This window comes from Bacillus cereus group sp. BfR-BA-01310, assembly GCF_022664325.1.
In the GTDB taxonomy this organism is placed as follows: domain Bacteria; phylum Bacillota; class Bacilli; order Bacillales; family Bacillaceae_G; genus Bacillus_A; species Bacillus_A paramycoides.
Window position 1 is genome coordinate 1 of the sequence record NZ_JAKUHD010000015.1, and the last position, 57,671, is coordinate 57,671.

The window sequence follows — 57,671 nt, forward strand, 5'->3', positions numbered from 1 at the left end:
CTAAAAGGCATGAGCCCGGTACAATACCGGACCCATGCCCAAAAGGTTGCCTAATGAAATAATCTGTCTAACTTTATGGGGTCACTTCATTTATTGGCGACTTCAATCTTCTTATAAGATAAATATGCTAGTACACTTTTGCTTGAATCATATTTTGGATTATTCCCTTTTCTCGGTTCTCTCATATGTGTTTTTTCAAATCCAGGAATGTCAGGCATTTTCTCCAAAAATTCAAGCATCTCTTCCTCAGTTCCCTCAATACGTACACGAATCATTGTTACTATTCCTCAATTCTCATTTTCTCTGTACTAAGTATATCGTACTTCGGAAGGACTGCAAGAAATTTATCTTTTTAATGTTGAACTTTTTTTACATACGAACAGTGCCATTTCAGTATAAAACGATTCTATTTTATTATTTTCAAACTGGATTTTAAAGAATTCCTGCATTTCATTTGATGTTTTCATCATACACTCTGTTAGCTTTACGCGCTTTTGCACTGGCACATCCATCATATCGCACCACCAGTCAAAATCGAACTTTTTGTCAAAAGTAAGACATGACTGCATTTGCAAACCATGTTTTTCTAATAAAGTAATCCATTCCGTCTTTTTCAAAGCTCGTTCATGGCTCGGATCTCGCTTCTTTTCGATAAAGTTATAAAATGTATCAAATTCATTATTTTCTGGTGAAACATTATCAATTAATATAAATAATCCATTATCTTCCAATGTTCGGTTTACTTCAAAAATAAATTGCAAAGGGTCAACAAAGTGATGTGCTGCAATTCGACATGTAATTGTATCAAAGGATTCATCTGCAAATGGTAAACTCTCTGCATTTCCTGCTACAAAAGACACATTTTCATGCCCGTTCCCCTCTATAAAACCTTTTGCTTTTTCTAGCATTTTTTCTGTTAAATCAAGAGCGACTACCTCTTTAAACATAGGGGCTAGCAAATTTGCAACATGTCCCCCACCAGTAGCAATATCAAGAAGACGCGTATTATGACGAGTTTCAACTTGCTGAACTACATATTGTAAATCCGGTCCATTTGCATGAATTTTACTTTTCACATACTTTTCTGCATTACTACCAAATTGTTGTTTCACAAGCTCTTCTTTACTCATTTTTATCATCTTCTTTCTATTGTTATTTACATATACGATTCATTTAATTAATAAGTTCTCTTTACATATTTTCAAATCCTCTTTTAAACATATTTGTTACATACTCATAACGTAATTCTTGTATACAAATCGTAGTATTAGAGTGATTGATGACTTAGATTTTTAAGAGAAAATAAAAAAGGCTGTGAGAAATTATCCCACAACCTCATAAAACGCCTTTACAAAAGGGCCCATTCACATTCTTCTAAATGATGAATATTCTCTTGCAAATCCACAAAAATTTCAACTTCATTATTAGTTGCCAATCTTGCATACATTCCAAATTGATTCATACCAACCCATATCCATTCTGCTGAACCTTCAAACACTGCTTTCTTTATATGTCCTAACTTAACAAGTTCCAATCTAAGAAATTTATCCTTATTAACTGTTTGTTTATCTAATAAACCATACTCTTTTCCATTTTCTAATAACGAGATAAACTTCCCAGCGATTGGATGTTCTCGAACAATAAAATGATACTCCTTTTCATCTTTAGTCGCTACAATCAAACAGGAAACAGATACATAAAATCCAGAATTTTGCATACACATATTGATCAGCTCCTTTATTGGTTTCATAAACATCATAACAGTTTAATATTTAAATTAAGTTAATATAATGTAAAAATATAAAAGCTGATTTCCCATTAGAAATCAGCTTTTACACACTAGTAGTATTTAAATTTTTGACAAATCTTTTTATAGTGTTTCTTTTTCTTCTTCATTTCCCGACATTAAGTTCCCTATAGCATCTGCGGTAACTTCAACTACAAATTCACAAATCCCTGCTACAACTTCTCCAAATACTTCATCCATCTTACTACCCCCTTGTTTTTTGTAACCTATTTGTAGTATAGAAGATATTGGTTTATTTTAACTATCGGAAAAGGTGACATGAATATTACAAGTTTGTAAGCTATTTCAATGTATTTTTAAATTTATACTTCTACCCTTTGAAACTTTAAGTATTATTAACAACCAGATAGGTCATCATAATATAAAGCAATTAAAAATCCTAACTTAGAGGAGGCGTGTAAAATATACTACGTAAAATTAATTAAAGGTCAATCTTTCTATGCTTTTGATCATCGTTTCTTAGTCTCTCAAGAAGAAAAGGTTTCGGAGAAAATTTTTAATTACTTACGCCGTAATGAATTCTTCGAAGTACGTAAAGAAGAATATTCTGCCTAAAGTATGAAAAGCATCAAGAAATAACTCACATAATTGTGATTCATTTTTGATGCTTTTATATTATCTACCTGCATTCAACATTATTTCTCAATTCTCTTAAAATCTTATTATATATATCCAAGCTAATTCTTTGTTACCTTCATATTTTAGTATATGAGGAGGTGACGAAAATGACTCATATTATTGATTACCAAGCAACTCAGCCTATAAATAAAACTGGTGAAACAACTTTTACAATTCCCCATTCTCCAAAAAAAGCAATTCTAGCAAAAATTAAATTAAAAATTTCAAAAAGAGATTCTCGTAATAATCGAGTAGAATTAATTGCTACAGTTGGAGTTGAAGGTATAACGGGTATATCACAAATATTATTTAGAATTTTCCGTGACGACACTGAAATTTTCAACACACAAGTTGGGATTGAATCTACAGATTCTGAGCAATTCTACGCTCAAACATTTCAAGCTATAGATCAAGATGTTAGCCGCGGGACTCACAAATATTCATTAACTGTAGAAAATCTAACAAGTGCTACAAGAGCAGACGTTGTTGGCCCTTTATCTTTTAGCGGTTTAGCTATTGGACAAGATCATAAGTGTCGCTAAGTGAATGTATTGTTTAATTTTGCATTAAAAAAAGCGAGACGTAGTATATACGTTCTTGCTTTTTTTATTTTTTCTATGTTTATCTTTACTATCAATTGGTATTTAATCATAAGTTTTTTTACATTGTGAATTGCTTATTTCAGTACTTAATAAAGCGAATTTTTTACAAATCAAAAAGATTGAAATCCACTAATGAAACACGTAATATAGACTCTGACTCTAAAAAACACGTTAAAAAATAACGAATACATAAGGAGGTTTTATATACGATTTTTTAATTATAAAAGACTGCGAGGTTTTTAATTATGTGGCGTAATAAAAATGTTTGGATCGTATTAATTGGGGAGTTCATTGCTGGTCTCGGTTTATGGCTTGGTATTCTTGGTAACCTTGAATTTATGCAAAAATATGTCCCTTCTGATTTCATGAAATCAATTATATTATTTATCGGACTGTTAGCTGGCGTTCTAGTTGGTCCAATGGCTGGCCGAGTAATTGATCAGTATGAAAAAAAGAAAGTTCTTCTTTACGCTGGATTTGGTCGTGTTATTAGTGTTATTTTCATGTTTTTCGCTATTCAATATGAAAGTATCGCCTTTATGATTGCTTTTATGATTGCACTTCAAATTTCAGCAGCATTTTATTTCCCTGCATTACAATCTGTAATCCCACTCATCGTTAGTGAGCATGAGCTATTACAAATGAACGGTGTACATATGAATATCGGTACAATCGCTCGTATTGCAGGTACTTCACTAGGTGGAATTCTTTTAGTTGTAATGAGTTTACAGTATATGTATGCCTTCTCAATGGCAGCATACGCTTTATTATTCCTCTCAACTTTCTTCCTACAATTTGAAGATAAAAAAACAGCTACATTAAGCAAACAATCTGCTAAAGATAATAGTTTTATGGAAGTATTTCGTATTTTAAAAGGAATCCCTATTGCTTTTAAAGCACTTATATTAAGTATTATCCCTCTTTTATTTATAGCTGGATTCAATTTAATGGTTATTAACATTAGCGAAATGCAACATGATCCAACAATTAAAGGATTCATATATACAATTGAAGGTGTAGCGTTTATGTTAGGTGCATTCGTAATTAAACGTTTATCTGATCATTTCAAGCCTGAAAAATTACTATATTTCTTCGCATTTTGTACCGCTTTTGCACATCTGTCCTTGTTCTTTAGCGATATAAAATGGATGGCTCTTGCCTCATTTGGTTTGTTTGGATTTAGTGTTGGCTGCTTCTTCCCTATTATGTCGACAATTTTCCAAACGAAAGTGGAAAAAAGCTATCATGGGCGTCTCTTCTCATTCCGTAATATGTTTGAAAGAATTATGTTCCAAATTGTCTTACTCGGCACAGGCTTCTTCTTAGATACGATTGGATTACAGTATATGGTTCTAATTTTTGGAGCCATTTCATTGTTAATTATTTTTATTTCCCTATCTAAGCAGAAACAATTTGAAAAACAATCATCACAATCTGCGAAATTATAACATAAACATCTTGGGCATGGATCTAGTATTATACTGATCCATGCCTCTTTGTTTTATATGAACAAAACCTAATTACTATGTTCACTGTAAATATTTAAAGGATTATTCCTTCCTACTTTCGAAAACAGTATTGAAAAGATTATCTAAAAAAGGAGTTTTGGAAATGACTGCCTTCGTACAGTTATTAATGATCTTTCTTTTTGTTATAATTATGTTTAGCGTAATTAACTTTTTAGCCATTTCCCTATCTCAACATAGCGTTAAAAGAAGAATTGTTGCCGGTTTCGTATTTTTACTGTTAACTCCCATTGTCTTTCTTACTACTACAGCATTGGCTTCTATATTCGATAAAGTTGGATTTGGCGCAGCTAACCTATCCTTTAGTATTGCAGGTATTTACATTCTAAATGGAATAGCAATTCTTCTTTCCTCTACATTCATTATTAAAAAAGCATAGTGTTGATTTAAAATAAGTTAGACATATAATTTACTTAAATAGTTATTTGGCATGGATCTGGCATTTTACTGGGCCCATGTCTTTTTTTATGCCTTCCTTTTCATAATCTTCTCTCTAATTTACTAACATGGCCTTTTCAAACACAACCAATATTTTCATGTAAAATTTATTAATTCTTTATAAAAATTTAAACTTTATTCATTACAATATTCCTATCGTATTCGCACGTTTATAAATACTAATAAGAAAGGAGCACAAAATGAAAAAGTATCTACTTATTGTCCCTATACTAGTCGTTTTACTAAGTGGATGTAGTAATAATGATATATTTGGTTCTTGGGAAGTCGTTGATAATAAGAATGGTGAATGCCCTACGTATTATAAATTTGAAACAGTTGTAAAAGAAGAAAAGAAAGAAAAAATTGTTCAAAACTTAGTAGAAATGCATACAACGAATAAAAAAGAGGATTTATATAAAGGATCGTTTGTAAAAAACTCTAACGTGTATGACATTGATTATGGTAACTCGTTTACATCGGATCAATCTATAAAAGTTGTCGATAGTAAATTAAATGTATACTTTATGAATGCTGAGAAAATGTGTACATATAAAAAATTAAATGATTAACTATTAGAATTCAGCAACTTCCAAATACTACAAAAGCGCAGAATGTATTTTCTGCGTTATTTCACTTTAGACGACTTCCTCTAGAAATATATTTCTCTTTTAAATTCTTTAATTTGAATGTAAAATTATACAATAAATTAAATCACTGTGAGGTGCTTGTTTTGAGAAGCTTAAGTTCTTTAATTATATCAACAATCTGTTCAGTAACCCTTATCATATGGAACGCTCTTTCATTTTATGAAAAATACACTACAGGTAACTCATACTATTGGATTAGCGGTATATTAGGCATCGTATTCGTGTTCTTTTTTATTCAAAACTTGCGAGATTTTATTAACAAGAATTACAAAACTTCCTAAATAATATGGAATAAAAAATGTGATAGATTATCGAGTTAGCCTGTCTATTTAGCCATCCCTTTCAAAAAAATTGAAAAAATAAATGACTTGTGAAGTATGACATGTATTCCAAACATCCCTCCTCTTAATTTGTCAATCGTTTTAATTTTCTTAAAAAAATGATAAAATATAAACATGTGTTTTCAGAATAGTTAAAAACGTAGAAAGAAAGCACAGTTTTTAGGAGGGGTTTTGATGACTTACACATTAGCAACTAGAATGAAAGCATTCCAATCTTCTATATTTAGTGAATTAGGAGCTTATAAAAAAGAGAAAATTGCAGCAGGTCATAAAATGATCGATTTAAGTATCGGGAATCCTGACATGCCTCCTGCTGATTTCGTAAGAGAAGCAATGGTACATACAGCAAGTGCAAAAGAAAGTTACGGATATACGTTATCAGGTATTCAAGAATTCCACGAATCTGTAACTGAATATTATAATAATACTCATAATGTTATATTAAATTCTGATCGAGAAGTTTTATTACTAATGGGCTCGCAAGATGGACTTGTACATTTACCTATGGTTTACGCAAACCCTGGAGATATAATTTTAGTTCCAGACCCTGGTTATACTGCCTATGAAACTGGAATTCAAATGGCCGGTGCAACATCTTACTACATGCCGTTAAAAAAAGAAAATGACTTCTTACCTAACTTAAAAGATATTCCTGAAGAGATTGCTGAAAAAGCGAAGATGATGATATTAAACTTCCCAGGGAACCCTGTTCCAGCAATGGCTCATGAAGATTTCTTTAAAGAAGTTATCGCGTTTGCAAAAAAACATCAAATTATAGTCGTACATGATTTTGCTTATGCTGAATTTTATTTCGATGGCAAAAAACCAATTAGCTTCTTATCTGTACCTGGTGCGAAGGAAGTTGGCGTAGAAATAAACTCTTTATCAAAAAGTTATAGTTTAGCAGGTAGCCGTATCGGTTATATGATTGGAAATGAAGAAATTGTCGGATCGCTTACGCAATTTAAATCTAATACAGATTACGGTGTATTTTTACCAATTCAAAAAGCAGCATCTACAGCACTAAGAAATGGCGCGGAGTTTTGTGAGAAAAACCGCGGAATTTATCAAGAACGTAGAGATACTTTAGTCGATGGGTTCCGAACGTTTGGTTGGAATGTTGATAAACCAGCTGGCAGTATGTTCGTTTGGGCTGAAATACCGAAAGGATGGACTTCTCTAGAATTCGCTTATGCTTTAATGGATCGTGCAAATGTCGTTGTCACACCAGGTCATGCATTCGGTCCTCACGGTGAAGGATTTGTGCGTATTGCACTTGTTCAAGATAAAGCCGTCTTACAGCAAGTCGTTGAAAATATTAAAAATAGCGGTATTTTCTCTCTTGAAAAAGTAGATGAATTAGTTAAAAATTAATTACAACTCCCCCTGCTTAACTTTTGCAGGGGTATTATTATTAACTGGAGGTACGGTATGAAAATTAAAGATACTCTTCCCCATCGCTATCCATTTTTAATGATCGACAAAATTACAAGCGTTAAGGAATCTCAATCAGCTACAGGATACAAGCTAATTACACATAACGAGTGGTTTATTAATGAAAATCAAAACTACATGCCTCATATGTTAATTGTAGAAGCACTTGCCCAACTTAGTGCATTTGTAAGCACAAGTGAATCTGATGGATTAGGTTTTCTCTCCTCATTAGATGGAGTTGAGTTCCATGAAAAAGCATATCCTGGTGATAAACTTGACTTACATTATGAGCTAACACGTAACCGACGAGGTTTTATTCTCGGTAAAGGAATTGCATCTGTAAATGGTCAATCAATCGTTACAATTGAAAAGCTATTAATATACCAAGCTGATTAAACAGACTACATAGTTAGGGGTAGGAAAATGGAGAGTACTGTCGGTATCGATGCTGGAGGAACATTAACAAAGATTGCTTACTTTAACGAAATGAACAAATTAGCTTTTGAAAAATTTTATTCTCATGAACAAGATAAAATTATAGATTGGCTCAATAATAATAAATTAATTACGAAATTATGTATTACAGGTGGGAAAGGTGAACAACTACAAAAACTGCTTTCAAATTCATACGAGATAGTAACATTAAATGAATTCGTTGCAACGCTTACAGGTGTGCGCTATATCCTAAACGAAGAAAATCATTCTATTAACAATTTTGTTTTAACAAATATCGGGACAGGTACTTCCATTCACTACGTTGATGACAAAGAATATGTTCGCGCCGGTGGAACTGGAGTTGGCGGCGGTACAATTATGGGCCTTTCAAAGCTATTAACAAATTCAGATCATTTTGAAGACGTAATTCCTCTTACGAAAATAGGTTCAAGAAAAAGTCTAGATATTACAGTTGGAGATATTTATGGTGGTATTCTCTCTCCTATCGATAATAGCTTAACTGCTAGCAATTTCGGAAAAGCGGCCATTACAGACTCAAATTATAGTAGCTCAGATATACTAGCTACCGTTCAAGGACTTGTCGGTGAAGTTGTCACAGCATTAAGCCTTCAATTCGCCGAAGCGAAAAACATTGACCATATCGTTTACATTGGATCTACCTTATGTAATAACGTACACCTTCAAAACATTATAAGTAGCTATACAGAATATCAAAACAAAATACCAGTCTTTTTACAAGATGATGGTTATAGTGGTGCAATTGGTGCTTTACGCTATGTTACAAATTAAAAAAGCTGGCTTTTGCCAGCTTTCTATTTTTATAGAGACACTTCAAACTCAATAATCGATTCCCCATTCTCTCCAATTCGTTCCACACTAATTCTATCGATTATACAGTTCAACTTCTCATGAAAACTAGGAATCTCCTTCGCTATTTCAGCAGCTAACTCCGCGCTACTTTTTCTTCCGACTGTTACATGTGGTATGTATGGAATATCCGTTCTTAAAAATTGTAGTAAAGGGCCTGTATACAAACTAATATGCAGTTCTTCTATTTGCTCTTTCCCTCTTTCCACTTCCAAAAACAAATACTCTCTCTCGCTGCTTATTCGGCTAGCAAACTCAATTTCAATTGGCCGAATTTCTTTGGATAAATTTAAAATATGCGATTTCAGTTCATCATTTGAAATCGCACTTTCAAAGGGAAATACAATTGTTATATGTGGTCGGATTAATCCGAATAAAGGATCATGCTTTTCTCTCATACTCTCTATTTCATCAATGGGCATGTTATTTAAAAAAAGTAAAATTGTCCGCATTTTTATCTCCTTCACTCTCCATCATTTTTTTATTTTTATCATATTGCATGGTACCTTGCACTTCAACAAATTATTTCACTTGCATATAAAAAAACTTCTCAAATGAGAAGCTTTTATTTTTATATAGCATGATTACTATTCCCACGCCAAACTTTTCTAAATTTTATATAACAGGCAATTCTCCACGGAATGATATACGATACTGCAACGACGTAAAATAATAAACCAATCGTTTGTTGATCTAGATCAACAATATATTGTCTTGAACCATATCTCAAAACAACCAGCGCAATAAAAGTAATTAAAAAAGCTGCACTTTTTTTCGTATAAATATTCCCATCATCTCTTCGCTCATAATTTGTTAGAACTATAAGTGGTATAGCGAAAAGAGCACCAATGAATATCGCTATACCCACCTGTAATATAGCTGGATGTACTGGACCAAAAAGCAATAAAATACCCGGTGTTAAAAATAGTAATGGCCACAAAATACGTTTTCCTGTTCCCTTTATCGGTTTATACATAGAGCGGTAACGACGCCAAAAAATTAGCAATGCCACGCATAAAAAGACTGTTATTAGTGAAGAAGTATCTCCCATTTTCTTTACCTTCTCTCCTAAAATATTTATCTAATAATGCTTTAAACCATTTGTTCAAATGACACTTTACGAATGAATATACCACTAGTCATAATATAAACGACAATTAATCCAATTGAAATGATAGTAAAATATGGGATGTTTATTAAAGATAGATTAGTTATAGAAATTAAACTTTGTATTCCTACTTCTCCATAAAGCGCACTATTTGCTGATAAAAAAAATGTTCCACCAATCATAAGGCCAATCCACTTAAATCGTTGTTTAATAACTACTGCTACTTGAAAGAAACATGATATTGTAACATACAATAATAATTGGACAATGAACTGTTGTACTGAGTTTTCTCCTAAACTGGAATTTACAGTACTATACAATGTATTCTGTAAAAGAAACACTTGAAGGAATGAGAATAATGCTGCTTGTAATATAATATAGCAAACTGATCCAATGAAAAACTGTAATCTCGTTACTCCGAACGAAACAGCTAAACGAAATACATCATCCTGTATAATAAAGGTGCTTACTACTATAAAAAATATACTTGCAATCGAAGGGTTATTTAAAATATGTTGTAAAAACCCTTCTTTTATTCCCCTTAAATCTACTGCATTTGTTGTTCCTTTTATTAGAAACGCCACAATCCAAAATATTAAAATCGCTTTATAATGAAAATTGATATGTAACTTTAATTGCTTCATTAACATCGTCATTTCACTTCACCACCCGTTATATGAATAAATAGTTTTTGTAATGTGATTTCATCAACTATTAAGCCTGTATTTTCAATAGAATGATAATCTTCAGTAGAAAGTTCTTCCCATATAACTGCAATCCCTTTATTTCCATAAACTTCTCGATTAACAACTTTTTTATCAATTAAAAACTCATCCACTCTATCTTTTTGACCTGAAATCGTATGGCCTTGTTGTAATAAATTCTCTACTGATGATTGAACTATTAATGCTCCGTCTTTTAATATGATCACATCTTCAATAACATGGACAACTTCTTCTACTAAGTGTGTTGATAAAATAATTGTTCGAGGATGCTCTCCGTAGTCTTCCAAAAGTAAACTATAAAATAATTCCCGATGTGCCGCGTCCAAACCGGTAGTTGGTTCATCAAAAATAGTAATAGGCGCCCTGCTTGCTAGTCCTTGAATAATTCCTACAACTGTTTGCATACCGTGCGATAATTTATGGTATTTCTCTTTCGTATTAAGCTGAAATTTCCCTGCAAGTTCTTCAGCATACTTCTGATCCCAATTTTTATAAAACATGTTACATAGTTCAAAAATCTCTTTTACTTTATAACTTAAATGAGCTTCTTCTTTCACCTTTACAAAACAAATATTTTGCATCGCATTACTATTTTCAAAAATATTTTCACCAAATACAGATACACTGCCACCACTTGAAATAATCTGCCCTGCGAGTATGTTTAATAATGTAGTTTTCCCTGCTCCGTTTCTTCCAAGCAAACCATATATTTTATGCTCTTCCAATGAAATTGTTACTTCATTTACAGCTAGTTTCTTTTTATATTTTTTGGACAATTTTTTCGTTTCAAGTGCAATCATTCCTCTTTCGCCTCCTTTGTAATTTTTTGAATCATATCCATTAATTCTTCTTTAGAGATTTCTAATACTTTCGCTTCTTCCCATACTTTGGGTAAATACTCTGTCATAAAAGTATTTTGCCGCTTCTTTAATACGACTTCCTTCGCACCACTTGCAACAAACATTCCAATCCCTCTCTTTTTAAATAAAATGCCCTCATCCACTAATAGATTTACCCCTTTCGCCGCAGTTGCCGGGTTAATTTGTAGCATCTTTGCAAATTGATTTGTAGATGGAACTTGTTCTTCCTCAAGCAATATGTCCTTTAAAATATCAGCTTCGATTGTTTCTGCAATTTGTATATATATTAATTTATTTTGCTCCAGAGTTGGTTTCACAATTTCACCACCTTAGGTCCATAGGTTCATTACTTATGTAATTAACCATATCACATCATTTTATTTTTTACCATAATTTTCATAAAATAAAGAGAATCATTCGATAATGAATGACTCTCTTTCGAAAATTTTCGTATTTTCAACCTTCGTTCTCAAATCCTTTTCATTGATGCCATTTTGACAAAAGTTAAACCTCTCTCGCTTTAAAGATTTCGTTCGGTCTACTACTTGCCCTAAATGATAACTTGTGTGCTCGACTAAATGTAATAAGCTATGCAGATCAATTTCGGTTCTTCCTTTACACGCTTTTATATACTTGTTTCCCCATTCACGAAATACTTCTTCTACAATTTCCAGCAGCATTTCAGCACTTAATGACTTCGTTGGAAAGTACTCTTCAATCCCCTTTTCAAAATTTACATTTGGATTCGAGTAACGAATCGTGTTTCTTTTTACATGTTCGCAGATGTGTAATACTATACCTCCAATTGAATTAGCCTCTCCTTCTCTTTTCCACAAGTCTTCCGCGTTTAAACACTTTAGTACTTGTGTTAGCTTTGGTAAATAATGATCATACATTCTGAAATAAGAAATTTTATAAACAAGCTCCATCTTTCCCCCACCATCTCACTTAGTTTCCCGTATAGGATGTTCATCAAAAAATTGTTTCCGAAAATCTTTATTATTAACAAGCGCTACTATTTTTTCTAGATTACCGTAAAAGAAGTTCATTATGATTCCCTTATTCCATATTTGATCACCTTTCGGAAAATCATTAAATTCTTTATAAAGTATGGGCAAGAGTTCTTCTCTTTTCAGAGTAAAATTCTTAGTTTCCAGCTGAAACTCATACCCTTTCGCATTTGGTACTAAAATTGCAAGATAGATAGCATTAAAGAGAAAGTTCTTTTTCATCGTATCCTTTTCGTCAAACCAATACGTCTCAATCATATCTTCTGTTAAGTTATCGTTCTTTTTCTCACCGTATTTCACCGTGATTTTCTCATTTTTTAAGCTTAAACTTTGAGCTGTTTCACCACCAGGTAAGTTGTTAACAATCGCAGACACATCGGAATTATTTCCAACGTATGTCCACGTATATTTCTTAAAATCCGCTGGTCCAATATCTGATATTTCTTTTATTCTCCCTCCGTTAGAACAAGCAGTAACAAATAAAAAAATTGTTAGCATAACACCTGCTATTTTATTCATATAGTTCATTAGACACCCCCACTTTCTATATATAATTCGAGTAATACAATATATACATTCAAAACCCTTCAAAATATACGCATTTTAATCAAAATTAAAAATTTTCACTTTTTATGTTTACAATTATCCATTAATTGTATATACTTACTAACGTAAGAAAAATATTCTAAAAGGAGGTCGAATGAAATGATGAAATTACAATTACATGCATTAACTTTAGCGTTAGTTGCGCCTTTGTTTTTCGGACAATTAAATAGAAGTTCGACCACCCTAATGGAGAATTGAAAATCGTACATTATTTCTTTTAATTCATAAATTCGCCACAGGAGGTCGTATGCTTTCCTGTGGCTTTTTCACGCCCAGCCATAGGAGAACGTTATCTTCCTGTGGCTTTTTTGTGCGATTTTTTGGTCTCTTACATTATTTTTTAAAGAAAGGAGCAACATTTGATGACTATTAGCGTATTGTTTTTAAGTATTACGATTCAAAGAAATACTCTTTCAAATGCTGAAATTCTTCATAATGAGCAAATTGAAAAAGCTATGAACGATGTAAAGGAGCGCCAAGTGCTTTATTTTGATCACCTGTAATTCCTTTTCGAAAGGAGGAATTCGTTTATGACTTTTCATATTTTCTTTTTTACGGCGGCACTTCAGAAAAAAACTATATCTGAAGCTGAAATCTTTCGTAAGCAACAATTAAAACAAACTATGGATAAAATAACGGACATTAAAAGTTCGTATTATACACAAATGTATTAAAAATATATTTTAAAGGGGCATTATCTTAATGAAATTTAAAGCATTCTTTTTAACTATTACTATTCAAAAACGTAAACCTTCAAAAGATGAATTTTTACGTGAACAACATATCAAAAACATTATGGACGAAGTGAAAGAGCGTCAATCTTCTTATTACAATCGTCTTTACTAAATAAATTATAAAGGGGTAATATCTTAATGAAATTTAAAGCATTCTTTTTAACTATCACTATTCAAAAACGTAAACCTTCAAAAGATGAATTTTTACGTGAACAACATATTAAAAACATTATGGACGAAGTGAAAGAGCGTCAGTCTTCTTATTACAATCGTCTTTACTAAATAAATTATAAAGGGGCAAAAATCCAATGAAATTTCGAGTATTTTATTTAACGATTACCATTCAAAAAAATAAGCTATCTGAGTCTGATATGCTTCATGACCGACAAATTAAACAGGCTATGGACAACGTAAAAGAACGACAAAGTCATTACTGTAGTCACCTGTAATTCCTATTCGAAAGGAGGAATTCATGTATGAAGTTTCACCTTTTCTTTTTAACCATTACGATTCAAAAAGAGACGATATCTGAAAATGAAATAAAACAAGAGCAACAGTATAAACAGATTATAGATGAAATTCGTGATCGTAGAAGCAAGTACTACACTCACCTATAATTGTATGAAATTATTTTAGAACGAAAGGAGTCGATTATGATGTTAATTACGCACTGTAAAGAAATGATTTGGATAGTTCAGAGGGATTCCACATAGTTTATTGAGCTCATTTTATGCAAGTTTTCTGCTCGATTTGATATATAAAAAATATATAATAATATTGATTTAATACACTCTTTAAAAACAAATTACAAATAAAGATACACCACTTCAAAAGTGGTGTATCTTTATCAATATATTCTATTTCCGATTACTCCGTTTCGTCTTAAACAATCTCACTAAGTTCGAAACAACTGTTTTAGTTACCGCATAAACAGGCACTGCTAAAATCATCCCGATAATTCCCGCAAAGTTACCTACCCCTAAAATAAGGATAATAATCGTTAATGGATGGATGTTTAATTTTGAGCTCATAATACGCGGTGATATGATGTTACTTTCAAACTGCTGTACAATTGTTACAATGATAATTACGTACAGAGCTTGCATCGGAGAAACAAACAAACCTACAATGACAGCTGGTGCTGCTCCGATAAATGGACCTAAGTTTGGAATAATGTTTGTAAATGCTGCGATAATCCCTAAAACGAAAGCATACGGTAAACCGATAATTAAATAACCGATAAATGTAAAAGCACCGATAAATAAACAAACGAGCGCTTGACCTTGAATATATGCAGATAATGTTTCGTTCGTTTCCTTTATGATACGAAGTCCTTCTTCTCGGTAAGACTCTGGTAATACACTAACAGCTTTCCCTGGAAATGCATGTCCATCTTTAAACATATAAAATAAAATGAATGGTACTGTAAATATGACTAATGCAACGTTCGTGATAATACCAAATAAAGCCGTTGCACTCGACGTAATAGTATTTGGTATTTCCTTTAAGTATTCAATCGCATTTTTTTCAATCGCTTCAATGGAAACGTAGTTTTGAGTAGATAACCATTCAAATAGCCTGTGATGGGATAAATCTTGTATGTATACCTTTCCCTCTTTTATATATGTCGGCATATTTTTTACTAAATCCATTAACTGTTGTGAGATGGTTGGAACGACTACTCCAATAGCAACCCCAGTTAATGTAATGATAAAAAGGTACAGCAGTAAAATCGCTAAACTTCTAGGTACTTTTTTATTCTCCAAGAAAACTAACACAGGGTTAAATATGAAGTATAAAAATAGCGCGATTAAAATTGGGAAAAATAATGTTGATATGAAGATACCAATCGGTTGAAATAGAAACGATATTTTCGTGCAAATAAATATGATTCCTACAACCATCAGCACTTCTAATGTCCAAAAGTGCACTTTCGATTTCAAAAAAACGTCCTCCTTTAAACTAGCACTTCTCTCCATTGTACCAAAATAAACATGAATTTTACATAATATTTTCCTTTACAATATTCCAAAATATCATTAAATACACTACAATGAGATTACAAACAAATTTGCAGGTAAAGGTGATAAAAATGACACAATGCATCATTTGCAGAAAAGATACGAAAGAACTAAGTGAACAATATGTCATCCCAGAGATATTATGTGGATATTATTTCACAAACTCAATTTGTGATTCCTGTCATGAACATATGACAACAAATGTTGATCGTCCTTTAATTAGGCATAAATTAAGTCAATATAAGATTGAGCAAATGAAAAAGCAAATCGACTCCCCTCTCTATACGAATGAACATGGTGAGGAGCTGGCAGCTGCTGAGACGGATGTTGTCGAAGTAAGTGATGAAATACTTTATTCCAATGCATTAATTATGAAACTATGTAAAAAGCACGATATTTCTCTGCATAATGAAATTTGGAAAGAAGAGCGTGTAACAAAAGTAGCAAGTTCTATTCAACGTGAATTACTTTTAGATAATCGTAAGTATAAAATGAGTGTATTAAAAATGGCGTATACTTTCGCTGTACAAACAATTGACGGCTACTTTGAAGATCCAGATGCGATTAATATTTCTACCATTCTATCGAATGCCGATTTCATGGAGTTAAAGGAAAAGAGTATTGTCCGTGACTTAAGCAAAAGCTCTTTATGGAATACATTAAATACAAAGAGTGATAACCATTACTTTATTTTACTTAGCGATAAAGATGGCCTATTCTGCTTCATTCGTCTATTTGATATTTTTGATATTGTCGTTCATTTATCAGAAAAGAGATATGATCTTCCATCACCAATTGTCGGAGTGAATAATGTTGACAAACAAGAGTTTTATGTAGAAAATTTAAAACAGTATATGGATGGGCTATTTAAAGAAACTGCACCTTCTATTTAATCCACATAAGAACATACGGTCTCCTTTCTTGTTGAAAAGACACTGTGTTATAATAAGTATGAAAAGAACAATACAATCACATAAAACAATTAAAAACTGTATATAAATAAAAAAGACTAGTGTGCGGCTACACACTAGTCCACGTAACTAAGCAGATTGGATTGTTCATTTATCCTATTTGTTTCGTACAAACACAACAACCCACATTCTATAGGCATAGGTGGGTTGTTATTTTTTGAGCTTGTCAATTAAAACGACAATAAACGTTAACAATGCAACGAGAAACAGTCCACCTTGCAGTAGCAACGCAATTTCACTCACGTATTATCACCCCCCTCCTACTCGGAGAAGTGATAATTGAACAACCAACCGTACCATAAGTTACCTCTTAATTTTACCATATTTTTTAATTATTTACGATGAAAACCCGCAAGCTAGTAAGCTGCGAGTTTTTTATTTCTCATTATTTTTTATGTGGAAAAAATCTCTTTCTGTTTAAATATAGTCTCTGTTTCTAAAATCATTCGAGGTAAGAAGACATGAATTGTATCTGTTAATACGTCTGTTTTTAATTATATCCTTTACTCCCCTTATTAAGAAAGTATACAGTTATTCACTCTACTGTTTGTTGTCGATATAATTTCCTTTACTATTCCGCATCATAAAAACTCCTTCTATAATGGAAGGAGTTAATGAGCCACTACTATTTTATTAACCACGATTCATATATGGTCCTTTATTTTTATCGATTACTATTATGTTATTATTTTTAATACAATTGCCGAATACACCAAATGCACGATGATATTTTGGGGATTTACTCATGTTTTAACTTTTCCATAACCGCATCATAAAATTTCCGCTCATCATCAACATTTAAATGGACACGACTTACCGTTTTAGAAAATCCGTATAACAACTGCGCTTTCATCGGCTCTTTTAACATTATTTCAAAAGTTGCAGGTTCTTTTATAAATTCCATAACAGTTGCGTCAAGAACCTCTTTCTCTTCTTCTTTCGTTAATGGTTCTCCTTTATAAAACTCAATGTTATCAATTTGTGTAAATGGTATAACGATTTTCTTTCCTAATCCAATTTGAATGATCACTTTTTCTTCCGCAACGATAATTGGATTTTTACGCATTGCTTGTATTTCAGCTAAAAAATAAAATATCGCATATATGTTTAAGATGAATAATATCCAAGCTATAACTGGATTCCATTGATGAAGTAAATAATGAAAACCGATACTTTCAATTACTGTTGCATGAATAATCATGATATACACACCGATTGCACCAGTCTTTTTATGATAAGAGTATGCGAATTCACCTTTTGGTACTTTTTCACGCCATGACAAAAAAGCATAATAAAGTAATTTACACTCTGAAAGAATGACATTCACCGCTGTACTTCTTTTCATAGTAGTATCAAATGCTTTATCAATCGCATATGAAAATGATGCATACTCTTTTTTATATTCTTTATATATTCTTATTATTTTAGGAAGAACTTTTATAATTTTATATAGAAGGAATAATTCAAAGGCTACAAAAGCTACTTCTCCTGCGACTATTATATAAGATACATAGGAAAAAGCTTGTAAATAATCGCTTGGAATAATAAATCTCGCAAATATATATCCAGCAATAACTACAGGAAACACATACTTTAACGAATATCTTTTTCGTATAATAAAGAAATATGTGATAACTGGAATTACGAACATAAAATCTAATAATGAACCGAGCACTACTTCTTTTGGAGCAGCTGGTACAATGGGAATGGCATACAATAAATAGTTTGACAACACAATTAAGGATGTGAGCCCGATCCAAATACCTTTTCTCCTTCGCGAAATGGATAAATTCATACGTTCACTCCTCTATTTAAAAACCTCATTTAAATGCTCTTTATAAAATGAAATGGCACGTTCAAATTCTTTTACCTCATCTACTTTCACAACAGTTTCTAACAGTAATTTCATCGCTTCTTCATGATCTTTTACATTGTATTTTGCAATTGATAAAAATACTTTCATCACGTCATTGTCTGGAAATTTATTCAGCCCTGCTTCTAATACGGCAATCGCTTTATCGTATTCTCCTATACAACGATACGTACTGCCAAGACCTATATAAGCACCACAAAGTGATTCACCTTCAAGGCCATTCGCAATCGCTTGTTCATAATACGGAACAGCTTCCGTTTCAAGCCCCATTACATCATGTATCCAAGCACATTGGTAAAGTACTTCTGCATCTCTCGTAAAGTTTGTTAACCCTATTAGTATCTCTCTAGACTGCGCATATTTCTTTTCATTTTTTAATTTAATAGCTTGCTTTAATAATTGTTCCATAGGATCCACTCCTCACAATTGTTCATTATGTATATCCAATGGCATTATCAATCACATTTATTACATAGTATGCGGCTTCATCTCTTTCTAAAATCGTAAATTTACAAAGCTGTAATGCGATTGCATAAGTGTTCTAATCTACTTACAATTTCTTTGGCTGTTTCGTCTTTTCCATTACATAGCTTTACATCACCATTTTCTCCTATAACATGATGCACAGCTCCGCGAGAATATAAAGAATGCGGTGAGTTTGCTACCATTACACTTGCTTTTGCATCGTTCATTCTTTTATTCGCTCTTTCGATTAGTTCCTCTTCATTTACATCACTTTCAAGTTTAAAGCCAACAAGTATCGTTTCTGGATCCCAGTTCTTTATTTGTTTTAATACTTTTGGTGCTTTTTGAAAATGAATAATTGGTGCGATATCACTTGAAATCTTTCCGTTCATATTAAGAACAGTTCCATCTTGATCACAGATTTTTTCAACAATCCAATCTGAGCCCGCAGCAGCCATAATAACTGCATCAATTTTTTCATGTGTAATAATACTTTTCATCTTATCTTGTAAATCAATAATCCCCTCAAATGGATGCAATTCTAATTGGTTATTTACATCGCCTGGCTTCTCAGCAAAATAGCCATGTAAATATATAACATGTGCTCCTTTTGCCATTAGCTCTTCCGCAAGAATTCTTCCAATCGTACCTTTTGCTAAATTAGTATGTCCTCGTACTTGATCCCATTTTTCTAGACAACCACCGCTCGTAATTAATACCTTTTTCCCCTTCATCATAACCATCCCTTACTAATTTTTCGCACGAAACCACTCTGTTCCAAAGTCAACTACATCACGTTGCTTCATAAAGCGGCACGTTGCATTCCCTATCTTCCCAAGCGTTACAGATTCTTTACGTTCGAACTCCACTCCGATCTCTACAAACGTATCAGAATCATAATCCATTTCATCAAACTCTTTCCATACTCTTACACCGTTCTCTATAATAGGAGCTCCTACTTTTATTAATTCACGCGCTCCTGTACGTACTTCAGATAAATGAACGGATGTATTGGAGTCATACCCGACACCAAGTAATAATATGTATCCATCTAAATCGTATATTTTTCTTAATGGCGATTCTTCTCCAAAACTTATGGAAAGTGAATGATTCGCTGTAATTTCCTCCGCATGTTTCCCCCATGCTGCAAAACTACTGAGCGGATGGTTGCTCCGCAATACAGTCGGATATGTACGAAAACATTCAACTACTTTTCCCATTGCCCTTGTTGGTGTTATACGTGGGTCAAATGCTGGGACGTTATCACGGATAATTTGCCACCAGTCTTCTGGTACAGGTGGTCTTGCCCAATGTTTCGGATCAGATAAATCCGAAGATTGCGTCGGCATAATAATTGTTCCCTCTTCCTTAACAACTTTCATTAATGCCTCTACTACCGCAACTGCTCCGCCAGATACCCAGCCAATGGAACTTAACGAAGAATGTACAATAACTGTCATTCCTTTTTCTATCCCTAGTTCTTTCAAATCATTTGTAATTGTTTCGATTGTATTTGGAAATTGTGTACTCGTCACTATTTCATTCATTTTCACGATTGTTCCCCCATTTTGATTTAAACTAATACATAAATATATTATCATATTTTTCTTAATTTTTAACTTAATTATCCACTCTATTGTAGAATAAACGAAGTACAATAACAAAACCACTTGTTTCATTCCTAAATCAAAACACAATAAACGAAGCCCTAGAATAGCTGACTTTACAGTTCTATCCTAGGGCTCTTTCTATTTCGATGTGCGAAATACTACATATTGCTTACATGTGACCTCATATATTTTCCTTGGAAGAGTTTAATTTGAAATGTTTTACATTGCTATTTCAAATATCTTTAAACGAGTGAAAGTTTCGATTTATGAAGAACCTGCTATTTTCTCATCATCTACTTCATATTTTACTAGGCAATCATTTTCTATGATTAGTTCTTTACCAACTATGTTACCTGTGACACGATCAACAATTTTTTTATAAATTTTATTTTTCCTGTATACTTGACCATCTGCCTTTTTTACAAAACGATGATCCTCTTCAATAATAGAATACGAATATGGGGGATACTGTGATGCCCTAATTTCTCCGTAAATGTATTCCTCGTCAATATGTAGATTAATTTGATAGGAAATATTCGAATTGTTCTTTAATTTCAAATCAATAATCCCATTCATCAAAGTAGCGCCTGTTCCAAATGGAATCACCCGTCCATAGTCAGGGAATGGATCAAAACTATGACGATACCTTTCTACTGTTTCCAACTCTGAATGAAGAAACATCCAGTAGAGAAGATTCCCTAACTGACAAAGACCACCGCCTATTCCCTTTATCGCTTCACCATTCATTAAAATAATTCCTTCTTTATATCCAGCCTTTTCATCAGAATTACCAACAAGATGCCAAAATGAAAATGTTTCTCCCGGTTTAATTACAACCTTGTTTATTTTGCTTATAGCTAATCTTAGATTAGTAATTTTGTTGTATTGCAGCTGTATGTCCGTATCACCTAATTTTCTAATAAGTAAAGATTTATGTTTATAAATTCTGTAAGGTAATGGGTTTTGTTCAAATGTTTTTGGAAATTTATACCCTTCAAGACGGTCATGTATTTTTTTAAACAACCTGCGTTGTCTAATTCTGAAGGGAATTAAAATCGGGAACCTTTGTGTTAATAGTTTTCTTGCCATTGAAAGTCGAGCCCCTTAATATATTATTCATCGATATATTGCATTTAAATTTACATTTCTTTCAACATCATGAAACGTTTGCTACTACAAAATATATTCTAAGATTATTATTCTGGCGGGAGTGTATACATAACCTTTCCTTCAGCATCTAAAAACTTCATACGTGGAATATCATTCTCATCAACTATCATACGAATACGGTCTTTACCTTTGCTATGCATATTACCCTTCAATCGTAACCCCAGTGAACATTGATAAATTCCCTGTTATTCTTTCACCTACTCGTAAAAACAGTCCCGCTGCTCTTCCGCTAATACAATGAGAACCGATAAGTAGTTTACCAGTATACGGTCCATCCCACGTATCAATTGTATAGTCAGGCATGTCTACGTATTGCTGATATATTTTTCGTTGTTCAAAATAATACTCTGTTTGATCTTCAGCTAATAGTTCATCATTTTCATAAATAGAAACTCCGCCGCCTTCGCGTCCAAATAATGGTTTTGAAACATATGATTCTTTTCTTTCTAAGAATCGTTTATTTGTAAAATACGTTGGAAGGAAGTATTTCTTAATGATCTCTCGCTCTTCTTTTTCAAAGAAAACTTCATCTTCGTAAAGTTGCCAAATTAATGCGAGTACACCTTTATTTTGCACTACAAAGGCGGCAGGTGGATTTATAATTTGCACTCTTTCTTGTGCGATATGATCTAAAAATTGTAGACCAATTCTTTTTCCATTCTTATCAACGTCCGACACTAAATATTCAATTGGATATAGTCGGTATAAATATTTAATTCGGTCTCCGCTCGGTGTATATAATCCATCATCTGCAACAACAATATCTTGTATTCCTACATAATCCGTTTGTTGTTGTAAGCAATAACTTCTTAAAAACTGAACTGTTTGATGATCTTCATCATGCCAATCGTAGCTTGTAAAATAAATCGTTTCGTCAGGACTTATTTTGTAATCATGTTTAATTTGTTCCCAAGCTTGCACAATATGCTCTTCAATATGATTCGGATGATTTACATCATGATATCGACACAATACTTCATTCGCGACAGATGGTTCTAAATAACCGGTCGGAGTATCGCAATTTACTTCAATTAATTTAATATCATCATGATTTACGATGAAATCAAGCCTTGTAAAATATGAAAATAAACCAGTATGTTTCATTCTTGCAATTTCCCACGTCTCTGGTGGAAAACTAAGTTTTTGAAATTGCGCTGGTGTATTTGTAATGTATTGATATGTTTTATATAACACATACATAATTTCTTCTGTCGCTTTAGAAATTGCAGAATATGTACGTACTGGCATACGATACATACCAGTTGCCATATATTGATTCCATTCTTCACTCTCTAGCAAACTCGGCCATGTAAATCCATTTCTAGCAGCCTCTTCTGCAAGAGAAAATCAGATTTTCATATACTCTTCTTGTTCTTTTTCTGTATACATTTCTCCATTATCCTTTCAAATTAGGATCCAGCTGGTGCTTTTGCGTTTCCAATTCCACTTGAACCAGAATTCACTTTCGGCGTTTGTGTAGTAGAAGATTTTGACGTATTTGAATCTGGCGTCACTTTAGTCGAATTGTTCGGCTGTTGCTTATTTAAATCCACTTTCTTTGAAGAATCATTATTACTACTAGTGCCTCCATAATATCCACCACCACTGCCACCAGTTCTGCGCTCATCCTTTTCACTGTATGGGATAAAATTATTAGTATATGGTTTCTTCATAAGATTTGGTTTCGCCGTATTATACATATTCGACGTCTTACTTGCTAATAAATACCCAGCCACGAACGGAAGTATTGGCAAGTGTGAACCCTCATTATTAAATGTAGCAGGTGAATGATTCTCTCTACATAATTCTTCTTTTTCTATATTTTCTGTTGTTGGTGCTTTATCATCACAATTTAATGTTTCTTGTTCGCTTTCTTGCTTCGTACCATCTACTTTTACAGCACTACTTTCTTTTTGTGTGCTCTCTTCATCATTATCAGCACATCCTGTTAATAGAAAAGATGACACTCCTATTGAAGCTGCAATTTTCATAAATTTGCTTTTATCCATTCTCATGTGTTTTACACCTAATTTCTATTTATCTATATTTTTCCAGTTATCTTTATTATATACTGTATATATCGTTTTTTTCAAACTAAACTAAATATGTAAAATTACATATTTCACATACTTCTTAACTGTTCATTCTTGAAATGGCAATGAAATCTTTCCACCCCTGGATGTTTTTCTCCCAAACTTTTAATCTTAAACCTACACTTTTTATAAAATTCAACTGCCTCTTCGTCTGTCTCTGCCTCTATATATGTTAACTCATACTTCCTAATTATTTCTCCTATCATTTGAAGTGCAATTCCTTGATGACGATATTTTTCATCAACCGCTATGTGGCATATTCTCGCTCTATTTGTATCAATTAACGCTATACCAATACAAGCCTTATTCCCATATTTATATAGCACTGCATGGTTGTTTTCATACAATGACACTGCTTTAATTAAGCTTATTTCACTCGGACCGGTCGAATGCTTCAATACGTCCTTAATTGGATCATTTTCTATATATTCAACACGTTGTAACATCAAATCGTCATTCCTTTCCATGAAAAAAGACTAGCTCTTTATAGGAAAGAGCTAGTCTTTTTATGCGGTTATTTTTTCTTCTTTTTTCACAACTACAGCTACATAACTATGCAATATCATTCCGACAATTACGAGACTCATTCCAATCCAAGATAAAGAAGATGGAATTGGAGCAGATAACCAGAGAAGCTCTCCTACTAACGCAAATAAAACTTCACCGGACTGTGTCGCTTCAACTGTTGCTAATTTTTGCGGATCATCTTTTACAAGATCAGTCGCAAAGAAGAACAATACTGTCGCAATTAAACCTGAACTAATTGCTACGATAAAACATTGGATAACTTGGCTACTTGACGGTAATCCATTTGCAGATACCTCGTAACCAGATAGTATAAACCAAAATGGTAAACTTGCTAAAGTCATACCGAGAACCCGCTGAAATACATCTAATTCCCCTTTACATACTTGCATCATTTTTCGATTTCCAAGCGGATACGCAAATGCTGCAATGAGTACAGGAACTACACATAAAACAGTTTCACGGATTCCTAAAGAAGAAGCGTGTTCTACTTGCATGAGAACAACACCGAATAAAATAATACCGGACATTACTAATTCCTTTATCGGAAGTTTTTTATGTAATGGATCTACCGCGAAAAATGGTGTTAACAATATACCTGCAACTATCGTAATTTGCCAAGTTGAAGCAACGAGCCAACCGGGTCCAAACGCTCCAGCGAAACTAAGCGGTGCATAAAAGAGACCAAATCCAACAATACTCCATAATAGCCATTCTTTCGGATTATTTTTCATATATTGAAAGAGTTGTTTTAAGTTCCCTCTATACATGACAATAAGTAATAACATTGGGACCATAAAGTAATACCGTAACGATGCACTCCAAATCCAGCTTCCACCTTCTAAGTCCATCGCCCGATTTAAAACGAAGGTAAAGGCAAAGAAAAACGATGCCAATATCCCTATTGCAATAGCTTTCATCGTAAAACCCCTTATATAGTTTCTTCTTATACTAAATAACAAAATGAATATAATTAATATTCAAAAATTTAATTATACATGCAGTCTTTAAAGAAACAATACCATATTTTCATCATCACTATACACACCATTCATCTTTATAGCTCTTTTTTCAATTGCATACGTTTTAAAGCCCATTGATCCATACAATTTTTTTGCTGGTTCGTTTGTGGATACAACTCCTAAAGTTAATTGCTCTAGTTTTATATCTCGCGCTCTTTGAATTGCATTTGCAATTAACTCACGTGCCAATCCGTTCCGTCTTTTTTGTGCATCTACATACATCGCAACGATATGACCTTTATGCTTATATGCCTCTTTCTCTTCTGTTAGTAAAGTGACAACTCCAATTAATTGATTTTCTTTATTAAAAGCACCGAATGTACAACTAGTAGCAGATGTTAAATTACTTGCAACTCGGTCAAGAGGGTTTTCCTGGCGGATTGCCTCTTCATATGTTGTTATAAACGCCTCTGGATTTACTTGTAATGCTTGTAAACGTAAATCCCAATATTGTTCTGCATCTTCTTTAGTAAGTAATCGAATCATTTACCTATCCCCTTTAGTTAACATAATATTTTTATAATCTATTAAATAAAGACTGATATTCTTCTTTTAACATACTATAACGATAGCGATGAATGAATTCACCATGACGTAATCTATCATTTCTCATTATTCCTTCACAAACAAATCCAGCTTTTTCATAACTCTTTCTAGCTTGTAAATTATCTTCGTCTACTCGTAGCCATATTTTTTCTAATTCGAATTCAGAAAAGCCAATTTGTAACATACTGTATAAAGCTGCCATTCCATATCCTTTACCCCAATGTTCTTTATTTCCAATTGCAATCCCTAGTTCAGCATTTTTATTCGTTTTATCAAAGTTTTTAAGGTCTATCCATCCAATGTGTATACCCTTATCAGTTAGAATAGCTCGTTGTTCATATCCATTTTTTCGACTTATACACGTCTCGATCCACCTTCTCGTATCCTCACGAGTGAACGGTGGATATTGATCTGGTACAACTAAGTGCTTTGTTACTTCTGTATCTAATGACCACTTGTACCGATCTTCTACATCAGCTAGTGATAGTTCTCTTAATTGAACAACTGGTAAATTCATTTTGCTACCCCTTCTCATTTCCCTATAGAAAATCCTTCGAACATTCTTCCCCCATACTCTTCTAACGTTTTTTCTATAAAAGCGATTAATTCCTTTTTCTCCCCTGTTTTATAAAAGTGATCAAAAACCGCAACAAATTTCTCTGCATATACTTCGTCGTACCTTTTCAATACTCTAATGAACCATTTTGAATTTCCAAGCCATTGGCCATTTACCCTCAAAACATATTCATGTACTAAATCAGCTAATAAATTTGCGATGAACAACTCTTCTTCTCTCTTTGTCGCACCAATAAAGTCATCCAAAGCATCCGTAATAAAATAGCGCTTCTGCTTCATCGTTTCTTCGGTCCATTTTTCAGGACCTTTATTTAATAGTTCATTTGCTTCTCTTTTTAGCTCTGCTACAATTTTTTCTTTTCCTTTTAAAACAAACGCTTCTGAAACTAATTGAGGTAATGAAGGTCTCCCGCGTTCACAATCACTTTTGAAAAAGGTTTTGTACGTTTCAAAATTATGTACAAAAACTTCAACAGGCCAGCCATTACTATAGAAAGATTCTCTATAACAAGATGACAAATTTTGATCAAATATTACAACATCAAGGTCAGATGTTTTCGTAGCCTCTCCTCTAGCAACACTTCCCCCTAGTAAAGCAACATCACAATTCGGAAATTGTGATGTAATTATGCTTCTTGCCGCTTCAATTGGTTTCATAGCCTTTCCCCTTCTCTTATTTTACTTTCTTTTTTTCAGCTCTTTCTCGTGTCTTTTTAATATAGGCTTCTGCATCTGGTGTTTTGCATGACGTTGCACCGTGATTAACTTCTACTTCTCCAATTTCGCGTGCAATTTCAATTGCTTGTTGTTCCAAACTTTCATTCCGGACCCCTATCGCAATTAAAGCTCTATTCATCGCTTCTCTTTTTCGATTTTTCTCATTATGTATATGAATTTTAATCTCTTCTAAATACGGTAAGAAGTATTCATCATCTAACGCTTTATTTTTCATAGCGATATTCGCTAATAATGACCAACCCGCTCTTCCAGTCCATTCATCGTCAGATTTCGTCCATTCTTCCATTCTTTCTATAGCGATTGGTGACGCACATATAGCCGTCATAAGAACGTCCATTAAACAATAATAATCAATTTCCTGTACCCATATATTTAGTTGTTCTGACGTGAGTTTCTTTGGATCTAAAATCATCGTTGCTAAAGTCATTGCATCCATATTTTTTGTTTCCCATAATGAGATTGCTAAATCATGATCTTTCTTTATCTTCTTTTTTAACAATTTCAAATTCGCAAAACTAACTCCGAATAACGGCTCTTTCGCCCCATGATTTTTAAACGTTTTACGATTTTGTTCTGTTCCATATTCCTCTAGTTGCTGCATTACTTCTTCAAGTTGCATATGTCCACCTCTTTTATTTATTATGTTGACTTCACATATGTATGTACGATATATTCTACATTACTTTTTGGTTTTTCTATATTTATTTTTCAAATACGGTATGTGAAATTTTTAATTATGCATTCTAAAACAAACTACATTTTCTTATTTATTTTTCACACTCTCTATATAATACTCTACTAACGCATTCAACGGATTTATTATGTTCCTTCCTATTATATTTTCTATCCTTGTAGAAGCATCTACCATCGATAATTGTGCAACTGAAAGCATTTCGTTTCTACTTTTCATAATTTCATATAAATACTTTTCTAATTTAGTATCATGCTCTTCTTTACGGCCTTGCATAATTAACTCAAATATCCCCCCTATCACTTCTACTTTTACATGTATAGATTTATTTTTCCGCTGAGCGTATTGTTTTAATCGTTCCATCGTTCCTAAAACAGTACTGGCATTCGTAAAAACTATTGTTTGTGGCTCTTCAACATGACAAAGCATTTCAAAGAATGGCTCATCAATTTTCAGTATAGGTATATCTATTTTGAAATTCTCATCTAATAGCGTAATATAATCTGTACAAGTTATTAAAAGTGTATCCACATCACTTTCGGCTATATACTTTAAAAGATCATTCAATTTATTTCGTGCTTGTTCTCTTTCAAAATCGCAATCTTTTTTTAATATGTGTGATAAAATGGGATCTACAAAATGGAGTATTTCTATTTCAAAAGATTGAAACGCTCGGTCAATGTATTCAATATTTGAATGATGAGCATGTAAACAAGCTAATTTTTTCATACTTATCCTCCCTCTCCGAAACTAAAAACATGTATGAACCGTAATAAATGCAGTTCCATACATTCAATTCTTGTTTCATTTTATTAAACCTGCAAAACGCTGAAATCTTGCATATTTTTTCACAAACTTTTTCGCACTTGTAAAAAGTTTTTTTGCATTTCCCCTTCTAAAATTGCTAATATAATAGAGTAGAACTTTTATAGAGAGAAGGAAAATTATGCGCAATGGAATTCGGATGACAACTTTAGTAAAAAGGGCTCTGTTTATATGCGTCGGGGTATTATTTACATACGAGGCCGCTTACGGATCAACACATACCGCTCTAGCCAGTACAGAGGATGAAGCTAAATCTGTTCAACTTGTAAGTGAAATCCAAACATCCCTAGCACCAAAAGAAGCTCCAAAGCACTATAACGGGCAAGTTAGAAAAGTTGCTTACTTAACATTTGATGATGGTCCTGGAAAATACACAGCTGAGCTTTTAGATATGTTAAAGAGTGAAAATGCAAAAGCAACATTCTTCCTAATTGGTTCAAACGTTAAAGCCTTCCCTGACCTTGTAAAACGCGAAGATGCTGAAGGCCACTATGTTGGGATGCACAGTATGACTCATAACTACAAGAAGCTTTACACAGAAGGTCATTACGTTGATGAAATGAAAGAAGACCAAGGCTTAATCGCTGGTGTTCTAGGAAAATCACCTGTATTAACACGTCCTGCTTATGGTTCAATGCCAGGATTAAATGAAGCCCTTCGCAACAAAGTTGTTGAAAATGGTTTAAAAGTTTGGGACTGGACAATTGATTCATTAGACTGGAAATACAACAAAATACCAGTAGACGCTGCATCTGCTAAAATCGTAGAAAACGTTCTAGCTCATGCTACAAATCCAACAGAAGTTATCCTTATGCATGATATTCATCCACAATCAGTAAAAGCAGTACCTGGAATTATTAAGGGACTGAAAGAAAAAGGATATGAATTAGAAGGCTATAATGAGAATGAACACTTCCCATTAAACTTCTGGCATGATAATCGTATGTAATAAAAAGACTTGATTCCCTCTTGTAGGTTATCAAGTCTTTTTTTATCGTTTTGGGAATTTTCGTTGTTGCTCTTCAATAGAACGAGCAATATTATCTATATCCTCTTGAGTTATACCGATAGAAAATTCGTACTCCTCTTCCTTACACCATGAAGGATTAAGTTCCTGCGATAAGCGAATAACAATGTGAAACTCCCCTTCTTTTTCTCCAATAAATTCAAACGCTACATTTGGTTCTATGAAATCTAGTTCGTTATATGTTGGGTTTGGTAATGATTGAAACCATTTTATCATGTACTGTAAGTCGGTAGTTTATAAAATAGGATCCATCGTTTCAAAAACTTTATTTTCTTCTGACAGTCTCGCTTTTACTATTAACCAATTTCTATCACACTCGTCTTTTGCATCTTTATATTGGTATTTCATAACCTCTAAATGTAATGTTACTTTTTCATTTTTAAAATTCATGAATATCCCCTTCTTTCTCGGAATCTTTTGTTTGTTAAAGTTTTATTAATTCCGATCCTTAAAACCATTACCCTTTATACATAAAATAAATTTGATTTGCAATATAGTCTGAACTAAAGTGAAGTCCATTCCTTATCCACCACATGATGATACCTACCAAAGAGGCTGTTTTAATATCAACTGCAACATAATCATCTGGCAAATCCTTTTTCGTATTCTCTCTTCTCGTTTCTATTAATTGCTTTAAAAATAAAAATAATTGCTCCTCAAATTGATTCATTTTAAATAATATAAATAAATAATTTCGGTGGATATATAAATAATCAAGCAATTGTGTTAGCTTTTGTTTTTCTGATAAATCTTTTGCATGTATTAAATCAACAATTTTATTAGAAAGCTCATTTAAAATCTCGTTAGTGATTTGGTCTAGTAAATCTTGAATATCTTGATAATGTAAGTAAAAGGTTGTTCGATTTAATCCTGCCGTTGTTGCTACTTTCTGAACCGTTAAGCTTGAAATACTAGGATTCTCACATAAAAGAGAAAAAACAGCATTTTTAAACATTTCTCTTGAACGAACTGTACGAGGATCTTCTTTTTTAGATGTAGACATTTTGAAACTCCTTTATAGATTTTCTCTTTACTTACTCGACAGTGCATACCTTCTATGTCGAGTAGTGAACATTTTCAAAAAAACTGTTCATGGTCAAAGAAAATATATTTTGTTACCATTAATTTTATCGACATGATGTCGATAAATCAAGAAAACAATAAAGGAGTTTACCAATGCAAAAGGAAATATCAGAAAGAAATAAAAAACTTATATTAGTTGTCCTCATTACCGGTTGTTTTTTATCAACATTAAATCAGACGCTATTAAATGTGGCGATGAGTAATTTAATGAAAGTATTTGATGTTACGGCTGCAACAGTTCAATGGCTATCGACAGGCTTTATGCTCATAAATGGTGTTCTGGTACCAATTACTGCATTTTTAATGAAACGATTTACAACAAGGCAGCTATTTATTAGCTCGATGCTCTCTTTGTTTATTGGGACTGTTCTCTGTGCATGCGCCATGAATTTTGGCATTCTGTTAATAGGAAGAATGATTCAAGCAGTTGGGGCAGGAATTATTATGCCACTAATGATGACTGTTATTTTATATTTATACCCTAGTGAAAAGCGTGGAAGTATTATGGGGACCATCGGCTTTGCCATAATTTTTGCGCCAGCCATCGCTCCAACATTATCTGGCTTTATCATAGAATATGTATCATGGAGATGGCTATTTATTGGATTAGCTCCATTTGTATTCATTGTTATTATTCTCGCACTTAAATACTTGATGAATGTTGCAGATACAACAAAAGCAAAATTAGATATCGTAAGTGTCATTTTATCAACGATTGGCTTTGGTTGTGTTATATTCGGATTTAGTAGTGCAGGAAGCAAAGGATGGGATCACCCAGTTGTTATTACAACAATTATCATCGGTATAATCGTTACAGCTTTATTCTGTATACGTCAAATAAAGTCTAACGATCCATTATTGAATTTATCCGTATTTAAGTATAAAGTTTTCACTCTTACATCCGTCATTAACGTACTCATTACGATGATTATGTATGCTGATTTAATTCTTTTACCGATTTACTTGCAAAACGGACGAGGTTTTACTGCATTTGAATCAGGTTTACTTCTATTACCTGGAGCTGTAATTAATGCCTTCTTATCACCTATCACAGGGAAAATGTTTGATAAATACGGGGCAAAACCACTCTTTATTACAGGTTTAATATGTATCATTATTTCGATGTGGGGTGTCATTGATTTGACCGAATCCACAACTTATATGTATCTAATGGTTCGTACCATTATTCTACGAATTGGATTAAGTTTCATTTCGATGCCTTTAAACACAGCAGGCTTAAATGCTTTACCAAGAGAACTTGGTTCACATGGTTCAGCAGTAAATAATACGATTCGCCAATTAGCAGGTGCTATTGGAACAGCAGTCATCATCACTGTATATACAATTCAATCGACTTCACATATTTCACAGTTATCTAGTGAGAATGGAAGCATATCAGCTATGCAAGTAACAAAGTTATCTTCTATCTTCAGCTCAAGTGATGCCTACGTATTTATGTTAGTCTTATCTTTTTTAGCTTTGATTATTGCATGTTTTATGCCTAAAAAAGCAACAATTCAAAAATACGAAAGTAACTCTTAAAACAAAAAATCCTACTCGTATAGATAGTATTCCATACGAGTAGGATTTTATATTATTTATTTTGTTTCCCCGTCTTCAGTCGTCTTCACCTTCGTTTTATTTTTATCACGATGGTTATAGTTGTACTTAGAACGATCTACTGGAGTGAAGCCTTCTGGTGTGTAGAATCGTAATAAGTCGCCGTTAACAACTTGGTCAGAGTATTTTAGTGATTTTTGAACCATTTGTTCATTTTGTTTTATTTCGTCTGTAAATTCTACAGGATTTCCAGTCGCTGTATCATAGTATTTGCCATTCAGCGCAGTAACTGTTGGGCTTACATAGTTACCGTTACGGAATGCAACAACTTGTTTATGATCCGGCGATAATAAATCTGATCCGAATTGGACATAATTCTTTGTATCTGTACCTAGTAAGTGTAATAACGTTGGAAGAACGTCAATTTCTCCGCCGTATTGATGTTGTACGCCACCTTTCATTCCTGGTACGCGAATGATTAAAGGTACACGTTGTAACTGCGCATTTTCAAATGAGTTCATTTCTTTACCCATTATTTGAGACATTGCTGCGCCATGATTATCTGAAATACCGTAATGGTCACCGTACATAACGATAATTGAATTATCGTATAAACCAGATTGTTTCAAGTAATCCATGAAGCCTTTTACAGACTCATCTAAATAGCGTGCTGTTTGGAAATACGTATCTACAGAAGAGTCACCTGTTTTCGCTGGTTCAATCGTTGCTTCCGCTTTATCAATAGGATAAGGGAAATGGTTCGATAACGTAATGAACTTCGTATAGAACGGTTGTTTTAACGTTTGTAATAACGGAATTGATTCATTAAAGAACGGTTTATCTTTTAAGCCATAGTTTACTACATCTTTTTCATTCATATCATAGTATGACGCATCAAAGAATTTATTAAAACCAAATGATTTATAAATATCATCACGGTTCCAGAACGTTTTGTAGTTACCGTGGAACACTGCTGATGTGTATCCTTGTTTACCTAAAATAGCTGGTGCTGATTGATACGTGTTATGAGCTTTGTTTGTAAAAACAGATCCTTGTGGTAATCCAAACATTGAATTCTCTAACATGAACTCCGCATCAGATGTTTTACCTTGTCCTGTTTGATGGAAGAAGTTATCAAAGTATAACGTATTCGCATCTTTTGTAAATGAGTTTAAGAACGGTGTAACTTCTTGGCCATTTAGTTTGTAGTTTAGTAAAAAGTTTTGGAATGACTCTAGATGAATATAAATTACGTTCATTCCTTTTCCTTTACCAAAATACTCAGGATTTGGACTTGCATAACTTGATGCAAGATAGTTTCTTACTTCTGTCATACTATCTCCATCTGCTAATGCACGTTCTGTTGATGCTTTCGCACTTTGAATGCCATCATAAATCGTATAGTTGTACGCCCCTAAATATTTCACGATATAATTGCGGTCAAATGTTCTAGTTAATAATTCAGGACGGTCAGATTCTGCAAGTCCTAAGTTAATACTAAAGAATAAAATACCTACTAAAAATACTAGAGATAATTTATGCTTCGCAACACGGATTGGTTTAGGATTTACAAATTTCATTGCGACTAAAACAATTAAAATGATTGTATCTAAGAAATATAGCGGATCATATAAGTGTAGCAATGCAAAAATACTACCACCTAAATCTCCAAAGTTATTCGTTTGTGTTAATGTCGGGAACGTAATAAAATCGCTGAAAAAGCGGTAATATACTACGTTTGCGTATAAAAGTATAGACATTAGCAAATTAATAACAATTAACCAAATGTAAGCTCGTTTCCCCTTTGCGAATAATGCAAGACCTAAAAATAGAACTGCTGAGCTTAACGGGTTGAAAAACAGTAAGAACTTTTGGATTGTGTTTGATATCCCTAAATTAAATTCTGTCACATAAGCTGCGTATGTTTTTAACCAGAATAAAATAACGGCAAACACGAAAAATCCAAAATGATTGCTTAACACTCGCTTACTCTTTAATAGTATTTGTTTCATTTCTCCACCTCTTTTGATCATCCAAGGCTTATTTTGATATAAGTCTGTCTCTCTATTCAATTTTTCTTCTTCAAATAGGTTTTATTTGTTTAACTATATGAAGAATATTAGTAATTATAATTTGAAGCTATTATTTATTCAACTATTTCTTTTTAAACATTTTGACCTTGGTTTCTATTTAACAAAATAATTTTGTAACATTTCCTGTTTTCTTACATTATGTTCTTCCCTAAATTCATCCGCTAATTAGAACATTACCCACTATAAACCTTTATTCATAAATCCGCAAACATATCTATCTCCAATTTTGGAACATTAATGCAATATACTAAAATTCACTATAAAAAACAGTTTATTATCATTTCAAGGTTTATCCCTACTTCAAAAATTTCTTGCTATAATTAATATTATTGTTGAATAATTATTCGCTTTATTTGAAAATAAAATTTATATTTCCCTTTCAGTAAATGACAAAAAAGAGCTGGCACACAGTCGAAAACTCGACTTGTGAGACAGCTCCTTTTCATCGTTTATTATTGACCTTTGTACATTGCATCTACTTGTTTTTGAAGTTCATCATTTTCTAAGAACTCATCGTAAGTTGCCTCTTTATCGATTACACCGTTTGGCGTTACTTCGATAATGCGGTTTGCAATTGTTTGTACGAACTGATGGTCATGAGATGTGAATAACATTGTACCTTTGAATGCAATTAAACCGTTGTTTAATGCAGTGATAGACTCAAGGTCTAAGTGGTTCGTTGGATCGTCAAGTGTGATTACGTTCGCACCACTTAACATCATTTTAGATAGCATACAACGAACTTTTTCGCCTCCAGATAATACAGAAACGTTCTTCTTAACTTCTTCACCTGAGAATAACATACGGCCTAAGAAACCACGTAAGAAGCTTTCTGACTCATCTTGTGGAGAGAATTGGCGTAACCAATCAACTAAGTTGAAGTCACTGTTCTCAAAGTATTTAGAGTTATCTCTTGGGAAATACGATTGAGATGTTGTAACACCCCATTTGAATGAACCGCTATCTGGCTCCATTTCACCCATAAGGATTTTAAATAATGTTGTCATCGCAATATCGTTACGACCGATAAATGCAACTTTATCACCTTTATTTAAAGTGAAGTACACATTATCTAACACTTTTTCACCATCAATTGTTTTAGAAAGACCTTCAACAGTTAATAAGTCATTTCCTATTTCACGCTCAGGTGTGAAACCAACGAATGGATAACGACGTGATGATGGTCTAATATCATCTAATGTAATTTTATCTAATAATTTTTTACGAGAAGTTGCTTGTTTCGCTTTAGATGCGTTTGAGCTAAAGCGTGCAATGAAGTTTTGTAACTCTTTTACTTTCTCTTCTTTTTTCTTATTAGCATCTTGTGTTAATTTTAAAGCTAATTGGCTTGACTCGTACCAGAAGTCATAGTTACCAACATAAAGTTGAATTTTACCGAAATCAAGATCAGCCATGTGCGTACAAACTTTATTTAAGAAGTGACGGTCATGGGATACAACGATTACTGTATTTTCAAAGTTCATTAAGAAGTTCTCTAACCATTGAATCGCTTTTAAGTCCAAATGGTTGGTAGGCTCATCTAGTAATAGAATGTCAGGTTTACCGAATAAAGCTTGAGCAAGTAATACTTTTACTTTCTCTGCCCCAGTTAATTCTGACAATTTCTTATCATGAAGATCTTCACCAATACCAAGTCCTTTTAGTAAGATTGCAGCTTCTGACTCAGCTTCCCAACCGTTAAGCTCAGCGAACTCACCTTCAAGTTCAGCAGCACGCATACCATCTTCATCACTAAAGTCTTCTTTCATGTAAATAGCATTTTTCTCTTGCATTACTTTATAAAGTTGTGTGTGACCCATAATTACTGTTTCTAATACTGGGAACTCTTCATATTCGAAGTGGTTCTGTTTTAATACTGCTAGACGCTCACCTGGCGTAATATGTATGTCACCTGTTGATTGTTCGATTTCTCCAGATAAAATCTTTAGAAATGTTGATTTACCAGCACCGTTTGCTCCAATTAAACCGTAGCAATTACCTGGCGTGAATTTTATGTTAACATCTTCAAACAATTTGCGATCTGCGAAACGCAAACTAACGTTACTTACTGTAATCATTTGTGTCCTCCTACTAATACCGCTGATATCAGCGTTTTCTCACCGATTGTCTTAAAAAAACCGTACCTTACGATTCACTTATTGTAGACTATAGCTATTATATAGTAGAAGCTAGATGAATAGCAACGGTTGATTACTTTTATGGTGTGAAATCAAGCCCATAATTGCATAAAAAAACTGTAGAGAAAAACCTCTCTACAGTTTTTTATTACTTCGTATCAATTATTTTCTTTTTATAACTTTGTATTTTACTTGTTAACCCTATTAAAGCAGGTAACAATATCGGCATCACTATTAAAGCTAATAGTATAAGGGCAATGCCAACAACTAATGCCACTTGTATAAGCGTTAATACACCTGAAGGAATTAATGCTGCAAATGTCCCTCCTAAAATAAGTGCCGCTGATAATACAACTCCTCCTATGTGACGAGATGCATTTACAATCTTCGTTACTGAATCCCCTTCTAGCTCGTTATAACGCATCATTAAGAAAATACTATAATCCACTCCTAAAGCAACAATCATAATGAAGCTAAAGAATGGAACATTCCAGCTTAATGACTCTACATTTAATAAATGTGCACTAATTTGTTCACTAATACCAAGCGATGCAAAGTACGCTAAAATTAATGATCCAATGATAAAGATTGAGTTTAAAAATGAACGTGTAATCACGATTAAAACCAGCGTAATACCAATTAACATAATCGTAGCTGTACGTAAGAAATCTTGCCCGGTTACTTCTTTTAAATCAACGTTTCTAGCTGTTGTCCCGCCGATTGCTTTTTTCGCACTTTTTAGTTCTGTTCCATTTAAAGCACCATCTATTGTTTTATTTATTTCTTGAATAATTGGCATTGCCTCTTTTGAATACGGATTTACATCTAAAATGATAGTCATTTTAGCAATTTTTCTATCATGTGACATAAACGTATTTAATACTTTCTGGAAATCTTCTCCCTCTAAAACTTCTTTCGGAATATAAAATTTCTCAGAGCTTTTCGACTCATTTAGCTCGCCTAAATATTTTTGAGCGTCCCCTAGACCGTTACTTACTTTTCCTAAACCCTCTGTACTTTTAGATAAACCTGATTGCAATTGTCCCATCTTTTCTTGCAAATCTTTAAGTCCAGTTAATAGTTGCCCTTGCCCATCGTTTATTTTCGTTAATCCAGATTGTAACTCAGCTGATTTGTTCGCAACTTGTTTTGAACCTGTAGCTCCTTCGTTCAAGCCATTTTTCAGTTCAGCAGCTCCTTTTTGTAGTTGCGTTACTCCATTGTTCATTTCCTTTAAACCATTATCTACTTTCAATAATGATTGATTTGCTTCTTTAAATGAACTCATCGCTGCTTTGTGCTGCGTCGCTAATTGATTTAATTCATTTGAAAGGACACTCAATTGCTTCTGAGCTTCTTTTGCAATTCCTAATGTTTGCTGTATATTAGGATCCTTTGCTAATTCTGGTTTTGTTTGAATGAAATTGTTCATTAACGTTTCAATTTGTTCATAACCTTTTTTCGCACCATCGATCGCTTGAGAAATACTTCCGAAATATTGATCGTAAGAACTTAAACCTTTTTCTAACTGAGCATAACCAGCATGAAGCTGCGAAGTTGCATTTGAAAGGACATTAATATTTCCGTTTAATGACGCTAACCCATCCTCTATTTGCTTCGCCCCTTGTGCCCCATTGTTTATTCCATTCGATAATTGATTTAAAGCTGTTCCTAATGCTGATACACCATTTTTCGCCTCATTTGTTCCATCAATTAACTTTTGAACATTTGCAAGACTATTTGAGTCATTACTACCCATTTTGTCTTTAGCATCAGTTAATCCGTCATTAATTTCTTTTATGCCACCATTTGCATCTCCTAAGCCTGTATTCAATTCTCCGGCTTGTTTATTTATATATAATTCTTTAATCTTATCTCCAGTTGGACGCGTCGGTGAATATACTTCTGAAACCCCTTTAACTTTCGAAATTTTTTCAGTTAGTTCATCTAAAGTTTGTAGAGAAGTCGCTTCATCTAGCTTTTTGTCAGATTGAATAACTAATGTACCCGGTGAAGAGAAACCAGGCGGGAAATGCTCTTCTATTACATTAATCCCCATTTTTGATTCATACTTATTATCTACTTCAAATAAATCATTGTAATTAAGCGTGTTAGAATATTTTAATACGAAAGGAATCGATATCACAAATACAATGATAAAAGCAACAAATGGTCTTGCTACTGAGTTTTTCGCGAAGAATCCCCATAAACGACTATCCTCATGACCTTTAAATGTTTTAACTGGATAAAACATTCCTTTCCCTAATAACACCATGAAAAAAGGATTTAAAGTGGTTAATACCAATAGTAATATTGCGATGCCTATTGCTACTGCTGAAGTAGATTGATATAATTTAAAACTTGCTAAAACAAGTGATGCAAACCCAATTAGCACTGCTACTCCACTATATAAAACGGTTTTACCTGCCGATTTAAATGTCTCTTTCGTAGCTAAATATGCATTTTCTTGTTTACTTAATTCTTCTTTAAATCTCGTATATAATAAAATGTTATAATCTGTTCCAACTCCAAACAGGACGACTACTAAAAAGACTTGCGTAAAGTTTGAAAACGGAAAATTAAATTGATCTACAAGATGGGCAATTACCCCCATTGAAATTAAATAAGATACCCCAACTGTAAGAAGAGAAATAATTGGAACTATTGGCGAACGAAAAACAATAATTAAAACAACAAGAATGAAAATGATTGAGATAACTTCTGTTTTTTTCACTCCCTCTTGTGTGGATTTAAGAAAGTCGTCCGCTATTAAATCACTTCCTGTTAAATACGCTTTTACACCTTCTGGTTTAATTTTATTTTGAAGCCCGCTTGCAACTTTTGATATTTCACCATGTTTTTTATCTACCGATATTTGCGTTAAAATAGTCGTATTATCTTTAGAAACTAATTGTTTCTCCAAGTCTTTATTATCTAAGTGTGTGACAATATCCTTAATTCCTAATTGCTCTTTTTCATTTTGTAAAGCAGTGATAGTTTTCGTTATTTCCTCTTTTTGCTCATTTGTTAAAGCCTTCTTACTTCCACTATTAAAGACAGCTATAATTTCATACTTTTCAACTCCGTCTTTATCCATTTTTTTTATCATCTTGTCAGCTATACTGCTTTGTTCTGTTTTTGGAATAGTAATTTGCCCTTTTTCTTTCACTAATTTATCCATATTAGGCATTGTTACTATCATTGTGATAGTAATAACTATCCATAATAGAAAAGATAAACTTCTCCAACTTTTTAACTTATTCATATGAATCATCTCCCGTTATTAGAGTTGCATGCGGAATGAATATTCATTCCTATTTTTAAATATGCCTTTCCGGAATGAACGTTCATTCCTATTATTCTATCAATCATTTTTTCGAATTCTATTAAAACTCATTCTATCGGAATGAATATTCATTCCCTTAGTTGTACAGATATACCAGCTCCTGTTCTCATTTTACATATCTATTTAGGAATGAATATTCATTCCTATCCTTATAAGCTATAGAATCAAATGATTCTAATAGCATTCCAAGAGCTTTCTTCCAATTCTTTTACTAATTCTTTTGTATATTCTAATTCCCCTGTCGCCATTACTTTTATTAATTTTTCAAGTGGTTGATATATGATAATAATTAGTGCAACTGGAGGTAATGGACGAAGAAAACCTTTTTCGATTCCATCTTCAATAATATTCATAAAGAAGCCAATAAAATCGTCAAATATTTTCTTACTCTGTTCATCAAGAAAATAACTATCACAGTGAGAATTTGTAAAAAGAAAAGCATCCACATTGTTTCGCGCAAATTCAAATAAACGGTTGTATGTATGACTAAACTGTTCACGGATATTTGCTTCAACAGGAAAATCGGTTTTTAATATTTCAGATAGTTGTAACATACATTTTGAAAATAATGAGTTAACGAGTGACTCTTTATTTTCAAAGTAACGATAAATAGTACCTGCACCGACATTTGCTTTTTCAGCGATCATCGGAATAGTTGTACCATCGTACCCGCGCTCTGCAAAAAGTTGCATTGCAGCATTAAAAATATCGTCTTGTTTGTTTTTAGCCATTTTTCCCACCTCAATTTTCAGGAATGAAAATTCATTCCGGTTTTAATTATAAATTACATGGATTAAAAGTCAAGTGTGTGACAAAGTAAAGCTGTATTTTTAAATCTTAAGATAGTGGATAAAATTATATCAACGATTTTCAGGATATATCGACTTACCGACAAAAAGTGGCAATGATGAGAGGAAGCTGTTCCAAACTTCCTTTTGGAACAGTTCAATTTCCTATTTGCCCCTTAAAAGAAATCATAAATAAATGGCTTACGCACTGGCACTAAATTCTCAAATGTACGTATCTCCTCTTCACTTCCGCTAATTAACTCTAGTTCATTTAGTTCCAACGGACGTTTGTATCCAAGCATTATTGTTGATAATGCATTGATATCTAATTTAATTCCTTTATTTAATGTCTCTTCTTTTATAATTGTGATTTCTTTATTTGCAAGTTTCACAGTTACGTTATTCCACGGTGCAAATGAATCTGTAATTTGTAAAATTACCTCTTGTCCTTCGTTACTCCAGTTCCATTCATATTGTTTGAAGAACTGTTCTACATCTACAATTCTTCCCATGAAATATGGAGTTACTTCTGCTTTCACTCGTGGTTCTTGTAATGTGTATAGAAGTGGTTCTGTCTCGCTTAGTATCATTTCTAGATCTTTTATCATAGAATCATGTTGGCAGATGAAGTTCCAAAGACCAATTCTCGCTTCATTATGTAACGGAACAAATTCTTCTACCGTCATTTTAGAGTTTTCAATTTTATATAAAATGTAACCTGCCGCATTTTTATTTTCATCATAGTAAATCGCTAACGTTAAATCACCATAGACTGATTGCAGCCACCATTTTTCGTTGCGAACTAGCATACCTGAAAAACGTTCAGCAAATGTTTCATATATCTTCTCTACTTCTTCTATGTGGTTTTCCTTGTTGAATCGTTTTACAGTTCCATTCACTTGTTTTTTCATAATTAAATCGCTCTTTGTCATATGGCATACGAGGCGATTCGCACAAAGTTCCCATCCGTATTTACGGTAAAATGAAACTGCAAATGGATGTAACATCGATACTGTATATCCATTTTTTTTCATCGTTTGAAGTGAATGCTGAAGTAGTTCTTTTACATACCCACTTCTTCTATACTCAGGATACGTTGCTACCCCTGCAACGCCACCCATTTTAAATTTTTCTCGTCCTATGTAAATATAAAACGAAATAAGGTGGAGTTTTGCTGCTAATTCTTCCCCCTCCATAATGCTGTATATTTGATGACTTTCCTTCATTCGTGTAATTTTCTGCTCTATCCATTCTTCCTTTGCTTTATATTGAAAAGCATATTCTGATAAACGTAATGCTTCTCTAAACTTATCTTCTTTTAATTGTATAACGTTCATATATTTCTCCTCCATTCCTTGTTTGAATTGTACCATAATTCTCAATATTACAGTTCAGTGAATGAAATTATACTAACGACATGTCCGTTTGCACATAAAAAGCAGATACATTATGTATCTGCTTCTCATCATATTATTTAGCTAACGTTTGCAGCTCTTCAAAAAATGTAGGGTATGATACACCTACTGCTTCTGCATCTTCAATCGTTGTTTTCCCTTCAGCTATACAGCCGGCAATCGCAAGCATCATTCCAATGCGGTGATCTCCGTGACTATGTACTGTATCGCCCTTTAAAGTTGCTTTACCGTAAATAATCATTCCATCATCAGTTGCTTCAATGCGGGCTCCGAGTTTCGTTAATTCAGCAACGACTGTATCGATACGATTCGTTTCTTTCACTTTTAACTCGTGTGCATCTTTAATGACTGTAATTCCTTCTGCTTGTGTTGCTGCTAAAGCGATAATTGGTATTTCGTCGATCAATCTTGGAATAATGTCTCCGCCAATTTCAATTCCTTTTAGCGAAGATGTTTCAATTGTAATGTTTGCAGCAGGTTCTGATGCATCTTCATTAATTCGTTCTATAGTAAATGTAGCGCCCATTTGCTCTAAAACATCTATAATACCTGTTCGAGTCGGATTCATCCCTACATTTTGTAATAGTAGTTTACTATTTGAAATAATCGCTCCTGCTACTAAGAAAAATGCGGCTGATGATACGTCACCTGGAACTTGAACATCTGTTCCTTTTAGCTTTTGTCCACCAGCTAGTTTTACAGTTTTTCCTTCACGAGTTACTGTAACGCCAAACGCCTCAAGCATTCTTTCTGTATGATCACGAGAAATATGCGGTTCTGTAACAGCTGTTACACCTTCTGCACGAAGACCTGCAAGTAAAATTGCTGACTTTACTTGTGCACTTGCGACAGGTGAAGTATATTCGATCGCTTTTAAATCTCCACCACGTATTGTAAGCGGCGTAAACGTTCCTTCTTCTCTACCATCAATGTTTGCACCCATTTGTTTTAATGGATTTGTTACACGTTGCATCGGTCTCTTCGCAATTGAAGCGTCACCTTGTACACAAGAAAAGAATGGTGTGTTTGCCAATATACCTGACATTAATCGTATCGTTGTACCAGAATTACCTACATCTAAAACTTGTTTCGGTTCTTGTAAACCTTCTAATCCTTTTCCAACTACCGTAACTTCGTCTCCATTTTGCGTAATCTCTACTCCCATTTCTTTAAAACAAGAAATGGTACTTAAACAATCCGCACCAGGTAGAAACCCTTGAATTGTTGTTTTTCCTTCTGCGATTGCGCCAAACATGACAGCGCGATGCGAAATTGATTTATCACCAGGGATTTTAACTGTGCCATTCAATCCATTAGTTACAGGTTGTATTGTTGTTTCTTTCACATTCTCACCTTCTTTTTTAAATTGTTTCATACGTTTGGTATTCTTCTATTCCTAGTGCTAGCTTTGCCTGCATGCGATCTTCTTCTCTTTGGAAGCTAATTCGTAACACTCCAAGTAGTCCTTCGCGCGCTTCTAATATTTGCAAGTTTGTAATACTAATTTCTTCTTCTGCTAGAATACTCGTAATATGAGCTAAAGCCCCTACTTTATCTAAAACATCGACGTATAAGTCGTGATAGGCAGGAATTGCGCCCCTCTTTCGTACTGGTAAAGAATCACGGTATTCTTTTGCGTCAGCAAAATAGTTTTGTATTTCACCTTCGTCTCCTTTAGAAACCGTCTTATATAACTCTTCCATTTCAGAAATCCATTCTTCTAATAGTTCCAATAAATGCTCGCGGTTTTGTTTTACAATATCACTCCACATTTTCGGACTACTTGATGCAATACGTGTAATATCTTTAAATCCGCCTGCAGCTAGTTGATGAATAAGCGGATTATCACCAGCGTGCTTCTCAACTTGTTTCACTAATCCTGCTGCTATCAGATGCGGAAAATGACTAACAATTCCTGTTACATAATCGTGTTCCTTTGTATTTAAAACGAGAAAATGCGAGCCTGTTCCTTTTAACCATTCTTTTAGCTCATCCACTTGATCAGTTGGCACGTGATTCATTGGGGTTAAAATGTAAAATGCGTTTTCGAATAAGTGTGCCTTTGCACTTTCAACGCCAGTTTTATGAGAACCTGCCATCGGATGTCCGCCGATAAAAGAAACTTTCTTTGATAATAAAGCTTCCGCTTCATTCATAATTGTCCCTTTTGTACTTCCTACATCGGTAACGATAACATCTTCTCGTAAATGAAATGATGCAAGTTTGTGTAATAACTTTTTCGTTTCTTCAACTGGAGAGGCAAAAATAATTAAATTTGCCTCCTCACATGCACGCTGTAAATCTACTGCTACTTCGTCAACTACATGTAATTCTTTTGCGCGCTCTACTTGTTCTTTAAATATATCATAGCCGATAATCGTTGCATCGTGCTCTTTTTTTATCGCTAACGCAAGAGAGCCTCCTATTAATCCTGTTCCAATTAATACTACCTTTTTACACATGTGCCTCATCTCGAGACTTACTTTTTTTATTTTCAAAGTGTTGTTTTAACACTGAAATCACTCCCTCATTTTGTTCCCTTGTACCAATTGTAATGCGTACGCCATTTGGAAACGGACGAATAATAAACCCAGCGTGCGCACAAGCTTCATAAATTTCTCCAGCATTCTCTACTGGCAAAAAGATAAAGTTCGTTTGTGATGGATAAAACGGGATTTCATTTTCTTTACAAAAACTTTCGTACTGTTGTAATCCCTCTTCGTTAACACGTACTATTTCTTCAATGAACGCTTCATCACTAAAGGCAATCGTTGCAGCTTTTTGTGCTAATGAAGACACGTTAAACGGCAAACGAACGACATTTAATTTCTCGATTAATTCTTCTTGTCCAATCGCATACCCAACGCGAAATGATGCTAAACCGTACGCTTTAGAAAACGTTCTTAATATAAGAAGGTTTTTATGTTTTTCTAATAGTGGTAACGTCTCTGGGAAATCTTTCGCGGTTACATATTCATAGTATGCTTCGTCAATGACAATTAACGTCTTTTCACTAACTCCCTCAATAAATTGATTTAATTTTCGCTCATTAACATGTGTGCCTGTCGGATTATTCGGGTTACAAATCCAAACGATTTTTGTATGTTTATCAATCACTGAAGAAATTCCATCTAAGTCATATACACCGTTATTTAAAGGAACTTCTTTCACTTCACATCCTTCAATAACCGCATGATGACGGTACTGAGGAAATGTTTCGCCAGCTGTTACGATATTATCTCCTTTACATAGCACTGCACGGCTTATAATTTGAATAACTTCATCAAGTCCACTACCACAAAGCACTTGTTCCATTTGCACTTGTAATTTCTCTGCAATCGTTTGACGGAGCTTTGCAGCACCTCCGTCAGGATATAAAGCATGTTCTTGCCACGATTTTTGTAATTCTCCTAAAACACGAGGTGAACAGCCAAATGGATTTTCATTTGATGCTAACTTAACAAATGAATGATTCCCGTATACTTCTTTCATTTGCTCTGGTGATTTACCTGGTTTATACGGTTGTAATGATGATAGTTGATCTTTTACTCGCATGTTAAACCCGCCTTTTTATTAAAATTCTTTTGCGTATTTGTTATGTTGCGTAATGTTTTGCTTTAATAATGCCATGCGATCTTTTCCGAATTGTTCGACTAGTGCATCTGCAAGTTCCCATGCCACAACAGCTTCAGCTACAACACCTGCTGCGGGTACTGCACAGCTATCAGATCTCTCAATACTCGCTTGGAACGCTTCCTTCGTATCAATATCTACGCTTGCTAACGGTTTATATAATGTAGGAATTGGCTTCATCACACCTCTTACCACAATTGGCATACCTGTTGTCATACCGCCTTCTAAACCACCTGCATTATTAGTTTTTCTTGTGTAGCCTTTTTCTTCATCCCACTTAATTTCATCGTGCACTTTACTTCCTGGCTGTCTTGCCGCTTCAAAACCAATTCCGATTTCAGCACCTTTAAACGCATTCACGCTCATAATAGCACCGGCAAGTTTTGCATCTAATTTACGATCGTAATGAACGTAGCTACCAACTCCAATTGGCATACCTTCTGCAATTACCTCAACAATACCACCGATTGAATCTCCGCTACTTTTCGCATCATCAATCGCATCCATCATTTCTTGTTCTACTTCCTTATCTAAACATCGAACTGGTGAGTTTTCAGTAATCGTTTGAATTTCTTCTATCGGTAAGTGAGTAATATGCTTCGCTTTTACTCCACCAATTTCAAGGACATGCCCTGCAATTTCCACACCTAATTCTTTCAAAATTTGTTTCGCAACTGCACCAGCTGCAACTCTAACTGTCGTTTCTCTTGCAGAAGAGCGCTCTAACACGTTTCTTATATCACGATGGCCGTATTTAATTGCACCGTTTAAATCCGCATGTCCTGGACGTGGTTTCGTTATAGTACGTTTCATTTCTTTACTTTCTTGTTCTGAAATTGGCTCTGCACCCATTACTTTCGTCCAATGTTTGAAATCATCATTTTTTACGATTAACGTAATTGGTGAACCAAGTGTCATTCCATGACGTACACCACTTACAATTTCAACTGTATCTGTTTCAATTTGCATGCGTCTTCCGCGTCCATGCCCTTTTTGTCTTCTTAATAACTCTTTATTAATATGTTCCGCCGTGAGTGTTAAACCTGCTGGTACACCTTCTAAAATAACTGTTAACTGCGGACCATGTGATTCTCCAGCTGTAATATATCTCATTTCTCTTGCCCCTTTATTATTTTTTTGTACAAAAAAGTCCCTACTGAGCGCTCAGTAGGGACGATGTTTATCGCGGTACCACCCTAGTTGTAGACTTATTTCGTCTACCTCTCTTCTTCTTTAACGATCATTTGACCGTCTTTCCCTCCATAAGTGGCGGGAAAGATGCTCCAAGGCTGTAATTCATGCTTACCTTTGTACTGATTCACACCGACCATCAGCTCTCTTTAACAGTGAGATAAGCACTACTGTTTCCTCTTCAGCGCATATATGATATGGAATTAAGATAATTTATTTTTGAAACCTTTTAACTCATCCATGAATCTATGGAATTCTGGAATATCCATTTGCTGTGCAGAATCTGATAACGCAACTGCTGGGTCTGGATGTACTTCCGCCATTACTGCATCTGCTCCAATTGCAAGTGCCGCTTTCGCTGTTGGTAATAATAGATCTCTACGTCCAGTTGAATGCGTTACGTCAACGATAACTGGTAAATGTGTTTCTTTCTTTAAAATCGGTACTGCTGAAATATCTAATGTGTTACGTGTCGCTCTTTCGTATGTGCGAATACCGCGCTCACAAAGAATAATTTGGTCGTTACCTTGCGCAATAATGTATTCCGCTGCATTAATGAACTCATCAATTGTTGCTGCTAAACCACGTTTTAATAATACTGGCTTGTTAACTTTACCTACAGCTCTTAGTAAATCAAAGTTTTGCATGTTACGTGCCCCAACTTGAATTACATCAACGTATTTTAGCGCCATTTCTACATCATTCGGATTTAAAATTTCACTAATAATCGCTAAGTCGAACTCATCTGCTACTTGGCGTAAAATTTGTAAACCTTCTACTCCTAAACCTTGGAAATCGTATGGAGATGTTCTCGGTTTGAAAGCACCACCACGCATTAATTTAAGTCCTTGATCTTTCATCGCTTGCCCTACTTGGCGAACTTGCTCTAAGCTTTCTACTGCACAAGGTCCCATAATGAACGTTTGTGTTCCGTTTCCAATTAATTCACCTTTAACATTAACAATTGTATTTTCTTTTTTCTTTTTACGTGATACTAGTAATGCTTTACGGTTATCATCTTCTTGTAGTTCTAAGCTTGCTTTGAAAATCGTTTTGAAAATATGTTGAACCGTTGACGTTTCGAATGGTCCTTCGTTATGCTCTGCAATCATATCAAGTACTTCACGCTCACGTACTGGATCAAAGCGTTTCGTACCTTGCACTTGTTTTTGCTCCCCAATTTTTTGAACGATTTCACCTCGTTTGTTTAAAAGGTGTAGTAATTGTAAATTGATTTCATCTACCTGTTTACGTAATTGATCTAATTCATGATTTGCCATTTGGAAATCCTCCTCTAATGTTTTAAAAGTATAGTAAGAGAATGGAAAATTCTCTATTTTCTGAACTGATAAATTATACAAATTCATTGTGGAATCGATACCTCTTCTTATTTTAAACTAATAATTAGTACAAAGACACTATCTACTAGTTAAAATCCCACTTTTTTTGTACAAAAAATCCCTACTGATCCAATCAGTAGGGACGATATTTATCGCGGTACCACCCTAGTTGTAGACTTATTTCGTCTACCTCTCTTCATTGTTAACGATCATTTGACCGTCTTCCCCTTCATAAAGACAATAAGTATCTTTACTTTGAAAAAGATGCTCCAGGACTGTAATTCGCTCTTGTTTTTGTACTGGTTCGCACCAACCACCAGCTCTCTGTTACAGGGAAACAACAACTACTCCTTTTCCTTTCAACGCATGTTTATTTTATTTTCAAGTTGGGCCACCAAAATACAAAAAGTCCCTACTGAATAAATCAGTAGGGACGATATTTATCGCGGTACCACCCTAGTTGTAGACTATATTTCTGTCTACCTCTCTTCACTGTTAACGATCAATTGACCGCTCTTTCTTCATAAAGACAATCGTATCTTTACTACGAAAAAGATGCTCCAAGACTGTAATTCATGATTATCCCTGTACTGGTTCACACCAACCACCAGCTCTCTGTTACAGTAAGACTAACCACTACTGTGATCTCTTCATTGCACTTTGTTTATTCAAATGTTTTTGAAATTGAATAAGTATGATTCGTATTATAGAACGCTTTTTAAAATACTGTCAACAACTTTTTATTTATTTTTTAAAAATTCCGCTACCGCCCTATAGTCCCTCTTGTAAATTCCCCATTACAATTCCGATACGAATCATCTCATTTTCAATTAAATTTAATACATGTTTTTCTACTTCATACTGGATTAATAGTTCTTTTATTTGTATGATTTCATTTTCAAGTAAATCAGCTTCTTGACGTGTTTGAAGTAAAATAAAAAACACATTTGCAAACAGCTCTTTATATTCTTTCATACTATCCTTCTTTTCAAGCATCTCAATAAATAACTGTTTCATTTCTTCTTGATTACATTGCCCTTCTACACCTAGAAATTTACTCGAAATAATACAAAGTCCTTTTTCTAAAATTTCATCCATGCATAAAACAATACGTAAAAGCATCATATACTCTCTCGTTGTTATTACGCCCATTTTCGGACGTTCTCTTAAAAATACACTTAGCCACGCTGTCCAAAATTTTTGTTGTTCCTTTCCGCTTAACGTTTTTACGTAGTAGCATACATACTGCATAAATTTAATTTTATTATTTTCGTTTACTTGCATTAAAAGTGGATACAACCAATCTGTTTTTTGCTCCCAATACAGCACACATTTAATAAATACAAAACTAAGCCATTTTAAAAATGCTTCTCTCGTATACGGATGTAGCGCCTCTAAATGCTCTACTGCATATTTAATATATCTCTTCATTTCTGTAAATAGAGGTAAATTAATTTGCGTATAACATAATCCCGCCCACGCATATTTGGTCAGCTCATTTTCTTTCTTTAAATCTAAGTAAGGTAATACATATTTTCGACACCATTGCTTCTCAATATGGTATAAAAACGTAATATCTGCTGTTAAACGAGCTAACATAAAGTTCGTTCTTTCCGAAGAAACCCTTACCTGTTCCTCAAATAAAAATAAATATTCATACACATTGCGATCATATAAGTGATCGTATGCTAACAGTTTTAGTAATACAGCAGTCATCTTCCCCACCGGATGCTGTATAGACTCATTGTAAAACTCTTGTTTTCCAATTTTAAAATCCGTTTCCCCTCTCATAACTTGTGGAAATACTGAAAAAGCAAAGCGCTTTACAACCCGTATACTATTCTCTTCTATCTCTTCTAATCGATTGCTAATTTCATATAAAAAACTACTAATTAACCAATGATAAGTAGTATTTCTAACAAACTTCTGTAATAACGGAATGATCCTTTGAATTTGCTCATTCGTCAAATTCCTATTATTTCGCCATTCTCTAATACAAACAAACCAAACTTCATTACTAATTTCGTGCACGCCTACTAGTTGATAAGCAAACGAAATACTCCACTCTACATTTAATTTACATGCTTTTGATAACATCTCTAAAAAATGGCGTTGCTCAAAAACACCATCTTGAGAAAACTGCCGAACTTGCTTCATTATTTCATCGTCTTTCAGCTGTAGTAATCCGTCTGCTGTTACATTACACGTAATGCTTTGTTCAATAGACTCTTTCTTTGGAACACTGTATCGATCAGAAGAAAAATGAGGGTGCTTCTGTTTCATTAATTCATATCCTTCTATCGTGCATCGACTATTCGAATCGCATGCAAATAATGAATCTAAAACGAGACAAGCATCAAACGCCCTCTCTTCTGCAAGATGTTCTAATACATTTTGAATAATTTCTTCTTTTGTTTCTTCTAAAGCGTCAGCATAATAAATCTTTAAAAGTTGAAACACTTCATGTTTATATGTGAAATCTAAAAGAAGGCCTTCATATAGTAACCACTTTAATTTGACATCCGCAGTAACGAATACATTTTTACTCATTGCTTCAATCGCAATTCGCTTTTGAAGTACACTATCTGTTTCTATCATTTCTGTAATATAATAATTCGCTTTTTTCTCATTGTTTTCACATAAATATGTAAGACATTCTTTTACAATTTGAATTAAAAATGTAAAATCATTTTGCTGTAACTCTTGCTCTGAAATTTCTCTATCTCTTTTTTTCAGTGCATTTTGTCTTAATGACAATAATTGTATCTTTTCTAATCCCATAACCATAATCGGAGCGGCATAGTAAGAGATATGTGGTCTCATTTTCTCCTTCCAAATTCGCTCTACATGAGAAAAAATAGGCACCGACAAACGACTCGATTCCTCAAGTTCTATCGATTCTTGCGTATCATTTCCCCATTTTCTTACACGCTTCAATTTCAGTTTTCCGTCCAAAATAAACGTTAACAACAACAAGCCAATTTCTTTATGTTCAGGGAAAGAACATTTTTGCAATAAGTATGAAATCATTTCAATAGAGCTACTATCTTTTTCTGCCGTTTCTAATACAAGCAATGTCCATTTTGCAAACAACAAAGGGTCCATCGTTTCTTTCGTTTCGTTCAAGTAAGTACAAATTGTTCGCCATAATAACGGGGATATTTTAGAATGATTTTTAAAAATCAATTGAAATAGTTCTTTTTGATGGCTAAAAAGAAATTGCTCCACTAACCATTCCGCAAGTAACTCATCTACTTCATCATAATTTGGCGTAAGCAAAAATAAATTTCTTAGTTTCCCCTCTGCTTCAAGCCATTCCACCCATTCATACTCACGTGCAAATTCAACAAAGTACCGAACTGTTTCTATTTTTTTTATTGACTGTTTTACATACGATAATTGCTCCTGCTCTACTGATGGAGGAACTGTTACAATATCACGAATACGCATTCTTTTTGTAATATAATTATCACCCATTAATTCCGCCCATCGCTTGACCGCTTTCACAAGTGATTGGTGATTATTTGCTTTATTTGGATACACAATTGGTCTTATCCCTAAATGCTCCCAATGGTATGTATTATCACCTTGTGCGACGAAAGCATAACGCCTTGTACTCGGTGGTAAACCTGTTGCTAAATATTTCATTACTGGGTCATTATGACTATACCCAACGAATAAAACGGTGTAATTTGAGAATAGATCCACTAAAAATCGTCTCGCCCAACCTTCCGTTAAGTAAGCCCTTCCAAAATCACCATCTGTTAAAATTAAAGCTTCTTTCTCCTGTTCTATATTTCCATGTATGTAAGCCAATCCTTTAAACGCTCTCCCTGTCGGTAAAGCAGGTGCATAATAAATATTCAGCTCTCTATTCATTTCAGCAATTACAGACGTAAAATGTTGATCAAAGTTTGTCGTTACAATTCGAACATCCGTATCTAATGGAAACAACCTTGGAATGGCATAATGTAATGGGTTCGGTTTTGATTTTTCTATATTAACGAGATCTCTTGCAACTTGATGCACATCTTTCGTTTTCGCAATTTTACCAAGATAATAATCGTGGGGTTCTGTCATCTCACGCTTTTCGACATATAAAGCTTTCGAAATTTCATCAACTAAATCATCGAAATTCGGTAAGTTTGATTTCCCCTTCATAGAAACTCCTGCTCCAACGAATAATACTAACTTCCCTTGTTCAAGGTGATCGATTAACTCATCTGGAATTTCTACTTCTGAAGTAATCCACATTTGGATTCCCCCTTACCTAAAAATGTCATACGCTCTCATTTTACTATAACATTTTTTCGTTATTTTTTTAATATTTAGACAAAAATCAAACATGAAAAAGTTTTATATAAATTAAACCGTTACAATGTATGAACTCCTGAATTTATTGTAAAACTATGTATAAATCGGAGGTGTAAATATTGAATGATTTTACTGTAATAGTAATCAAATTTATATCGTGTATCATCGCTTTTAGTATCGGATTAGCTTTATTTTTCCCAGCAACGCTCGTCCAAATTATTTCTTTTAGTCTATTTGTAACAATCGTTTCTTATACGTTTGTTAATAAAATTATTTTAAATCGAATTGGCGATTCTGCTGCCATTATGACAAACTTTTTACTAACGTATTTAAGCGTTTGGATTTTCGGTAATATATTATTAGACAACTACATGCAAATTGCATGGGGTAGTATCCTTTCTGCTATCGTCTTTACATTATCAGAAGTAATCGTCCATCGTTTTTCACATTCACGCACGCGTCATAACAACGATAATATTCGTATTAATCGCAGATTTGCATATGGTACAGAGTTCGCTGAAGAGCAAAATATATTAGATAAAGATAAGAAGAAATAACATTTTGGTGAAGGAGCTCCCTTTTTGATAAAGTGGTGCTCCTTTTTTTTGTACAATCATTTCGGTACATGAAATTACACCGGCGATTTTTTAGATAGATCGGTTCTCCGACATTATTCGACAACTTGTCTTTCAATAAAAAAAGCTGCCTCCCATTCAGAGACAGCAACTTCTGTAATTACGCTTCTACTTTTAAATCTTTTAACGTAATAACATCCGCAAATGATCCAAGCACTACGTTATGATGTTTCACAATATCTTCAGCACGTAATACATCTGTATCAAACGTGCTATGGGCATCACTTACTAACGTTACTTTATATCCTTCACTAAACGCTCTACGCGTTGTTGTATCAACACAATACTGTGTTTGCATTCCTGAAATAATAACATGTTCAATTCCTTTTTCTTGTAAAACTTCGTTCAAGTTCGTCTTATTAAATGAATCGGGTGTTGTCTTTTCAACAATACTATCACCCTCTTGCGGAGCTATCGCCGCATGTACTTTCCAACCATCTGTCCCCTTTTCTAACGGATGATCTTTTGGCCCGTTATGTTGCACATAAATAACCGGAATACTATTCGAACGACATTCTTGAATAAGTCCTTGCAACGTTTCTAATAACTTTTCCCCATTATGTACTGGCATTCCCGCTGTATACATACCCGCTTGTACATCAATAACTATTAATGCTTTTTTCATTTCACACAGCTCCCTTTATTTTTATTATATTCCACCATCCAACAATCTTCTAATTTCCCCTCATGTAATTCATGTTCTTTTAGTACTTTCACCTTTCTAAACCCGCATTTTTCATAACAGCTTATCGCACGTACATTATTTACTCTAGGGTCCATCGCTATCGCTTCCACACCTATTTTCTCCATAATGTATGTAATTGCTGCTTGAACGAGATCAGTTCCAATTCCTTTTCCCCAATACGCTGGTTCACCGATGAATTGGTCCATGCCCCATACATTTTGTGATTCTTCATATCCATATAAAGCTTTCCATTCGGAATCAACAGGGTACATTTGTATGTAACCAATCGGCATTTCATCAAATTCTACTAAACATCTTTTTTCATTACTGTTTGGGTTATGTATAAAATGATCGAGTACCTTTTCTACAGATTGCGGATTATCTCTTCCTTCGTAATACTGTAAAACTTCTGGATCTGTTAACCATTTAGAGATGATAGATGCATCTTTGTCGTTAACATATCTAACAAATAAATTTCCTTCTTGAAATAGCATGTGACACCTCTATTGTTCATTTATATTTTTTCTTGATGTTAAATCTTTAATTGCACCTATTAATGCGTATGGTAGTAATGTAATGGTAAAAAATGCTGTATACAAGTTGAATTGTGAGGTTTTATACGGAGCAAATGTTTCTGTAAAGAACTTTGAGTTTGCAATTCTTTCAAATAATCCCCCTTTGTTATTCATCATATTGATTATACAATTAATTGTATTTACCTTCCATAAACTCTTAAATTATGTAACTTTCAAATAAAGTTTGAGCAAAATTCAGCTACTAAATTGATTTTTCAGCCAAAGAAACCCAAACATTTCGAAAAAATATTTTTCAAAGTGTTTGGGTTGTTTATTGTTAGTGAATAATTTGTTATTAATTTAATAAAAATTAATAACTATTTTATATACACAACGATTTGACTCTTCTGTAAATAATTAGATTTACACTTCAAATTAGCATCTTACTTATTTAATAACTTCTAATCCACCCATGTATGGACGTAATACTTCTGGGATAATAACTGTGCCATCTTTTTGTTGGTAGTTCTCTAAAATAGCTGCTACTGTACGACCTATAGCTAATCCAGAACCATTTAATGTATGTACAAATTCTGGTTTAGCACCTTGTGTACGACGGAAACGTATACTTGCACGACGCGCTTGGAAATCTTCACAGTTTGAGCAAGAAGAAATTTCACGATATATCCCATAGCTAGGTAACCAAACTTCAATATCATATGTTTTCGCAGCTGGAAATGCCATATCAGCTGTGCATAATACGATTACTCGATAAGGTAATTGTAATAATTGTAGTACTCTTTCAGCATTTGCTGTTAATTTTTCTAACTCGTCGTATGATTCTTCTGGCTTTGTATATTTAACCATTTCAACTTTACTAAATTGGTGCTGACGAATAAGTCCTCTCGTATCACGTCCTGCACTACCAGCTTCAGAACGGAAACATGGCGTATGAGCGGTAAAATTAATAGGTAAATCTTCACCATTTAAAATTTCATCACGATAATAGTTTGCTAATGGCACTTCCGCCGTTGGAATTAAAGAGTAATCTGTGTCTTTTAATGTAAATACATCCTCCTTAAATTTCGGGAATTGTCCTGTTCCTAATAAACTATCGCTATTTACGATAAATGGTGGAATCACTTCCGTATACCCATGTTCTTCAACATGTAAATCTAACATAAAGTTAGCTATTGCTCGCTCTAAACGTGCTCCCAAGCCATTGTAATATACGAAGCGACTTCCTGTTACTTTTGCTGCCCGTTCAAAATCTAGTAATCCTAATTTCTCAGCAACTTCCCAATGTGGTTTTGCTTCAAATGAAAATTCGTTTATTTCTCCCCACTTACGTATTTCAACATTATCATCTTCTGATACTCCAATAGGCACTGCTTCATTAGGGATATTTGGTAATGCCAATAATATAGAATTCAATCCCTCTTCTACATTGCGTAACTCATCATCTAACGTTTTAATCTTGTCGCCTACTTCACGCATTTCACTAATAAGTTCATTAGCACCTTGTTTTTCACGCTTTAACTTCGCAATTAGCTCAGATACCTCGTTACGTTTACTTTTTAATTCTTCAACTCCTACTAACAATTCACGACGCCTTTGATCCAATTCTTCAAATTTATCTAATTCAAGAAACTCTACGCCGCGATTAATCAATTTTTTCTTTACTTCTTCAAAATTAGCACGTAATACTTTTACATCTAACATGTCTTATCTCTCCTTTAATAAATGAATAATGCCATCTTCTTCGTTCACGTTAAACTTTTAAGGTAGGGAATTTTACTAAAAAAACACAAAAAACTCCCGTCCCTATAAAAGGGACGAGAGTTAACCCGCGTTGCCACCCTAGTTAAAAGCGCAGAAAATATACGCCTTCCACTTAAAATATTAACGGCTTTTAGCCGGAAACGATTACTAACTTCATATTTTGAAGTGTTCCACATTTCGCTCAAGGACGGATTCACAAGCTCTTTCTATCGGTTCACACCACCCACCGACTCTCTAAAAGAAAAGATACCTGTTACTATTTCCTTTCATCGTTTTCAAACAATATAAATTTTAATTATCATTACTTTACAATAATTCTGTTTACTTATCAAGGAATTATTGCATCTTTAAAATAAAGAGTTCATATAATCAAACCACAAATACACTGGAGGTTTTTTACGATGATTTTACATATTCGTTTTATCTTAAAAATCCCCAAATCAAATCACAATAAGAGCTTATACTGTTCAACTCAAATTTAATATCATAAACTATTACTTAACCAAATAAGAAATTTTCCATATAAAGATATTTTTACAAAAACTAAAACAATCTGGAGATGAGACTTTGAAATCAACATTAATCATTCTTCGAGGAAACTCCGCAAGTGGCAAGACAACAATCGCAAAAGAACTGCAAGAACATTTCGGTCAAGGTACACTATTAGTCTCTCAAGATGTTGTGCGTAGAGATATGTTAAAAGTCCATGACACTATGGGCAATCTATCTCATGATTTAATTTCTGAGATTACGAAGTACGGAAAAGGAAAATGCGAATTTGTTATTTTAGAAGGTATACTAAACAGTCGTAGGTACGGTGATATGTTAAAAGAATTAATACATTATTTTGAAGGAAACGCTTATACATATTATTTTGACTTATCACTTGAAGAAACGATTAGACGGCATAATACGAGAGAAAAACGACTTGAATTTGGAGAAGATTTATTAAGTAAATGGTATAACCCGCACGATACAATTGAAGTTGATAGAGAAACTGTCTTTACAGATGATTTTACGCAAAAAGGCATATTTCATGCGATTGTTAATGATGTGACGCAACAAAAATAAGACTGACTCATCATGTCAGTCTTACTTTATTATGTTCCTTGTATTTCAGTTTTCATAACTGAACACTCTTTACATAAGTAAAAATATATCTTCATTTCACCAAACCGAGAATCAACTACTGAAATAAGTTCCCGTTCTTCAAGATCTTGT

60 protein-coding genes, 5 pseudogenes and 4 other annotated features (1 of these 69 running past the window's edge) are annotated in these 57,671 nt (G+C 33.7%); of the genes and pseudogenes, 20 read left to right on the forward strand and 45 right to left on the reverse strand.

What is annotated here, in order from left to right:
• Positions 1-86: 86 nt before the first annotated feature.
• The 3 genes from MR109_RS22150 to MR109_RS22160 form a co-directional block, all read right to left on the reverse strand.
• Positions 87-275: a DUF3970 family protein gene (locus tag MR109_RS22150; protein WP_002013371.1), complete on the reverse strand. Its 189-nt coding sequence runs from the start codon at positions 273-275 to the stop codon at positions 87-89.
• 69 nt (positions 276-344) lie between these two features.
• Positions 345-1,130, reverse strand: coding sequence for a class I SAM-dependent methyltransferase (locus MR109_RS22155; protein ID WP_025150880.1), 786 nt, complete (start codon positions 1,128-1,130; stop codon positions 345-347).
• A 218-nt stretch (positions 1,131-1,348) separates the two neighbouring features.
• On the reverse strand, positions 1,349-1,717 hold the full coding sequence (locus MR109_RS22160; protein WP_242273954.1) for a hypothetical protein: 369 nt from the start codon (positions 1,715-1,717) through the stop codon (positions 1,349-1,351).
• 492 nt (positions 1,718-2,209) lie between these two features.
• Here MR109_RS22160 and MR109_RS22165 point away from each other — a divergent pair, with 492 nt between their 5' ends.
• The 9 genes from MR109_RS22165 to coaW all read left to right on the forward strand — a co-directional run bounded on the left by MR109_RS22165 (position 2,210) and on the right by coaW (position 8,658).
• Positions 2,210-2,362, forward strand: a complete 153-nt coding sequence (locus MR109_RS22165) for a YqbF domain-containing protein (protein WP_071719564.1) — start codon at positions 2,210-2,212, stop codon at positions 2,360-2,362.
• Positions 2,363-2,532: 170 nt separating this feature from the next.
• Positions 2,533-2,967: an exosporium protein ExsC gene (gene exsC, locus MR109_RS22170; protein WP_098474466.1), complete on the forward strand. Its 435-nt coding sequence runs from the start codon at positions 2,533-2,535 to the stop codon at positions 2,965-2,967.
• Between the two features lie 305 nt (positions 2,968-3,272).
• The gene (locus MR109_RS22175) at positions 3,273-4,475 is read left to right on the forward strand and encodes an MFS transporter (protein WP_242273898.1); all 1,203 of its coding nucleotides are present in this window, start codon (positions 3,273-3,275) and stop codon (positions 4,473-4,475) included.
• Positions 4,476-4,638: 163 nt separating this feature from the next.
• Entirely contained in the window at positions 4,639-4,932 is a 294-nt protein-coding gene (locus MR109_RS22180; protein ID WP_048371129.1) for a hypothetical protein, read from the forward strand.
• 259 nt (positions 4,933-5,191) lie between these two features.
• Complete coding sequence (locus MR109_RS22185) at positions 5,192-5,560, forward strand: hypothetical protein (protein ID WP_242273899.1); 369 nt, start codon at positions 5,192-5,194, stop codon at positions 5,558-5,560.
• A gap of 161 nt (positions 5,561-5,721) precedes the next feature.
• Positions 5,722-5,919: a hypothetical protein gene (locus MR109_RS22190; RefSeq protein ID WP_071719277.1), complete on the forward strand. Its 198-nt coding sequence runs from the start codon at positions 5,722-5,724 to the stop codon at positions 5,917-5,919.
• Between the two features lie 234 nt (positions 5,920-6,153).
• Positions 6,154-7,353 carry an LL-diaminopimelate aminotransferase gene (locus tag MR109_RS22195; protein ID WP_242273901.1) on the forward strand — a complete coding sequence of 400 codons (1,200 nt, stop codon included), beginning with the start codon at positions 6,154-6,156 and terminating at the stop codon, positions 7,351-7,353.
• Positions 7,354-7,410: 57 nt separating this feature from the next.
• Positions 7,411-7,809 (forward strand): 3-hydroxyacyl-ACP dehydratase FabZ family protein, encoded by a 399-nt coding sequence (locus MR109_RS22200; RefSeq protein WP_098474470.1) that lies wholly within the window; start codon positions 7,411-7,413, stop codon positions 7,807-7,809.
• 27 nt (positions 7,810-7,836) lie between these two features.
• Entirely contained in the window at positions 7,837-8,658 is an 822-nt protein-coding gene (gene coaW / locus MR109_RS22205; RefSeq protein ID WP_048371133.1) for a type II pantothenate kinase, read from the forward strand.
• 29 nt (positions 8,659-8,687) lie between these two features.
• Here coaW and MR109_RS22210 read toward each other — a convergent pair whose 3' ends face one another.
• The 7 genes from MR109_RS22210 to MR109_RS22240 form a co-directional block, all read right to left on the reverse strand.
• Entirely contained in the window at positions 8,688-9,188 is a 501-nt protein-coding gene (locus MR109_RS22210; protein ID WP_242273902.1) for a 2'-5' RNA ligase family protein, read from the reverse strand.
• A gap of 119 nt (positions 9,189-9,307) precedes the next feature.
• Positions 9,308-9,787: a CcdC family protein gene (locus tag MR109_RS22215; RefSeq protein ID WP_071719272.1), complete on the reverse strand. Its 480-nt coding sequence runs from the start codon at positions 9,785-9,787 to the stop codon at positions 9,308-9,310.
• A 41-nt stretch (positions 9,788-9,828) separates the two neighbouring features.
• A complete protein-coding gene (locus MR109_RS22220; RefSeq protein ID WP_242273904.1) occupies positions 9,829-10,500 on the reverse strand; it encodes a DUF4052 family protein in 672 nt (223 codons plus the stop codon).
• Complete coding sequence (locus MR109_RS22225) at positions 10,497-11,369, reverse strand: ATP-binding cassette domain-containing protein (RefSeq protein WP_178939686.1); 873 nt, start codon at positions 11,367-11,369, stop codon at positions 10,497-10,499. Before MR109_RS22225 ends, MR109_RS22220 begins: the two co-directional genes overlap by 4 nt.
• Positions 11,366-11,746, reverse strand: coding sequence for a GntR family transcriptional regulator (locus tag MR109_RS22230; protein WP_025150867.1), 381 nt, complete (start codon positions 11,744-11,746; stop codon positions 11,366-11,368). The genes MR109_RS22225 and MR109_RS22230 overlap by 4 nt, the downstream gene beginning before the upstream one ends.
• Positions 11,747-11,842: 96 nt before the next feature.
• Positions 11,843-12,358, reverse strand: a complete 516-nt coding sequence (locus MR109_RS22235; protein WP_071719270.1) for a DinB family protein — start codon at positions 12,356-12,358, stop codon at positions 11,843-11,845.
• Between the two features lie 15 nt (positions 12,359-12,373).
• Entirely contained in the window at positions 12,374-12,967 is a 594-nt protein-coding gene (locus MR109_RS22240; RefSeq protein WP_002172377.1) for a DUF4825 domain-containing protein, read from the reverse strand.
• 440 nt (positions 12,968-13,407) lie between these two features.
• On the opposite strand from MR109_RS22240, the gene MR109_RS22245 reads away from it, so the two are divergent.
• Genes MR109_RS22245 through MR109_RS22270 form a run of 6 tightly spaced genes read left to right on the forward strand, consistent with a single transcriptional unit; the run spans position 13,408 to position 14,396 of the window.
• A complete protein-coding gene (locus tag MR109_RS22245) occupies positions 13,408-13,548 on the forward strand; it encodes a YrzI family small protein (protein WP_002172379.1) in 141 nt (46 codons plus the stop codon).
• 27 nt (positions 13,549-13,575) lie between these two features.
• Positions 13,576-13,719 carry a YrzI family small protein gene (locus MR109_RS22250; RefSeq protein ID WP_025150865.1) on the forward strand — a complete coding sequence of 48 codons (144 nt, stop codon included), beginning with the start codon at positions 13,576-13,578 and terminating at the stop codon, positions 13,717-13,719.
• 28 nt (positions 13,720-13,747) lie between these two features.
• Entirely contained in the window at positions 13,748-13,891 is a 144-nt protein-coding gene (locus MR109_RS22255) for a YrzI family small protein (RefSeq protein WP_002172381.1), read from the forward strand.
• Positions 13,892-13,917: 26 nt separating this feature from the next.
• Positions 13,918-14,061: a YrzI family small protein gene (locus MR109_RS22260; protein ID WP_002172381.1), complete on the forward strand. Its 144-nt coding sequence runs from the start codon at positions 13,918-13,920 to the stop codon at positions 14,059-14,061.
• A gap of 26 nt (positions 14,062-14,087) precedes the next feature.
• Complete coding sequence (locus MR109_RS22265; RefSeq protein WP_002172383.1) at positions 14,088-14,228, forward strand: YrzI family small protein; 141 nt, start codon at positions 14,088-14,090, stop codon at positions 14,226-14,228.
• Between the two features lie 27 nt (positions 14,229-14,255).
• Complete coding sequence (locus tag MR109_RS22270; protein ID WP_002172384.1) at positions 14,256-14,396, forward strand: YrzI family small protein; 141 nt, start codon at positions 14,256-14,258, stop codon at positions 14,394-14,396.
• A 240-nt stretch (positions 14,397-14,636) separates the two neighbouring features.
• Here MR109_RS22270 and MR109_RS22275 read toward each other — a convergent pair whose 3' ends face one another.
• A complete protein-coding gene (locus MR109_RS22275; protein WP_002172385.1) occupies positions 14,637-15,722 on the reverse strand; it encodes an AI-2E family transporter in 1,086 nt (361 codons plus the stop codon).
• 149 nt (positions 15,723-15,871) lie between these two features.
• On the opposite strand from MR109_RS22275, the gene MR109_RS22280 reads away from it, so the two are divergent.
• A complete protein-coding gene (locus MR109_RS22280) occupies positions 15,872-16,693 on the forward strand; it encodes an HNH endonuclease (protein WP_048371149.1) in 822 nt (273 codons plus the stop codon).
• Positions 16,694-16,921: 228 nt separating this feature from the next.
• Here the strand turns inward: MR109_RS22280 and MR109_RS22285 are convergent, their stop codons facing one another.
• From MR109_RS22285 to MR109_RS22360, 16 genes and pseudogenes are all read right to left on the reverse strand, one after another.
• Positions 16,922-17,014 (reverse strand): putative holin-like toxin, encoded by a 93-nt coding sequence (locus MR109_RS22285; RefSeq protein WP_001289319.1) that lies wholly within the window; start codon positions 17,012-17,014, stop codon positions 16,922-16,924.
• Positions 17,015-17,410: 396 nt separating this feature from the next.
• Positions 17,411-17,518 (reverse strand): annotated as a pseudogene (locus tag MR109_RS22290) (DNA mismatch repair protein MutT); the annotation flags it as partial.
• Positions 17,511-18,566, reverse strand: coding sequence for a hypothetical protein (locus MR109_RS22295; RefSeq protein WP_242273905.1), 1,056 nt, complete (start codon positions 18,564-18,566; stop codon positions 17,511-17,513). The pseudogene MR109_RS22290 and the gene MR109_RS22295, both read right to left, overlap by 8 nt.
• A 12-nt stretch (positions 18,567-18,578) precedes the next feature.
• Entirely contained in the window at positions 18,579-19,052 is a 474-nt protein-coding gene (locus tag MR109_RS22300; protein WP_025150861.1) for a tetratricopeptide repeat protein, read from the reverse strand.
• A 101-nt stretch (positions 19,053-19,153) separates the two neighbouring features.
• Positions 19,154-19,843 carry a phosphopantothenoylcysteine decarboxylase domain-containing protein gene (locus tag MR109_RS22305; protein WP_048371156.1) on the reverse strand — a complete coding sequence of 230 codons (690 nt, stop codon included), beginning with the start codon at positions 19,841-19,843 and terminating at the stop codon, positions 19,154-19,156.
• Positions 19,844-19,858: 15 nt separating this feature from the next.
• Positions 19,859-20,656: an AAC(3) family N-acetyltransferase gene (locus tag MR109_RS22310; RefSeq protein WP_242273955.1), complete on the reverse strand. Its 798-nt coding sequence runs from the start codon at positions 20,654-20,656 to the stop codon at positions 19,859-19,861.
• 327 nt (positions 20,657-20,983) lie between these two features.
• A complete protein-coding gene (locus MR109_RS22315) occupies positions 20,984-21,808 on the reverse strand; it encodes a VanW family protein (RefSeq protein ID WP_242273906.1) in 825 nt (274 codons plus the stop codon).
• 222 nt (positions 21,809-22,030) lie between these two features.
• Positions 22,031-23,278, reverse strand: a pseudogene (locus tag MR109_RS22320) (glutathionylspermidine synthase family protein).
• A gap of 20 nt (positions 23,279-23,298) precedes the next feature.
• Positions 23,299-23,904, reverse strand: coding sequence for a hypothetical protein (locus MR109_RS22325; protein WP_242273908.1), 606 nt, complete (start codon positions 23,902-23,904; stop codon positions 23,299-23,301).
• Between the two features lie 107 nt (positions 23,905-24,011).
• Positions 24,012-24,428 (reverse strand): GNAT family N-acetyltransferase, encoded by a 417-nt coding sequence (locus MR109_RS22330; protein ID WP_242273956.1) that lies wholly within the window; start codon positions 24,426-24,428, stop codon positions 24,012-24,014.
• A 60-nt stretch (positions 24,429-24,488) separates the two neighbouring features.
• Entirely contained in the window at positions 24,489-25,427 is a 939-nt protein-coding gene (locus MR109_RS22335) for a DMT family transporter (RefSeq protein ID WP_071719262.1), read from the reverse strand.
• Between the two features lie 87 nt (positions 25,428-25,514).
• Positions 25,515-26,015 (reverse strand): GNAT family N-acetyltransferase, encoded by a 501-nt coding sequence (locus MR109_RS22340; RefSeq protein WP_242273909.1) that lies wholly within the window; start codon positions 26,013-26,015, stop codon positions 25,515-25,517.
• 31 nt (positions 26,016-26,046) lie between these two features.
• On the reverse strand, positions 26,047-26,592 hold the full coding sequence (locus tag MR109_RS22345; protein ID WP_242273910.1) for a GNAT family N-acetyltransferase: 546 nt from the start codon (positions 26,590-26,592) through the stop codon (positions 26,047-26,049).
• 14 nt (positions 26,593-26,606) lie between these two features.
• On the reverse strand, positions 26,607-27,308 hold the full coding sequence (locus MR109_RS22350) for a nucleotidyltransferase domain-containing protein (RefSeq protein WP_242273911.1): 702 nt from the start codon (positions 27,306-27,308) through the stop codon (positions 26,607-26,609).
• A gap of 16 nt (positions 27,309-27,324) precedes the next feature.
• The gene (locus MR109_RS22355) at positions 27,325-28,008 is read right to left on the reverse strand and encodes a DNA alkylation repair protein (protein ID WP_242273912.1); all 684 of its coding nucleotides are present in this window, start codon (positions 28,006-28,008) and stop codon (positions 27,325-27,327) included.
• 144 nt (positions 28,009-28,152) lie between these two features.
• Entirely contained in the window at positions 28,153-28,809 is a 657-nt protein-coding gene (locus tag MR109_RS22360; protein WP_242273913.1) for a hypothetical protein, read from the reverse strand.
• 217 nt (positions 28,810-29,026) lie between these two features.
• Here MR109_RS22360 and MR109_RS22365 point away from each other — a divergent pair, with 217 nt between their 5' ends.
• Positions 29,027-29,854 carry a peptidoglycan-N-acetylglucosamine deacetylase gene (locus MR109_RS22365; protein ID WP_071719255.1) on the forward strand — a complete coding sequence of 276 codons (828 nt, stop codon included), beginning with the start codon at positions 29,027-29,029 and terminating at the stop codon, positions 29,852-29,854.
• Positions 29,855-29,896: 42 nt separating this feature from the next.
• Here the strand turns inward: MR109_RS22365 and MR109_RS22370 are convergent.
• Positions 29,897-30,322, reverse strand: a pseudogene (locus MR109_RS22370) (WapI family immunity protein).
• A gap of 67 nt (positions 30,323-30,389) precedes the next feature.
• The gene (locus tag MR109_RS22375) at positions 30,390-30,935 is read right to left on the reverse strand and encodes a TetR/AcrR family transcriptional regulator (protein ID WP_071719253.1); all 546 of its coding nucleotides are present in this window, start codon (positions 30,933-30,935) and stop codon (positions 30,390-30,392) included.
• Between the two features lie 173 nt (positions 30,936-31,108).
• On the opposite strand from MR109_RS22375, the gene MR109_RS22380 reads away from it, so the two are divergent.
• Positions 31,109-32,557: a DHA2 family efflux MFS transporter permease subunit gene (locus MR109_RS22380; protein WP_098474493.1), complete on the forward strand. Its 1,449-nt coding sequence runs from the start codon at positions 31,109-31,111 to the stop codon at positions 32,555-32,557.
• A gap of 56 nt (positions 32,558-32,613) precedes the next feature.
• Here the strand turns inward: MR109_RS22380 and ltaS are convergent, their stop codons facing one another.
• The 11 genes from ltaS to MR109_RS22435 form a co-directional block, all read right to left on the reverse strand.
• The gene (gene ltaS / locus MR109_RS22385) at positions 32,614-34,587 is read right to left on the reverse strand and encodes a lipoteichoic acid synthase (RefSeq protein ID WP_242273914.1); all 1,974 of its coding nucleotides are present in this window, start codon (positions 34,585-34,587) and stop codon (positions 32,614-32,616) included.
• 533 nt (positions 34,588-35,120) lie between these two features.
• On the reverse strand, positions 35,121-36,746 hold the full coding sequence (locus MR109_RS22390) for an ABC-F family ATP-binding cassette domain-containing protein (RefSeq protein WP_025150843.1): 1,626 nt from the start codon (positions 36,744-36,746) through the stop codon (positions 35,121-35,123).
• Positions 36,747-36,954: 208 nt separating this feature from the next.
• Positions 36,955-40,071 carry an MMPL family transporter gene (locus MR109_RS22395; RefSeq protein ID WP_242273916.1) on the reverse strand — a complete coding sequence of 1,039 codons (3,117 nt, stop codon included), beginning with the start codon at positions 40,069-40,071 and terminating at the stop codon, positions 36,955-36,957.
• Between the two features lie 245 nt (positions 40,072-40,316).
• Positions 40,317-40,883, reverse strand: a complete 567-nt coding sequence (locus MR109_RS22400) for a TetR/AcrR family transcriptional regulator (protein ID WP_048371186.1) — start codon at positions 40,881-40,883, stop codon at positions 40,317-40,319.
• Between the two features lie 233 nt (positions 40,884-41,116).
• Entirely contained in the window at positions 41,117-42,277 is a 1,161-nt protein-coding gene (locus MR109_RS22405; protein WP_242273917.1) for a GNAT family N-acetyltransferase, read from the reverse strand.
• A gap of 133 nt (positions 42,278-42,410) precedes the next feature.
• Positions 42,411-43,700: a 3-phosphoshikimate 1-carboxyvinyltransferase gene (gene aroA, locus MR109_RS22410; RefSeq protein WP_242273957.1), complete on the reverse strand. Its 1,290-nt coding sequence runs from the start codon at positions 43,698-43,700 to the stop codon at positions 42,411-42,413.
• A 16-nt stretch (positions 43,701-43,716) separates the two neighbouring features.
• A complete protein-coding gene (tyrA, locus tag MR109_RS22415; protein ID WP_242273918.1) occupies positions 43,717-44,817 on the reverse strand; it encodes a prephenate dehydrogenase in 1,101 nt (366 codons plus the stop codon).
• Positions 44,810-45,910, reverse strand: coding sequence for a histidinol-phosphate transaminase (hisC, locus tag MR109_RS22420; RefSeq protein WP_002172428.1), 1,101 nt, complete (start codon positions 45,908-45,910; stop codon positions 44,810-44,812). Before hisC ends, tyrA begins: the two co-directional genes overlap by 8 nt.
• Positions 45,911-45,928: 18 nt before the next feature.
• Complete coding sequence (aroC, locus tag MR109_RS22425; RefSeq protein WP_025150836.1) at positions 45,929-47,101, reverse strand: chorismate synthase; 1,173 nt, start codon at positions 47,099-47,101, stop codon at positions 45,929-45,931.
• A 53-nt stretch (positions 47,102-47,154) separates the two neighbouring features.
• Positions 47,155-47,373: a binding site (T-box leader), on the reverse strand.
• A gap of 9 nt (positions 47,374-47,382) precedes the next feature.
• Positions 47,383-48,459, reverse strand: a complete 1,077-nt coding sequence (locus tag MR109_RS22430) for a bifunctional 3-deoxy-7-phosphoheptulonate synthase/chorismate mutase (protein WP_025150835.1) — start codon at positions 48,457-48,459, stop codon at positions 47,383-47,385.
• 195 nt (positions 48,460-48,654) lie between these two features.
• Positions 48,655-48,891 (reverse strand) — a binding site (T-box leader).
• Between the two features lie 54 nt (positions 48,892-48,945).
• Positions 48,946-49,182 (reverse strand) — a binding site (T-box leader).
• Positions 49,183-49,290: 108 nt separating this feature from the next.
• Positions 49,291-52,773 carry a DUF4020 domain-containing protein gene (locus tag MR109_RS22435; RefSeq protein ID WP_308197289.1) on the reverse strand — a complete coding sequence of 1,161 codons (3,483 nt, stop codon included), beginning with the start codon at positions 52,771-52,773 and terminating at the stop codon, positions 49,291-49,293.
• A 179-nt stretch (positions 52,774-52,952) separates the two neighbouring features.
• Between MR109_RS22435 and MR109_RS22440 the strand changes: the two genes are divergently transcribed.
• A complete protein-coding gene (locus MR109_RS22440; RefSeq protein WP_242273919.1) occupies positions 52,953-53,390 on the forward strand; it encodes a YndM family protein in 438 nt (145 codons plus the stop codon).
• Positions 53,391-53,568: 178 nt separating this feature from the next.
• Here the strand turns inward: MR109_RS22440 and MR109_RS22445 are convergent, their stop codons facing one another.
• The 4 genes and pseudogenes from MR109_RS22445 to serS form a co-directional block, all read right to left on the reverse strand.
• The gene (locus MR109_RS22445; protein WP_071719242.1) at positions 53,569-54,093 is read right to left on the reverse strand and encodes a cysteine hydrolase family protein; all 525 of its coding nucleotides are present in this window, start codon (positions 54,091-54,093) and stop codon (positions 53,569-53,571) included.
• On the reverse strand, positions 54,090-54,647 hold the full coding sequence (locus MR109_RS22450) for a GNAT family N-acetyltransferase (RefSeq protein WP_071719241.1): 558 nt from the start codon (positions 54,645-54,647) through the stop codon (positions 54,090-54,092). Before MR109_RS22450 ends, MR109_RS22445 begins: the two co-directional genes overlap by 4 nt.
• Positions 54,648-54,656: 9 nt before the next feature.
• Positions 54,657-54,830, reverse strand: a pseudogene (locus tag MR109_RS22455) (YfzA family protein); the annotation flags it as partial.
• A 285-nt stretch (positions 54,831-55,115) separates the two neighbouring features.
• Positions 55,116-56,390, reverse strand: coding sequence for a serine--tRNA ligase (gene serS / locus MR109_RS22460; protein ID WP_242273920.1), 1,275 nt, complete (start codon positions 56,388-56,390; stop codon positions 55,116-55,118).
• 106 nt (positions 56,391-56,496) lie between these two features.
• Positions 56,497-56,729 (reverse strand) — a binding site (T-box leader).
• Between the two features lie 288 nt (positions 56,730-57,017).
• Here serS and MR109_RS22465 point away from each other — a divergent pair.
• Positions 57,018-57,521 carry a kinase gene (locus tag MR109_RS22465; protein ID WP_242273921.1) on the forward strand — a complete coding sequence of 168 codons (504 nt, stop codon included), beginning with the start codon at positions 57,018-57,020 and terminating at the stop codon, positions 57,519-57,521.
• 29 nt (positions 57,522-57,550) lie between these two features.
• Here MR109_RS22465 and MR109_RS22470 read toward each other — a convergent pair.
• Positions 57,551-57,671, reverse strand: a pseudogene (locus tag MR109_RS22470) (hypothetical protein) (its annotated part continues 188 nt past the right edge of the window); the annotation flags it as partial.

What these genes read in the sequence shown, in the direction of transcription:
- MR109_RS22175 (WP_242273898.1), top strand. Translation starts at nt 3,273, where the DNA reads ATGTGGCGTAATAAAAATGTTTGGATCGTATTAATTGGGGAGTTCATT.
- MR109_RS22315 (WP_242273906.1), bottom strand. Translation starts at nt 21,808, where the DNA reads ATGGCAAGAAAACTATTAACACAAAGGTTCCCGATTTTAATTCCCTTC.
- MR109_RS22260 (WP_002172381.1), top strand. Translation starts at nt 13,918, where the DNA reads ATGAAATTTAAAGCATTCTTTTTAACTATCACTATTCAAAAACGTAAA.
- MR109_RS22255 (WP_002172381.1), top strand. Translation starts at nt 13,748, where the DNA reads ATGAAATTTAAAGCATTCTTTTTAACTATTACTATTCAAAAACGTAAA.
- MR109_RS22160 (WP_242273954.1), bottom strand. Translation starts at nt 1,717, where the DNA reads ATGCAAAATTCTGGATTTTATGTATCTGTTTCCTGTTTGATTGTAGCG.
- MR109_RS22450 (WP_071719241.1), bottom strand. Translation starts at nt 54,647, where the DNA reads ATGCTATTTCAAGAAGGAAATTTATTTGTTAGATATGTTAACGACAAA.
- MR109_RS22305 (WP_048371156.1), bottom strand. Translation starts at nt 19,843, where the DNA reads ATGAAGGGGAAAAAGGTATTAATTACGAGCGGTGGTTGTCTAGAAAAA.
- exsC (WP_098474466.1), top strand. Translation starts at nt 2,533, where the DNA reads ATGACTCATATTATTGATTACCAAGCAACTCAGCCTATAAATAAAACT.
- MR109_RS22430 (WP_025150835.1), bottom strand. Translation starts at nt 48,459, where the DNA reads ATGGCAAATCATGAATTAGATCAATTACGTAAACAGGTAGATGAAATC.
- MR109_RS22405 (WP_242273917.1), bottom strand. Translation starts at nt 42,277, where the DNA reads ATGAACGTTATACAATTAAAAGAAGATAAGTTTAGAGAAGCATTACGT.
- MR109_RS22200 (WP_098474470.1), top strand. Translation starts at nt 7,411, where the DNA reads ATGAAAATTAAAGATACTCTTCCCCATCGCTATCCATTTTTAATGATC.
- MR109_RS22270 (WP_002172384.1), top strand. Translation starts at nt 14,256, where the DNA reads ATGAAGTTTCACCTTTTCTTTTTAACCATTACGATTCAAAAAGAGACG.
- MR109_RS22310 (WP_242273955.1), bottom strand. Translation starts at nt 20,656, where the DNA reads ATGAATGAAATAGTGACGAGTACACAATTTCCAAATACAATCGAAACA.
- MR109_RS22395 (WP_242273916.1), bottom strand. Translation starts at nt 40,071, where the DNA reads ATGAATAAGTTAAAAAGTTGGAGAAGTTTATCTTTTCTATTATGGATA.
- MR109_RS22245 (WP_002172379.1), top strand. Translation starts at nt 13,408, where the DNA reads ATGACTATTAGCGTATTGTTTTTAAGTATTACGATTCAAAGAAATACT.
- MR109_RS22435 (WP_308197289.1), bottom strand. Translation starts at nt 52,773, where the DNA reads ATGTGGATTACTTCAGAAGTAGAAATTCCAGATGAGTTAATCGATCAC.
- MR109_RS22150 (WP_002013371.1), bottom strand. Translation starts at nt 275, where the DNA reads ATGATTCGTGTACGTATTGAGGGAACTGAGGAAGAGATGCTTGAATTT.
- MR109_RS22360 (WP_242273913.1), bottom strand. Translation starts at nt 28,809, where the DNA reads ATGAAAAAATTAGCTTGTTTACATGCTCATCATTCAAATATTGAATAC.
- MR109_RS22350 (WP_242273911.1), bottom strand. Translation starts at nt 27,308, where the DNA reads ATGAAACCAATTGAAGCGGCAAGAAGCATAATTACATCACAATTTCCG.
- hisC (WP_002172428.1), bottom strand. Translation starts at nt 45,910, where the DNA reads ATGCGAGTAAAAGATCAACTATCATCATTACAACCGTATAAACCAGGT.
- aroC (WP_025150836.1), bottom strand. Translation starts at nt 47,101, where the DNA reads ATGAGATATATTACAGCTGGAGAATCACATGGTCCGCAGTTAACAGTT.
- MR109_RS22345 (WP_242273910.1), bottom strand. Translation starts at nt 26,592, where the DNA reads ATGAATTTACCAGTTGTTCAATTAAGAGAACTATCACTAGCTGATGTA.
- coaW (WP_048371133.1), top strand. Translation starts at nt 7,837, where the DNA reads ATGGAGAGTACTGTCGGTATCGATGCTGGAGGAACATTAACAAAGATT.
- MR109_RS22240 (WP_002172377.1), bottom strand. Translation starts at nt 12,967, where the DNA reads ATGAACTATATGAATAAAATAGCAGGTGTTATGCTAACAATTTTTTTA.
- MR109_RS22355 (WP_242273912.1), bottom strand. Translation starts at nt 28,008, where the DNA reads ATGCAACTTGAAGAAGTAATGCAGCAACTAGAGGAATATGGAACAGAA.
- MR109_RS22185 (WP_242273899.1), top strand. Translation starts at nt 5,192, where the DNA reads ATGAAAAAGTATCTACTTATTGTCCCTATACTAGTCGTTTTACTAAGT.
- MR109_RS22295 (WP_242273905.1), bottom strand. Translation starts at nt 18,566, where the DNA reads ATGAATTTATCCATTTCGCGAAGGAGAAAAGGTATTTGGATCGGGCTC.
- MR109_RS22335 (WP_071719262.1), bottom strand. Translation starts at nt 25,427, where the DNA reads ATGAAAGCTATTGCAATAGGGATATTGGCATCGTTTTTCTTTGCCTTT.
- MR109_RS22380 (WP_098474493.1), top strand. Translation starts at nt 31,109, where the DNA reads ATGCAAAAGGAAATATCAGAAAGAAATAAAAAACTTATATTAGTTGTC.
- MR109_RS22330 (WP_242273956.1), bottom strand. Translation starts at nt 24,428, where the DNA reads ATGTTACAACGTGTTGAATATATAGAAAATGATCCAATTAAGGACGTA.
- MR109_RS22265 (WP_002172383.1), top strand. Translation starts at nt 14,088, where the DNA reads ATGAAATTTCGAGTATTTTATTTAACGATTACCATTCAAAAAAATAAG.
- MR109_RS22235 (WP_071719270.1), bottom strand. Translation starts at nt 12,358, where the DNA reads ATGGAGCTTGTTTATAAAATTTCTTATTTCAGAATGTATGATCATTAT.
- ltaS (WP_242273914.1), bottom strand. Translation starts at nt 34,587, where the DNA reads ATGAAACAAATACTATTAAAGAGTAAGCGAGTGTTAAGCAATCATTTT.
- MR109_RS22155 (WP_025150880.1), bottom strand. Translation starts at nt 1,130, where the DNA reads ATGAGTAAAGAAGAGCTTGTGAAACAACAATTTGGTAGTAATGCAGAA.
- MR109_RS22210 (WP_242273902.1), bottom strand. Translation starts at nt 9,188, where the DNA reads ATGCGGACAATTTTACTTTTTTTAAATAACATGCCCATTGATGAAATA.
- MR109_RS22400 (WP_048371186.1), bottom strand. Translation starts at nt 40,883, where the DNA reads ATGGCTAAAAACAAACAAGACGATATTTTTAATGCTGCAATGCAACTT.
- MR109_RS22300 (WP_025150861.1), bottom strand. Translation starts at nt 19,052, where the DNA reads ATGGAACAATTATTAAAGCAAGCTATTAAATTAAAAAATGAAAAGAAA.
- serS (WP_242273920.1), bottom strand. Translation starts at nt 56,390, where the DNA reads ATGTTAGATGTAAAAGTATTACGTGCTAATTTTGAAGAAGTAAAGAAA.
- MR109_RS22340 (WP_242273909.1), bottom strand. Translation starts at nt 26,015, where the DNA reads ATGATTCGATTACTTACTAAAGAAGATGCAGAACAATATTGGGATTTA.
- MR109_RS22250 (WP_025150865.1), top strand. Translation starts at nt 13,576, where the DNA reads ATGACTTTTCATATTTTCTTTTTTACGGCGGCACTTCAGAAAAAAACT.
- MR109_RS22180 (WP_048371129.1), top strand. Translation starts at nt 4,639, where the DNA reads ATGACTGCCTTCGTACAGTTATTAATGATCTTTCTTTTTGTTATAATT.
- MR109_RS22225 (WP_178939686.1), bottom strand. Translation starts at nt 11,369, where the DNA reads ATGATTGCACTTGAAACGAAAAAATTGTCCAAAAAATATAAAAAGAAA.
- MR109_RS22390 (WP_025150843.1), bottom strand. Translation starts at nt 36,746, where the DNA reads ATGATTACAGTAAGTAACGTTAGTTTGCGTTTCGCAGATCGCAAATTG.
- MR109_RS22365 (WP_071719255.1), top strand. Translation starts at nt 29,027, where the DNA reads ATGCGCAATGGAATTCGGATGACAACTTTAGTAAAAAGGGCTCTGTTT.
- MR109_RS22325 (WP_242273908.1), bottom strand. Translation starts at nt 23,904, where the DNA reads ATGAGAATGGATAAAAGCAAATTTATGAAAATTGCAGCTTCAATAGGA.
- MR109_RS22220 (WP_242273904.1), bottom strand. Translation starts at nt 10,500, where the DNA reads ATGACGATGTTAATGAAGCAATTAAAGTTACATATCAATTTTCATTAT.
- tyrA (WP_242273918.1), bottom strand. Translation starts at nt 44,817, where the DNA reads ATGTGTAAAAAGGTAGTATTAATTGGAACAGGATTAATAGGAGGCTCT.
- MR109_RS22445 (WP_071719242.1), bottom strand. Translation starts at nt 54,093, where the DNA reads ATGAAAAAAGCATTAATAGTTATTGATGTACAAGCGGGTATGTATACA.
- MR109_RS22215 (WP_071719272.1), bottom strand. Translation starts at nt 9,787, where the DNA reads ATGGGAGATACTTCTTCACTAATAACAGTCTTTTTATGCGTGGCATTG.
- MR109_RS22195 (WP_242273901.1), top strand. Translation starts at nt 6,154, where the DNA reads ATGACTTACACATTAGCAACTAGAATGAAAGCATTCCAATCTTCTATA.
- MR109_RS22280 (WP_048371149.1), top strand. Translation starts at nt 15,872, where the DNA reads ATGACACAATGCATCATTTGCAGAAAAGATACGAAAGAACTAAGTGAA.
- MR109_RS22375 (WP_071719253.1), bottom strand. Translation starts at nt 30,935, where the DNA reads ATGTCTACATCTAAAAAAGAAGATCCTCGTACAGTTCGTTCAAGAGAA.